We start from the raw sequence: 57,671 nt of genomic DNA on the forward strand, positions 1-57,671 counted from the left end.
GGCCCCGCGGCCCGTCCGGGCGGCGCAGGTCCCGCCGGGCGGGCGGCTGTCGCCGGCCCGGCCCTTCCGGATCGCCGTCGTCGGCGGCGGGCCCGGTGGCCTGTACGCGGCCGCGCTGCTGCGCCGGCTCACCCCCGGGCCCGAGGTCACCGTCTGGGAGCGCAACGCCCCCGACGACACCTTCGGCTTCGGCGTCGTCCTCTCCGACGAGACCCTTGGCGGCATCGAGCACGCCGACCCCGCCGTTTACGCCGCCCTGCGCGAGGACTTCGTCCGCTGGGACGACATCGACGTCGTGCACCGCGGACGCACGCTGACCTCGGGCGGCCACGGCTTCGCCGCCCTCGGCCGGCGCCGCCTGCTGCGGATCCTGCACGAGCGCTGCCGCGCCCTGGGCGTCCGGCTCAACTTCCGTACCCACGCGCCCCCCGCCGCCGAACTGGCCCGCTCGTACGACCTGGTGATCGCCGCCGACGGGGTGCACAGCGCGACCCGCCAGGACTGCGCCGGCGTTTTCGGGACCCGGCTGACCACCCACCGCTGCCGCTACATCTGGCTCTCCGCCGACTTCGCGTTCGACGCCTTCCGCTTCGAGATCGCCGAGACCGAACACGGCGTGCTGCAACTGCACGGCTACCCCTACGCACCGGACGCCAGCACCGTCATCGTCGAGGCCCGCGAGGAGATCTGGCGCCGGGCCGGACTGGACCGGCTGGACGAGCGGGAGTCCACGCGGCGGTGCGCCGAGCTCTTCGCCGACGCCCTCGGGGGCCGCCCGCTGCGCGGCAACCGTTCCCAGTGGACCGCCTTCCGTACGGTCGTCAACGAGCGCTGGTGGCACGGGAACACGGTGCTGCTCGGCGACGCCGCGCACACCGCGCACTTCTCGATCGGCTCCGGCACCAAGCTCGCCATCGAGGACGCCGTGGCGCTCGCGAACCACCTCCAAGAGCGCTCCTCGCTCTCCGAGGCATTAACGGCGTACGAGGCCGAGCGCCGCCCGGCCGTCGAGTCGACCCAGCGCGCGGCCCGCGCCAGCCTGGAGTGGTTCGAGAACCTGGCGCTGTACGTGGACCAGCCGCCCCGCCGGTTCGCCTTCAACCTCCTCACCCGCAGCCGCCGCGTCACCCACGACAATCTGCGGCTGCGCGACGCCGCCTTCGTGACGGCGGTCGAACGCGAGGCCGAGCTGCCCCCGGACACCCCGCCCATGTTCACCCCCTTCCGGCTGCGCGGACTGACGCTGCGCAACCGCGTGGTCGTCTCGCCCATGGACATGTACTCGGCCCAGGACGGCACGCCCGGCGACTTCCACCTCGTCCACCTGGGCGCGCGGGCGCTGGGCGGCGCGGGCCTGGTGATGACCGAGATGGTGTGCGTGAGCCCGGAGGGCCGTATCACCCCCGGCTGTACGGGCCTGTACGCCGACGCGCACGACGCCGCCTGGCGCCGGGTCGTCGACTTCGCGCACGACGCCTCCCCGGGCACGGCCCTCGGCGTTCAGCTCGGCCACAGCGGGCGCAAGGGCTCCACCCGGCTGATGTGGGAGGGAATGGACGATCCCCTTCCGCGCGGCAATTGGCCCTTGGCCGCCCCCTCCCCGCTGCCCTACCGCCGCGGCGTCAGCCAGATCCCCCAGGCCCTGGACACCGCTGGGCTCGCCGCCGTCCGCGAGCAGTTCGCCGCCGCCGCGCGGCGCGCCGCCCGCGCCGGCTTCGACCTCCTCGAACTCCACTGCGCCCACGGCTATCTGCTCTCCAGCTTCCTGTCCCCGCTCACCAACCACCGCACCGACGCCTACGGCGGCACCCTCGCCGCCCGGCTGCGCTATCCGCTCGAAGTCTTCGACGCCGTACGGGAGGTGTGGCCCGCCGACTCCCCGATGACGGTCCGCATCTCCGCCACCGACTGGGCCGAGGGCGGTACGACCGCCGATGACGCGGTCGCCGTCGCGGCCGCCTTCGCCGCCCACGGCGCGGACGCCGTCGACGTCTCCACCGGCCAGGTCGTCCCCGACGAGCGCCCCGACTTCGGCCGCTCGTACCAGACCCCGTACGCCGACCGGATACGCAACGAACTCGGCGTCCCCGTCATCGCGGTCGGGGCCATCTCCTCCTGGGACGATGTGAACTCCCTGCTGCTGGCGGGCCGCGTCGACCTGTGCGCACTCGGCCGCCCCCATCTCTACGACCCGCACTGGACCCTGCACGCCGCCGCCGAACAGGGCTACACCGGCCCCGGCGCGCCCTGGCCCCTCCCGTACCGCGCGGGCAGCCGCAGGCCCCCGACGGGTCGCGCCGACGGACGATGATGAGCGGCATGACCATACGCAGAAGGGCCGAGCTGTTCGTCCCCGAGGAGCAGGACCGCAGGCTCGACGCCCGGACGACCGGTGACGAACGGGGGCTCCTGGTCGACTTCCTGGCCAAGCAGCGGGCGACCCTGGAGCTGAAGTGCGCGGGCGTGGAGGACGCGTTGTCCCAGCGCTCGGTGGAGCCCTCCACGCTCTCGCTGCTCGGGCTGGTCCGGCATCTCGCCGATGTGGAGCGCCGCTGGTTCCGGCGGGTCATGGCCGGGCAGGACGTGCCGTTGCTCTTCTCCACCGAGGGCAACCCCGACCAGGACTTCGACGGCGCGGTGCCCGGTCCGGCGGCCGTCGCGGAGGCGTGGGAGGCCTGGCGCGCGGAGGTGGCCTTCGCCGAGCGCTTCGTCGCCGAGGCACCCGACCTGGACATCACGCGCGACGACGGGTGGCTCGGGGCGGTTTCGCTGCGCTGGGTCATCATCCACATGATCGAGGAGTACGCCCGGCACAACGGCCACGCCGACCTGCTGCGGGAGCGGATCGACGGCGCGATCGGAGTGTGAGGCGCTCGGCGTCAGGTGTCAGGCGCGCGTGGCCGTCAGCACCTCCCGTACGTACCCGGCGCCCGCGTCGTACAGCCGGTCGTGCAGCGCCGTGAACACCTCCGCCGCCCGGACGCCGGGCCAGCCCCGCGGCAGCAGCGCGGGCGGCAGGCCGGGGTCGGCGTAGGGGAGGAAGCGCCAGGAGTCCAGGGCGAGGACGTAGTCGCGGTAGGCGTCGCCTCGTGCAGGGGTGGCCGGTATGGCGCGTTCCGCCCAGCGCTCCAGCACCGGTTCCTGGGCGTCCAGGAAGGCGCGGTGCAGCTTCGCCAGCTGCTCCAGATCCCACCAGCGCCGCACCGCCTGCTCAGTCGGCTCGAAGTCCGCGTGGGCGCCGCGGAAGAGGTCGACGTACGGGGAGAGTTCGAGGCGGGCCAGGGTGTGGCGGGTCTCGTCGTAGAGGTGTTCGGGGGCGATCCACACCCCGGGCGCGGCGGTGCCGAAGCCGAGCCGGGCCAGCCGCGAGCGCAGCAGATGGCGCTTGTGGCGCTCCTGTTCGGGGACCGAGAAGACGGCGAGCAGCCAGCCGCCCGTGTTCTCCTCCGCCCCCGGGTCGCCGTAGATGCGGCGGTCGCCGTCGTCGAGCAGTTGGCGCGCGTCCTCGGAGAGCGCGTATCCGGCGGCCCCGGCGTCCGTGCGGTCGGCGACCAGCAGCCCGCGTCGTTTGAGGCGGGAGACGGCGGACCGTACGGAGGGCGCGTCCACGCCCACCGCGCCCAGCAGCCGGATCAGCGCGGCGATGGGGACGGGTCCGGCGGGGCGGCCGGCGCCGCCGCGGCCGTAGGCGCCGTAGAAGGTGACGATCAAGGAGCGGGGGGTGGGCTGGCCGGTCACGCGCTTACTCTAGGGCGCCGTTCGTGCCCCACTTACCGTGCCGCGTGGTCCCGTCACGCAGCAGATAGCGCTGGAGCTTGCCGGTGGCGGTGCGGGGCAGGGCGTCCAGGAAGACGAACTCGCGCGGGCACTTGTACGGGGCCAGCTCCGCGGTGACGAACTCCCGCAGTGCGGCGATGGCTTCCTCGGTATGCGCGACGCCCGGCCGCAGCACCACATGCGCGACCACGACCGTGCCCCGCCGCTCGTCAGGCCGCCCGGTCACCGCGGCCTCCACCACATGCGGGTGACGCAGCAGCGCCTCCTCGACCTCGGGGCCCGCGATGTTGTACCCGGCCGAGATGATCATGTCGTCGGCGCGCGCCATATACCGGAAGTAGCCGTCCGGGTCGCGGATGAAGGCGTCCCCGGTGAGGTTCCAGCCGTCCTGTACGTACTCGCGCTGCCGTTCGTCCGCCAGATAGCGGCAGCCCGTGGGCCCGCGCACGGCGAGCAGCCCGGGCCGTCCGTCCGGAACGGGCCGCAACCCGGAGTCCGCGTCCGTGAAGTCCACCACCCGCGCCTCGAACCCCGGCACCGGGACCCCGGTCGTGCCCGGCCGGATCGCGTCGTCGGCGGCGGAGATGAAGATGTGCAGCAGCTCGGTCGCCCCGATGCCGTTGATGATCCGCAGCCCGGTCGCCCGTTGCCAGGCGTGCCAGGTGCCGGTGGGCAGGTGCTCGCCGGCCGATACGCAGCGGCGCAGCGAGGAGATGTCGTACGCGCCGCCGTCCGGCGCCGCGCCGTCCAGCCGCCCCAGCATCGCCCGGTAGGCGGTCGGCGCGGTGAACAGCACGGAGATCCGGTGCCGTGCGATATCGGCCAGCAGCCGCTCCGGGCCGCCCCAGTCGGACAGCAGCGCGGAGGCGCCCGCGCGCAGCGGGAAGACGACCAGGCCGCCGAGGCCGAAGGTGAAGCCGAGCGGAGGGCTGCCCGCGAACACGTCCTCGGGGCGCGGCCGCAGCACCTGCGCCGAGAAGGTGTCGGCGATGGCCAGCACATCGCGGTGGAAGTGCATACAGCCCTTGGGCCGCCCGGTCGTCCCCGAGGTGAAGGCGATCAGCGCCACGTCGTCGGCGGAGGTCGCCACCGCCTCGTACGACACGGGCGACGCGGTGGCCGCGAGCCGCAGCAGGTCCTCGGGGCCGTCCCCGCCGTAGTACGTCGTCCGCAGCCCCGGCACCTCGGCCTTCACCAGATCGTCCGCGCACCGTACGTCGCACAGCGCGTGCCGTATCCGGGCCAGCTCGCAGATCGTCGCCAACTCCCGGGCCCGGTGCGCGGCCAGTACGGTCACGGCGACCGCGCCCGCCTTCATCACCGCCAGCCAGCAGGCGGCCAGCCAGGGCGAGGTGGCCCCGCGCAGCAGCACCCGGTTGCCGGGCACGACGCCGAGCGGGCCGGTGAGGGTGTGCGCGATCCGGTCGACGTGGGCGCGCAGTTCGCCGTACGTCCACACCTCGCCCGTCGCGGCGCGCACCGCGACCCGGTCGGCGCCGAACCGCTCGACGCTGCGGTCCAGCAGCTCGGCGCCGCAGTTGAGGCGGTCCGGGTAGGACGGTCCTGGCAGGTCGAGGTGGAAGGCGGGCCACTGCTCGGCGGGCGGCAGATGGTCCCGGGCGAAGGTGTCGATATGCGCTGAAGGCTTGAGCTCCATCGAGGACGCGCCCCCTATGCCTGCCCCTGTGCCTGCACATGCCTGCCTGAAGTCGCCTTGTCAGCGTAACGTGATGGTGACGACAGTCAACAGATCGCGATAAACGTTCCGTTGGGGAGGCCGTCCAGTGCCGTCGTTCGCACTTGATCCGAAGCAGCGGCGCTGGTGCGCCGGGGTGCGGTCGCTCGCCCGCGACCTGCTGCGCCCGCTCGCCGAGAGCGGCCCGCCGGGCCGGGTCAACCGGCCGCTGACCGCCGCGCTCGGCGAACTCGGCCTGCTGCGGCGGCTGTTCCCCGGCGACGGGCCGGTGCGCGCCCTCGACCTGTGCCTGCTGCGCGAATCGCTCGCCCGGGAGTGCACGGAGGCCGAGACCGCGCTCGCCCTCCAGGGTCTCGGCGGCTATCCGATCGTGCTCTCCGGCAGCCCCGAGCAGTACGCGCGCTGGATGCCCGAGGTCCGGGCGGGCCGCGCGGTCGCGGCCTTCGCGCTCAGCGAGCCGCAGGCCGGTTCCGACGCCGCCGCGCTCGGTCTGCGGGCCGACCCCGACGGGGCGGGCGGCTGGCGGCTGGAGGGCGAGAAGTGCTGGATCTCCAACGCCCCGGAGGCCGACTTCACCGTCGTCTTCGCCCGCACCACCCAGGGCGCGGGCTCGCGCGGCGTCACCGCCTTTCTCGTCCCCGCCGACCGGCCGGGGCTCACCGGCGAGCGTCTTGACATGCTCAGCCCGCACCCCATCGGCAGCCTCGCCTTCGACGGCGTCCCCGTCACCCGGGAGGACGTCCTGGGCACACCCGACAAGGGGTTCGGCGTCGCCATGCGCACCCTCAACCTGCTGCGGCCGAGCGTCGGCGCGTTCGCCGTCGGCATGGCCCAGGCCGCGCTCGACGCCTCCGTGGCCCACGCCGGGGAGCGCACCGCCTTCGGCGGGCCGCTGAAGGACCTTCAGGCCGTCTCCCACCAGCTCGCCGAGATGGCCACCCGCACCGAGGCCGCCCGCCTCCTGGTCTACGCGGCCGCCACCGCGTACGACGAGGGCGCGCCGGGCATCGCCAGGAGCTCGGCGATGGCCAAGCTTCTGGCCACCGAGACCGCCCAGTACGTCGTGGACGCCGCCGTACAGATCCACGGCGCTCGGGCGCTGCGCCGCGGCCATCTTCTGGAGCACCTGTACCGCGAGGTGCGCGCGCCCCGGATCTACGAGGGCGCGACCGAGGTCCAGCGCACGATCATCGCGAAGGAGCTGTACCGATGACCGAGCCGCACCCCTCCCTGCTGCGCACCAACCCGCCCGAGCTCTCCCCGCCCACCGGCTTCAGCCACGCCGTCACGGCCACCGGCGGCCGCCTGGTCTTCCTGGCGGGCCAGACCGCGCTGGACGGCGCGGGCGCGGTCGTCGGTGCCACGCTTCCGGCCCAGTTCCGGCGCGCGCTGGCCAACCTGCTCACCGCCCTGACCGCGGTCGGCGGCACCCCCGCGGACCTGGCCCGGCTGACCGTGCACACCACCGACGTCGCGGCCTACCGCGCGTCCGCCCCCGAACTCGGCCGCATCTGGCGGGAGCTGGCGGGCCGCGACTACCCCGCGATGGCGGTCATCGGCGTCGTCCGGCTGTGGGACGAGGCGGCGATGGTCGAGCTGGACGGCATCGCGGTGCTGCCGTAGCGCATCACGTCACAAAGGCGCGGTATTGGCCAGGCACGCGCCGCGCGGTACCGTCGGTGCCATATCGACGACGGCAAGACGGAAGCCGGTGGGAACCCGGCACGGTCGCGCCACTGTGAACGAGACGTTCCACACGTTCCAAGGGATGTTTCGTGAGTCAGACCCGTAGCTGTCGTCCAATGCACCACCGAGATGGGACGCGAAACTCCCTTAAGGAGGCCCTGCCATGGCGCAGCATGTCGCTCAGCCGACCGCCACCACTCCCGCTCTCCCGGCAAAGTTGCCGATCGGCGCGATCGTTCCGTGGGCGGTGTTCTTCGGCATCCTGATGCTGGTCCTGCTGTACTTCGTCGGCGCCGAACAGGGCGCCACCTCGGTCGTCTCCGGCGAGGACGTCCACGAGTGGGTGCACGACGCCCGCCACCTGCTCGGTTTCCCCTGCCACTGACGCCAGGGACGCCGACACCCTCATGAATTCCACAACGGTACGGAACCTGCTCGTCCGTGGCATGCTCGCCGGCCTCGGGGCCGGCGTGCTCGCCCTGATCGTCGCCTATCTCCTCGGGGAACCGAATGTCGACAAGGCGATCGGCTTCGAGGAGTCCCATGCCCCGGCGCATGAGCACCACGAGGTCGAACTCGTCTCCCGCAGCCTGCAGTCCACCGCCGGCCTGGCCACCGGTGTGCTGATCTACGGGGTCGCCTTCGGCGGCATCGCCGCCCTCGCCTACTGCTTCGCCCTGGGCCGCATCGGCCGCTTCACTCCGCGGGCCACCGCGCTGCTGCTGTCCGGCTGCGCCCTGCTCGCGGTCTACGTCGTGCCGTTCCTCAAGTACCCGGCCAATCCGCCCGCCGTCGGCGACGCCGACACCATCTCCAAGCGGACCAATCTCTATCTGCTGATGATGGTGCTCAGCGTGCTCCTCGCGATCGCCGCGACCATCCTCGGCAAGCGGCTCGCCCCGAAACTGGGCACCTGGTACGCCACCGTCGCCGCGGTGGCCGCCTTCGCCCTGGTGATCGGCCTGGCGTCTGCGTTCCTGCCGGCCGTCAACGAGGTGCCCGCCGATTTCCCGGCCACCGTGCTGTGGCGGTTCCGGCTCTCCGCGCTGGCCATCCAGGTCACGATGTGGGGAGGCTTCGGACTCGTCTTCGGCGAGCTGGCCGAGCGCCTCCTGAGCCCGAAGCTCAGGGGCAGTCGTCTTCCGCCCGCGGATTCAGCGGCTGCCCCAGTCTGAGGTTCCAGCGCCCGGCCCGCCCGCTGACCCCGGTCGCGGTCAGCGGCGGGACGTCGGCACGCCAGAAGGCCGCCGCGGGCGCGCCCAGCACATGCACCACCGCGGCCCGCACCACGTCCGGCTCCACCACGGCGAGCGTATGGCCGTCCGTCAGCGACGCCGCGTCCAGCCACCGTCCGATCCGCAGGCACAGGTCCCGTACCGACTCCCCGCCGTGGGGCGCGGCCGCCGGGTCGGCCAGCCACCGGGCCACCGCCTCCGGTTCGGCGGCACCGACCTCGTCCAGGGTGAGGCCCCGCCAGCGGCCCGTATCCAGACCGGCCAGCTCCGCACGGGGCTCGGCCACGCCGAGTCCCAGCGCGGCGGCGGTCTCCCGGCAGCGCAGGCCGGGGGAGGTGACGGCGTGGGCGGCCGGGGGCAGCGCCCCGGCCGCGGCGCGGGCCCGTGCCGCGCCGCCGTCCTCGAGAGGGGTCGTGCCGTCGTCGAACCGGGCCTGGCGCAGCGATGAGTTCATGGCGGCCGAGATGAAGGTGACACGGCTGGTCACGCGCTCGCTCCTCCTACCTGTGCCATGGGCGGTACGGCACCTACGTAACCACCGGTGGGCCCGCACCTGCCACACAACCGACCCGCAGGGCGGGCTTGATAGCCTCTGGGGGCCAGTCGAGCCACATCCGAGGCCAGGGAATCCGGTGCGAATCCGGAACTGACGCGCAGCGGTGAGGGGGACGGGCGGGGCACGTCGCCACTGGGAGACCGGGAAGGCGCCTCGTCCGGACGAACCCGAGTCCGAAGACCTGCTGGCACCTCCGCGCCCCGGCGAGGAGGCCGTCCGTAGGCCAGGCTCCGCGTACGAGCCCCGACCACCGAGGCATGCCCGTGCTGCTGCTCCGTACCTCTCTCCGTACCGCCCTCCGCCCCGCGGCTCTGCTGCTCGCCCCCGCCCTTCTGCTCACCGCGTGCGGTGGTACGGGAGGCGGCGCCGAGGACGCCGGGAAGTCCGCCGGCTCGGCCGGTTCGGGCTATCCGCGCACCATCGACAACTGCGGCCACAAGGTCACCCTGAAGTCGGCCCCCGAGCGGGCCGTCTCCCTCAACCAGGGCACCACGGAGATCCTGCTCTCCCTCGGCCTCGCCGACCGTATGGCCGGTACGGCGACCTGGACGGACCCGGTGCCGAAGGGCCTGGAGAAGGCCAACGCGTCCGTGCCGCGGCTGGCGGACAACGCGCCCTCGTTCGAGAAGGTGCTGGACGCCGGCCCGGACTTCGTCACCGCCTCGTTCGTCTCCACCCTCGGCAAGGGCGGCGTGGCCGGCCGTGAGCAGTTCGGGAAGCTGGGCGTGCCCACGTACGTCTCGCCCGCCGACTGCTCGGCGGGCAAGGACAACGGCAGCGGCGGCGATGGCTCGCGCTCCACCCCGCTCACCCTCGACAGCGTCTACGGCGAGATAGCCGACCTGGCCCGGGCGTTCGGGGTGGAGGAGCGGGGGAAGAAGCTCATCGCCGAGCTGAAGGGGCGGGTGAGCAAGGCCACCGCCGGGCTCGACGCCTCCGATGTCTCCCTCATGTACTGGTTCGCCAACTCCCAGTCGCCCTACCTGGCCGGCTGCTGCGGCGCGCCGGGCGCGATCACCCGGGCGGTCGGTGCGGAGAACGCCTTCGCCGACACCCACGACGAGTGGCCCCAGATCAACTGGGAAACCGTCGCCGACCGCGACCCCGACGTCATCGTCCTCGGCGATCTGATCCGTAAGCAGCAGACCGCGGAGACCGCCCGGGCCAAGATCCGTTTCCTGGAGAGCAACCCCGCCACCCGCAACCTGACGGCCGTGAAGAAGAAGCGGTACGTGCTGCTGAGCGGGCAGTCGATGAACCCGTCCATCCGCACGGTCGAAGGGATCGAGAAGGTCGCTGCGGGGCTGCGCGACTTCGGGTTCGCCAAATGAGCGCCCGTACGCTGCTGCTGACCGGCGGCGGGCTGGCCGCGCTGCTGATGTCGGTCGCCCTCGCGGTGACGATCGGACCCGCCGATATCTCCACGGGCGATGTGTGGGCCTCCGTCGCCGCCCACCTCGGCGTGGGCGAGAGCACGCTGACGCCACTGCGCGACGGCATCGTGTGGAATCTGCGGATGCCGCGCACCCTGCTCGCCGCCGTATGCGGGGCCGGACTCGCCGTATGCGGGGCGGTGATGCAGTCGCTGCTGCGCAATCCGCTGGCCGATCCGTTTGTGCTCGGGGTGTCCTCCGGCGCGTCCACGGGGGCCGTCGCCGTGGTCGTGCTCGGGGTGGGCGGGGGAGCCGTGTCGCTGTCCGCGGGAGCCTTCCTCGGCGCCCTGCTCTCCTTCGCGCTGGTGCTGCTGCTCAGCCACACCCTGGGCGGCAGTACGGACCGGGTCGTGCTCTCCGGGGTGGCCGCCATGCAGCTGTTCTCCGCGCTGACCTCGTTCACTGTGCTGACCTCCGCCGACGCCGACACCACTCGGGCCGTGCTGTTCTGGCTGCTCGGCTCGCTCACCGGCGCCGGCTGGGGGCAGGTGCTGCTGTGCGCCCTCGTCCTGGCCGTGGTCCTCGCCCTCTGCCTCGGATACGCCCGCACCCTGGACGCGTTCGCCTTCGGCGACGAGGCCGCGGCCGGACTCGGCGTCCGTGTCGCCCGTACCCGCCTGGTCCTGCTCTCGGCGACCGCGCTGCTCACCGCGGCCCTGGTCAGCTGTGCCGGGGCGATCGGCTTCGTCGGCCTGGTCCTCCCGCATGCCACCCGCGCCCTCACCGGCGCCGGCCACGCCCGCCTCCTTCCCGTCACGGCGCTGACCGGAGCCGTCTTCCTGGTGTGGGTGGACACCCTCGCCCGCACCGCCCTCGATCCCCAGGAGGTCCCGGTGGGCGTGGTGACGTCCCTCATCGGCGTACCGGCGTTCGTGGCCGTCCTCTACCGCGGCCGGAGCAAGGCATGACGGGCCTGCCGGAGCAAGACACGCAGCCAGGTGTGACCGGTCTGCGCGCGGACCGGGTCAGCCGCCGCACCGCCGACAAGGTCATCGTCGACGGCCTCACCCTCACCCTCGGCCCCGGCGAGACGGTCGGCCTGCTCGGACCCAACGGCTCGGGCAAGTCGACGCTGCTCAGACTGCTCGCGGGCGTCCTCGCCCCCACCGCCGGGGTCGTCACCCTGGACGGGCGCCCGCTGCCGGAGGTCGGCCGCCGCGCCACCGCCCGGCGTATCGCCACCGTCGAACAGCACGCCCACACCCAGACCGAACTGACCGTCCGCGACGTCGTGGCCCTCGGCCGGATCCCGCACCGCCGCGCCTGGACCCCGCCCACGGCGGCCGACGCCGAGGCCGTCACCGCGGCCCTGGCCCGTACCGGACTGACCGGCCGGGCCGCCCAGTCCTGGCACACCCTGTCCGGCGGCGAACGCCAGCGCACCCAGATCGCCCGAGCCCTCGCCCAGGAACCCCGCGAACTCCTGCTCGACGAGCCCACCAACCACCTCGACATCCAGCACCAGCTCGACCTGCTGGAACTGGTCGCGGGCCTCCCGGTCACCACCGTGATCGCCCTGCACGACCTCAACCTCGCCGCGATGTACTGCGACCGGCTGCTGGTCCTCCGCGACGGCCGCGCCGTCGCGGAGGGCACCCCGGCCGAGGTCCTGACCCCCGCCCTCATCGAGCAGGTCTACGCCGTCCGCACCGAGGTCACCACCGGACCCGGCCACCCCGTGATCCGCTTCCTGCGCCGCGGGGCAGGCGTACGGCCGGTCGGCGGCTGATCGCCGCTCCCACGGCGCGGTGGCCGCAGCGGCCTGTCGATGGCCAATTTTGATCGATCATCTGGCTGGCTCTTGACGTTCGCGTAACACCCAAGCAATCTTCTCGCGCACTTAGTGATAGCTCCTATCACTCTATGAGAAAGAAGGCGTTGTGAAGGTTGGCATTCTGGGCCTGGGTGAGGCGGGGGCTTTGTATGCGTCCGGCTTCGTCGAACATGGCTGGCAGGTGTGCGGGGTCGACCCGGGCGCCGTGCCCACCCCCGAGGGCGTCGAACGGGCGGCCTCCGTCGCCGAGGCGGTGCGGGGCTGCGATCTGGTGATCGGCCTGACCGGTGCGAAGGCAGCGCTCGAGGTGGCGGAGGAGGCGGCCCCGCATCTGGGGTCGGCGACCGTGTACGCGGACATGAACGCCGGGGCGCGGGAGCTGAAGCGGAAGATCGCGGGCGTGATCGCCGGAGCGTCCGGCGCGGTCTTCGCGGACGTGTCCGTCATCGGGTCGGTGCCGAAGTACGGACACCGGACGGCACTGGTGGCCAGTGGCCTGGGGGGCCCGGCGGTCGCCGACCACTTCGGCGGCCTTGGCGCTCCCGTGGAGAACGTGGGTGAGGAGCCCGGCGCCGCCTCCGCGCGCAAGCTGCTGCGCAGCCTGTTCATGAAGGGGCTGGGAGCCGTCATCGTGCAGGCGGTGGACGCGGGGCGGGCGGCCGGCGACGAACACTGGGTCCGCGAGCAGATCGCGGCCGAGCTGGCCGACGGCGAGGTGACCCTGGACCGCCTGTACCAGGGGACGTACCGGCACGCCGACCGCCGGGCGCGCGAGGCGTCGGCGGCGGCCGACCTCGTGGCGGAGCTCGGCCTGGACACGGGACTGCCCCGGGCCGTCAGCGAGCTGCACGCCCTGGCCGCCCGCCCCGAGGGGCTGCGTGACACCACGCGTCCGACGGCCGAGGTGGTGTCCGGCTACGAGGGCCTTGCCACGGCGAACATCGGTGACGCCATGGACCGGCTGGGGCTGCTGGACTCCGGCATCAGTGCCGTGTGGTCCGGCGCGCGAGCCGTTGGCCGCGCACTGACGGTGTGGACCCGGGCAGGGGACAACCAGGCCATCCACGAGGCGCTCAAGATCGCTCAGCCCGGTGACGTTATCGTCGTCAACGGAGCGGGCGACACCTCTCGCGCGCTGATCGGCGAGCTGATCGCCGAGCGGGCCCGGGCGCGGGGCGTGGTGGCCATGGTGCTGGACGGGGCCGCCCGTGACGTCGAGGTCCTGGCCGAGATGGGCTTTCCCGTGTGGGCACGCGCGGTGACCCCGGCGGGTCCCTACAAGTTCGGGCCCGGCAGGGTTGGGGAGCCGGTCGCCGTGGGCGGCGTGGTCTGCCGTACCGGGGACCTCGTGGCGGCGGACGGTGACGGTGTCGTGGTCGTCCCCGCCGACCGTGCGGTGTCGGTGCTGGCCGCCGCCCGTGAGGTGGAGGCGGAGGAAGCCAGGAGGCGCAGCAGCATCCGTGCCGCCGCCGCAGCAGCGTCAGGAGGAACGTCGTGATCGCCGTATGGGCCCTGGGCTGCTACATCGCGGCCATCATCGTGTGGAACGCCGTCCTCAAACGCAACATCGGCGAGGCGCTGCTCGTCGGCTTCGTGGTCACCGGCCTGTTCGCCGGCGGCGACATCCGGCACGTGATGTGGAGCGGACTGGCCGAGGCCATGCAGGAGGAGGTCACCTTCGCAGCCCTGGCCTTCGTGTTCATGAGCTATCTGCTCTCGCGCACACCGGTGCTCGACCAGCTGCTGAGCATCCTGAACTCCCTGCTGGGCCGACTGCGCGGCGGTCCCATCTACACCTCCACCGTCGCCGCGGGCGTCTTCGGCGCCATCGCCCATGTCGGGGCGGCGGTGACCGCGGCGGTCGGGTCGGTGACGATCCCCTGGATGAAGCGCTCCAAGGTCAGCGGCGAACTCGCCGCCACGGTCGCCGCGGGTGGTGCCGGTATGGGCGTGACCTTCCCCTTCAGCTCTACCATGTTCATCCTGATGGGCTCGGCCGGCGTGGCGTCCTTGGCCACCACCGACGACATCGTGCTGCCGCTGTTCCTGGGCGGGTTGTGGTGTCTGGGGTATCGCATGGCCGCCGCCTTCGTCATGGTGCGCCGTCACAAGATCCAGGCCATGGACCGTGCCGACCTGCTGCCCCTGCGGGCCAGTCTGAGCGCGGGCTGGACGAGCCTGTTCCTGTTCGTCGGGATCGTGGTGCCGCTGCTGCTGACCAGAGGCCCCTCCGGCGGCGCTCTCGGTGACTGGGTCGGCGCGAAGATGTCGGACGCGATCAGTCTGATCACGTGGATTCCCGTCCTGCTGATCGCCACGGTCCTGATCCAGGGCCGACGTCACCTGCCTCGCACGGGGCGCGAGTGGTGGCGGGTGATCGGCGATTCGGCACCTCAGTTCGGAGTCATCGGCGTCACCATCGTGGCCGCCTTCTCCGCCTCCAACGTGCTCGGTGAACTCGGGCTGCCCGAGCAGCTGACCGAACTCCTGGCCGGAGTGGACGCGCCCAGGTGGGCCATGGCTCTCCTCGTCGGCGTGCTCGTCGTCGGGGTGGCCATCCCGCTCACCGCCAGCGCCACCATGGCGGCCATCGGCCCGGTCGCGGTCTCCTCCCTCGTCGGCGCCGGAGTGCCGCCGGCCACCGCCTGCGTCGCCGTGCTCATCTTCGCCTCGACCGAGGGCGCCTCGCCCCCGTCCGGCGCCCCCATCTACGTCGCCAGCGGCATCGCCGGCGTCGACCCGGCCCGCACCTTCGTCCCCCTGGTCGTCTACTACTGCGTTCCCATCCTGCTCATCGGCGCCGCGGTGGCCACCGGCGTTCTGCCCGTCTGAACCGGAGGCCCGTCATGACACACCGAGTGTTCCAACAGCTCTTCCGCCTCAGCATCGTGGTCTTCCTCGTCGGAGGACTCGTCGTGGTCGTGGGTCAGGCCCTCGGCATCGTGCTCGGCGACGCCCAGTGGGTCGCGGACGTGGAAGCCGAGGCCGGCCCGCCCATGTGCATCGCGGCGAGCATCTGCGGCATCCTCTCCTTCGCCCTCTCCTACCGTAGGCAGGAGGACCCGAAGGACGAGGACCCGAAGGACGAGGACTCCTCGCTCCCCTTGGCCACGACGGTCACCACGGCGACCGGCTCGGAATGAGGCGGCGGCTCCCTGGATGGATCTTGTGCGATCCACCCTCTCTCTCGCATGCTGATAAGCCCTATCAGGATTCAGTGTGCCGAGCAGACCATCCAGGAGCCCCACCATGGCCACCACCCCCGCATCCGCCATGCGTTCCCTCGACCGGGGCTTCGACGTGCTCGGTGTCCTGGAGGACGGCCGGCAGCCCCTGCGCCTGAGCGAGATCGCGCGCCGTGCCAATCTCCACGTCGCCACCACCCAGCGCATCCTCAATGTGCTCGTCGACCGTGGTTACGCCGCCAAGGAGGACACCGGATACGTCGCCGGCCCCGCCGCCGTCGCCACCGCCCACGCCTTCCTGGTCAACAACCGGCTCAGCCAGGTCGCCCTCCCGGTCCTCCAGGAACTCGCCGCTACCACCGGCCTGACCGCCAGCCTGTTCGTACGCGTCGCTCTGGCGCGCGTGCTCATCGCCCGCGTGCAGGGCCGCAACCCGCTGCGCTACCAGCTGCCCATCGGGGAAAAGCTCCCCCTGCACCTGGGCGCGGGCAAGGTGCTGGCCGCCTGGATGCCCGAGGCCGACCGCAAGGTGTTCGTCGAACAGGCGACGCCCTTCACCCGGATCTCCGGCGAGCAGGTCACGGCCGACGATCTGACCGCGGAGCTCCACCAGGTCCACACGGACGGATACGCCCTGTCTCTGAGCGAACGCGCGCTGAACGTCACCGCGGTCAGCGCACCCATCCTGCGCGGCGACGACGCCCTCGGCACGCTCAGTGTCAGTGGACCCAGTGGCGAACTCACCGAGGACCACCACGCCCGCCTCATCAGCGAAGTACGCCGGGCAGCGGTCGCGATCGCCGCCCGCTGCCCCTGACCGAAAGCCGCCCACGTGTCACTGCCCACCTACCGGCAACTCGCCGAACGTGCCGACGCACCCGCCGGATCCAGCTGGCACCTCTTCGCCGACCAGCCAGAACGCGGTATGGCCAACTTCGCCGGCCCGCCGCAGATCCGCCGCGCGGCCGCCCGCGTCACCGACGGCCGGGCCTTCAACCTCGACTACGCGCTGGACGCCTTCGACCCGCCCATGTCCAAGGCCCGCGGCATCCCCCGTCACCGCATCACCGCCAAGCACGACCAGGCCCGCGACGACGTCCTGGACGACTTCCATCTCCAGGCGAGTACGCAGATCGACGGACTGCGCCACCGCCGGGCTTCCGGATTCGGCTTCTACAACGGCGTCCCCGACGACGAGATCGCACCCCGCACTCCGCGCCTGGGCGTTCAGCTGTGGGCCGAGACACCGTTGGCGGGCCGCGGTCTGCTGATCGACATCGACGGTCTGCTCAGGGACCGCGGCACCCCGCTGTCCCACGCCGACGGTCCCGCGCTGACCACGAGCCTCCTCGACGACGCGCTCGCCGCACAGGGCTGTGAGGTCGAACCAGGTGACCTGGTCCTCATCCATACCGGCTGGGCGGCCTGGTACCTCGCCGCCGACCCCGCACAGCGCGACGAGACTCGTACGAAGCGCCGCGCGACCGGGTTCGCCCAGAGCCGTTCCTTCGCCGCCTGGTGCTGGGACCACCGCATCGCCCTGATGGCCACCGACACCTTCGCCGTCGAGGTCCTTCCCGTGCTGGACAGCAGCCACTTCCACCACAGCGCACCGGAGGACGACGGCATGATGCACCAGGAACTCATCGCCAAACTGGGGCTGCCCCTGGGCGAGTTGTGGAACCTCGGCGACCTCGCCCAGGACTGCCGGGCAACCGGCCGGTGGGACAGCCTCCTCACGGTCAAGCCCCTCAACCTGACCGGAGGGGTCGGCTCACCCGCCAACGCCACCGCCCTGCGCTGACATGGCCAGAGAAGTCCCAGAGACGCCGCCGCACCCTCTCTGGACCCGCATCAGTGCAGGTCAGAGCGGGTGCGGCGGTATCCGCATACCGGCGGTATCCGCACATCAAATGTCGCGGAAGATCTCGATCTGCGCGCCGATCGAGTTCAGCCGCTCCGCCAGGTCTTCATAACCCCGGTTGATCACATACACATTGCGCAGCACCGACGTCCCCGGCGCCGCCATCATCGCCAGCAGCACCACCACCGCGGGGCGCAGCGCCGGCGGGCACATCATCTCGGCCGCCCGCCACCGGGTCGGGCCCTCGACCAGTACCCGGTGCGGGTCGAGGAGCTTGACGTGGGCGCCGAGGCGGTTCAACTCGGTGAGGTAGATGGCCCGGTTGTCGTAGACCCAGTCGTGGATCAGCGTGGAGCCCTGCGCGGACGCGGTGATGGCCGCGAAGAAGGGCACATTGTCGATGTTGACGCCGGGGAACGGCATCGGGTGGATCTTGTCGATGGGCGCCTGGAGCTTGGAGGGCCGTACGGTCAGGTCGATCAGCCGCGTACGGCCGTTGTCCGCCGCGTACTCGGCGCTGCGCTCGTGGTCGAGGCCCATCTCCTCCAGTACGGCCAGCTCGATCTCCAGGAACTCCACCGGCACCCGTCGGATCGTCAGCTCCGACTCCGTCACCACCGCGGCGGCGAGCAGGCTCATCGCCTCGACCGGGTCCTCGGACGGGGCGAAGTCCACGTCCCGGTCGATATCGGCGAGGCCGTGCACGGTGAGCGTGGTGGTCCCTATTCCTTCGACCTTGACCCCCAACTCCTCCAGGAAGAAGCACAGATCCTGGACCATGTAGTTGGGGGAGGCGTTGCGGATCACGGTGACGCCGTCGTGCCGGGCCGCGGCCAGCAGCGCGTTCTCGGTGACGGTGTCGCCGCGCTCGGTCAGCACGATCGCGCGGGTCGGGGACACCTCGCGGTCCACCCGCGCGTGGTACATCCCGTCCGTGGCGGTGATTTCGAGGCCGAAGGGGCGCAGCGCGGTCATGTGGGGCTGCACGGTGCGGGTGCCGAGGTCGCAGCCGCCCGCGTACGGGATCTTGAACTGCCGCATACGGTGCAGCAGCGGGCCGAGGAACATGATGACGCTGCGGGTACGGCGGGCGGCCTCGGTGTCCATGGAGTCGAGGTCCAGCTCGGCGGGCGGCACGATCTCCAGATCGGCCCCGTCGTTGATCCAGCGGGTGCGGACGCCGATGCTGCCCAGCACCTCCAGGATGCGGTAGACCTCCTCGATCCGGGCGACCCTCCGCAGGGTCGTACGGCCCGAGTTGAGCAGTGTGGCGCACAGCAGCGCGACGCATGCGTTCTTGCTCGTCTTGACGTCGATGGCGCCCGAGAGACGACGGCCGCCGACGACCCGCAGATGCATCGGCCCCGCGTATCCGAGCGAGACGATCTCGCTGTCAAGGGCCTCGCCGATCCTGGCAATCATCTCAAGACTGATGTTCTGGTTGCCTCGCTCGATGCGATTGACCGCGCTCTGGCTGGTGTTGAGCGCTTCCGCGAGCTGCGCTTGGGTCCAGCCACGATGCTGGCGGGCGTCGCGGATGAGCTTGCCGATACGGGAGAGGTAGGCGTCAGTCATACGGCAGAGGCTATCTCAGATATGAGATGTGCGCGCGATGGGGGTGGCGTTCGGGTGAGGGGGCGGCGGAGGCCCCGCCCGGCAAACCCATTGTTCTAGTTGCATGCGAACAACTATGATACGAACAACTGACCAGGAGGCATCCATGCATCAACCGCTGCGTCGCACCTTGGTGATCGCCCTCCCCTTCGCCCTCGCCTGCGCCGCCGTCCTCACGACGTACGTCGCCCTGCGCGACCGGCTCCCCGACCCGCTCGCCACCCACTTCCCGGCGAGCGGCAAGGCCAACGGCTTCTCCGGCGCGGGCTCCTTCGTCGGGGTGGCCATGGCCCTGCTCGGGGTCCAGGGGGCGGTCTTCGCCGTCCTCGTGCACCGCTCCGGCCGGGGCGGCCGGGGCAGCCGGGGCACCGGCTCGCTGCGCCTGATGGCCGCGTTCGCGTACGGGGAGTCGGGGCTGCTGGGCTACCTCTTCCCCGCCACGCTCTTCGCCAACGCCGACGTCCCCGACGCCGCCGACGTCCGCCTCCCCATGTGGCAGCTGGCCGTGGCCCTGGCCTGCGCGCTGTCCGCCGCGGCGCTGGGCTGGCTGCTGGCCGGGGCGGACGCCACGCCCGCCGAGGAGCCCGCCGAAGAGCCGCACCGGCTGCCGCTCCGCGAGAGCGAGGTCGCCAGCTGGACCCGCACCGTCACCTCACGCGTGCTGCTCGGCGTCGGGCTGGCCCTCGCGTGCGTGGGCGCGGTGCTGGCCTTTACGGTGAGCCCGGGAATCGGGCTGCCGATGGCCGTGCTGGGGGTGATCGCCGTGTTGCTGTCCGGCTGTCGGGTCACCGTCGACCGGCGCGGCCTGACCGTGTCCCCGCCCGTCGTCCGGCTGCCCCGGCTGCGGGTGCCGCTCGGCCGTATCGAGGAGGCCACCAGCCGACAGGTGAGCGCGTTCGACGACTTCGGCGGCTGGGGCTACCGGATCAGGGCGGGGCGCAGCGGCCTGGTGCTGCGCTCCGGGGACGCGCTGTGTCTGCGGCTTACCACCGGCAAGGAGTTCGTGGTGACAGTGGACGACGCCCGCACCGCCGCGGCGCTGCTCAACACGCTCGTCCACCGGGCGGCGGACCGCGGCGCGGGCCGCTCGATGGACGCGAGCTGACATGCTGTTCACAGTCGATCCCGGCTCCCCGGTCCCGCTCGGCGACCAGATCGCCGCCTCCGTACGCCGCGCCATCGCCGACGGCACGGTCCACCCCGGCGAACGCCTCCCCGCCGCCCGCGCCCTGGCCGACTCCCTCGGCGTCAATGTGCACACCGTCCTCCGCGGCTACCAGCGGCTCCGCGAAGAGGGCCTGATCGAACTGCGCCGCGGCCGCGGCGCCGTCGTCACCGGCGCCCCCACCTCCGCCGACCGCGCCCGCCTCGTCGAGGGCGTCCACGGCCTGGTCACCCAGGCCCGCGCGATCGGGCTCTCGGACGACGAACTGCTGGCCCTGGTGCGCAACGGTCTGACCGGCGGCTGAGGGCGGGCGGAACGGGCTCAGAACTCGGAGGTGTCCAGCTCCAGGCCGAACGGTTCGGGGAGGTGGATGGGGGTCCCGAACGGATGGGGGCCGTGCACCTCGGTGTAGCCCAGGTCCCCGGGCTCGCTGTAGAGAGTGCAGGTGCGCTCCTGCCGGTCGACCAGCAGATACAGCGGGGCGCTGTACTCGGCGTAGCGGCGGCGCTTGACGATCCGGTCGGTGTCCCCGTTCGAGTCCGAGGTGACCTCGACTACCAGCAGGGTTTGGTTGGGCAACAATGCTCCGGCGCCCTTGACGAGATCGCGAGGAACGACCGCGAGATCCGGGACGTACCAGTTGTTGCTGCCGGGCAGGTCCAGGTCCCCCGAGCCCGCTCTGCAGTCGAGCCTGCGCAGGGTCGGCCCGATTTGCTCGCGGATCAGGTCCGCCGCGTTTTCGTGATCCCAACTCGGAGACAATGGATCGATGACCCCCTCCACGATCTGCACCCGGTCCCCCCGGACGTGCTGGATCGCATACTTCAGTGCGGTTTCGGGGTCGTCGGCCACGTACGAAGCCGTGTCCGAATGGGGTTGTGCGCTCATCGGTCCTCCACCAGGCGACATAACAGCAGCATGACGACTGCACAAGGTCTATCGCAATCCTTCACGACCTGGGGTGTTTCGTCCCGCCGGTCACTCGTATAGGTGACCACCCGCCACGATCCCCGCCACCAGCTCCGCGAAGTCCGCCGCCGGGTCGTCCAGGGGTGTCCCGTGGAGGAGTTCGACGCGGTGTACGAGGCGGGGGGAGATCAGGGGGATCGCGACGATGCCGGGGGCGCCCTTGGTGGCGGAGTGGGGGAGGAGGGTCAGGCCGTGGCCCGCGGCGACGAGGGTGAGGAGGGCCCGTACGTCGGTGCCCTCGTAGCGCAGGGCGGCGCGGAAGCCGTTGGTGCCGCCGGCGGCGCGCAGGTGGCGCAGGGGGACGGCGGCGTCGGGGGCGTCGAGCCAGCGCCAGCGGGGGGCGGCGAGGTCGGTCAGGCGCAGGCCGAGGCGACGGGTCAGGGGGTGGCCGAGGGGGAGGGGGACGACGAGCGCGCCCTCGGCGATGGGCAGAGTGGACAGCGGGCCGAGGTCGGGCAGCGGCAGGGAGTCGCCCGGCGCCGTCAGGCCGTCGGTCAGGCCGAGGTCGAGCTGTCCGGTGGCCATGGCCGCGGGGATCTCGTCGCGGGACAGGAGACGTACGGCCGTCCGTACGCCCGGGTGGGCCCGGCGCACCTCGGCCAGGGCCGCCGCGACCCGGGGCGTCATGGCGGGCGGCGAGGCGCCGAGCGTCAGCCGGGCGGTGGTGGATCCGGCGAGGCGCTCTACGTCCGCGCGGGCCGCGTCCAGCCGGTGCAGCAGCGGGCCCGCGTGTTCCAGCAGCCGCGCGCCCGCCGCGGTCGGCGCCACCGGACGCCGGGTCAGCAGCGTGGTCCGCAGATCGGCTTCGAGCGTGGCGATGTGCCGGGACACGGCCGACGGGGGGAACCCCAGGTCGCGGGCGGCCTCCGAGAAGGACGCGCGGCGGGCCACGGACACGAAGGTGCGGAGCAGGTGCGGATCCATCGCTTCAGTATTCCGGCTCGCGCGGCCCCCGATGACCTCATCTCCGGGCGCCTGACGCTCAGGGAGCGTCACGTGGGCGAGCGTTCGAATCCGGGGTGTCCGGCGGCCGGGCGACCAGCCGTGCGTACCAGGCGGAGGAGGCCACCAGCTGGCCGATCGCCAGTCCCGCCACCACGATCAGAAACACCACGATGAGCCAGGACAGCAGTGTGAAGACGGGGCCGAGGGGGCCGAAGTCGGCGAGGCTGCGGTTCATGGCCCGCGGCATGACCAGACGGGAGGCATAGCCCAGCGCGACCGTGCCGGTGCCCGCGAGCACCGCGCCCGGCAGCAGCGGCAGCCAGCCGACCCGGCCGCCCAGCAGCAGGTGCTGGGTCCACCACCACAGCAGGACGGCCGACAGCAGGGACAGCACGAGCCCCGAGACGATCCCGAAGCCGAAGCCCCTGCGCACCGGCGCCTGGACGAACAGCACCGCCAGCCAGACCAGCACCCACAGCAGCCAGCGCCACGCCGCCACGCGCATCCTCGCCTTGGGCAGGTTCCAGCACCGCTCGCAGACCGTCTGCAGGGCCCGGCTGAAGGCCGTGGCCGACACCAGCGCGACCAGGAGGCCCACGGCGCCCGAGGGCTTCCTCGTCGTACCGGACGCGGCGAGCGCCCGGCGCAGCTCTTCCAGCGCCTTGCCGTGCACACCGACCACCGAGCGCACGGAGTCCGCCAGCAGGCCCTTCCAGCCCTCGGGGGCGAAGGCCGCCACCACCATCAGCAGCGGCAAGGCGGTCAGGAACGCCTGCGCGGCCAGTCGGCTGGCGGCCTCCAGAGTGTTGACCGCCAGCAGCCGCTCCGTCAGCCGGGCGACCGGCCCGGCGACTGACGGGGAGCGCGCCGCGGCCAGGACACTCCGTGCTCTGCCGAACCGGGGTGGCCGGTGTTCGTCTCCGCCGGAACTCACCGCCTGCCTCCTGCGTTCCAGGCTGCCACCTCGGCCTCGGCCTCGGCCTATTCATTCCAGCTGTCGCCACCGCCGATAACGGGTGCTCGTGACGCCCGTTCGCCGCCGCCGCGGCGATGCCCAGCAGCACCAGGACGAGGACGACGACGCCCAGGACGAGCGCCACGGACGCCGGGGTGGGGTGGTTCCACAGGACGAGGGCGAGCGCGCCGCCGCCGATGACGACCCCGGTGGTCCAGCCGCGGTGGCCGTCCAGCCAGCTGCCCGTACCGCCCGTACGCACACCGGCGCGGGCCAGGGCCCGGCCGGTGGCGCCGGTGGCGCGGGCGGCCCCGGAGCGCACGGCGCGGGCGCCGCGCCCGGGGCCGTACAGATAGCCGGACAGCACGGTGATGACCGCGATGACCAGGATCGTGCGGGTGGACTCGCGCAGGAAGCGCACGAAGGTGTCGTAGATGGTGGCGGCGGCGTCCTCGGGCAGCGTGGTGGGCGGGACGGAGTCCAGATAGACCCGGCGCAGTACGGCGAGGCCGACGAGCAGCACCAGCATCGTCACCGCGACGCCGATGCCCACGCTCATCAGCGCCACCCGGTGCGCGGGGGCCGTCCCCACGGCGAGGGCGGCGAGCACGAGCGCCGTGATCGGCAGCCAGACGCCCAGCACATTGAGCAGCCGCATCGCGTTCTGCGCCTTGTCGAGCTTGTCGGTCTTCAGCAGCGGGACCGTCCGCTCCACGGTGGGGATGTGCGCGGCCTTCTCGTAGCCCGCGTCGACCAGTCTGCGTTTGACGTTGTCGACCAGGGTGCCGATGTCCAGGACGATGGTGTTCCCCCTGGCCTGGACGGCGCTGGGCCCCTCGCCGGTGAGGACCTTCACCACGGCGGCGTGCGCCCGGCGGTTGGCGGCGGTCCACACCTGGGCGAACTGGTCGCTGTGCACCACCTTGGCCACCACGTCGTGGACGGCCGTGGTGAGGGCGGTCTTCAGCGGCCCGGTCAGCAGCCGCGCGCTGTCGGCCACCCGGGGCGGCGCGCCGACCCGGTCGAGGGCCTTGGTGAGCGCGGCGGTGACCCCGGCGACGTCGACGTTGTCGACGACGCGTTTGGTGAGCCGGTCGGTCACCGCGGTCTGTACGGCGGGGTCGGCGGCCAGCGGCGCGACGGTCTGGACGTATCGGTCGGTGTCGGAGACTTCTTCATGCGCCCAGGTGGCGACCACGGCGAGCGGTGCGAGCAGCACGGCAAGCACCAGCAGCAGCGACGCTCCCGCGTACCGCAGTCGGCGGTGGCGGACGGTGACCGCCTTGCGCAGCCGCTCGTACTCCTGGCGCTCGGTGGCGCTCAGCGGGGGTTGTTCGGAGGAGGGGGTGCCCGAGGAGTCCATGCGGTCCTCCTTCGCATGATCCTCATGGTGCGCGGAGGCGCGGGTGATCGCCATCTGGGTCGCGTACGGGGACGCACGGGCTTCGCGGACATGAGAAACGGATCACGGCAGTGCGAGCCCACCGTGCGGCGGTCCATGTATTAGGGTTATCTTGACATCGAGATATCCGCCGGAAGGCGCGCCGCGGCCGCACCAGTAAGGCTTGCCTAACTAAGCCTGACCTTACCTGATGGGCGAGGACATGGGGCGGCAGGATTGCGGTAGTACGCGCGAGATCATGCATGAAGGAGACTGTCGTGTCGGCGAACAGCTTCGACGCCCGTAGCACGCTGCAGGTGGGCGACGAGTCGTACGAGATCTTCAGGCTGGACAAGGTGGCGGGATCCGCCCGTCTGCCGTACAGCCTCAAGGTGCTGCTGGAGAACCTGCTCCGTACCGAGGACGGCGCGAACATCACCGCCGGCCACATCCGCGCGCTGGGCGACTGGGACCCGAGCGCCCAGCCCAGCCAGGAGATCCAGTTCACGCCGGCCCGCGTGATCATGCAGGACTTCACCGGCGTGCCGTGTGTCGTGGACCTTGCCACCATGCGCGAGGCCGTCAAGGAGCTGGGCGGCGACGCCGCCCGTATCAACCCGCTCGCCCCCGCCGAGCTGGTCATCGACCACTCGGTCATCGCCGACCGCTTCGGCACCCCCGACGCCTTCACCCAGAACGTGGAGCTGGAGTACGGGCGCAACAAGGAGCGCTACCAGTTCCTGCGCTGGGGCCAGACCGCGTTCGACGAGTTCAAGGTCGTCCCGCCGGGCACCGGCATCGTCCACCAGGTCAACATCGAGCACCTGGCCCGCACCGTCATGGTCCGGGGTGGCCAGGCCTACCCCGACACCCTGGTCGGCACCGACTCGCACACCACCATGGTCAACGGCCTGGGCGTGCTGGGCTGGGGCGTCGGCGGCATCGAGGCCGAGGCCGCGATGCTGGGCCAGCCGGTCTCGATGCTGATCCCGCGCGTCGTCGGCTTCAAGCTGACCGGCTCGCTGCCGACCGGCACCACCGCCACCGACCTGGTGCTGACGATCACCGAGATGCTGCGCAAGCACGGTGTGGTCGGCAAGTTCGTCGAGTTCTACGGCGAGGGCGTCTCCGCCATCCCGCTCGCGAACCGCGCCACCATCGGCAACATGTCGCCGGAGTTCGGCTCCACCGCCGCGATCTTCCCGATCGATGTCGAGACCATCAACTACCTCAAGCTCACCGGCCGCAGCGAGCAGCAGCTCGCGCTCGTCGAGGCGTACGCCAAGGAGCAGGGCCTGTGGCTGGACCCGGCCGCCGAGCCGGACTTCTCCGAGAAGCTGGAGCTGGACCTGTCGACGGTCGTCCCGTCGATCGCCGGCCCCAAGCGCCCGCAGGACCGGATCGTCCTGGCCCAGGCCGCCGAGCAGTTCGCCCAGGACATCCGCAACTACGTGGCCGAGGACGAGGAGGCGGGCAAGGAGTCCTTCCCGGCCTCCGACGCCCCCGCGCTCGACCACAACGGCGTCCCGACCAAGCCGACCCCGGTCATCGCCCCCGACGGCAGCCAGTACGAGATCGACCACGGCGCCGTCACCGTCGCCGCGATCACCTCCTGCACCAACACCTCCAACCCGTACGTCATGGTCGCCGCCGCCCTGGTGGCCAAGAAGGCCGTCGAGAAGGGCCTGACCCGCAAGCCGTGGGTCAAGACCACCCTGGCCCCCGGGTCCAAGGTCGTCATGGACTACTACGACCGCGCCGGCCTCACCCCGTACCTCGACAAGCTCGGCTTCAACCTGGTCGGCTACGGCTGCACCACCTGCATCGGCAACTCCGGCCCGCTGCCGGAGGAGGTCTCCAAGGCCGTCAACGAGGCCGACCTCGCCGTCACCTCCGTGCTGTCCGGCAACCGCAACTTCGAGGGCCGGATCAACCCGGACGTCAAGATGAACTACCTGGCGTCCCCGCCGCTGGTCGTCGCGTACGCCATCGCGGGCTCCATGAAGGTGGACATCACCAAGGACGCGCTGGGCACCGACCAGAGCGGCAACCCGGTCCACCTGGCCGACATCTGGCCCTCCGAGAAGGAGGTCGAGGAGGTCGTCGCCTCCGCGATCGGCCAGGAGATGTTCAACACCAGCTACGCCGACGTCTTCGCGGGCGACGCGCAGTGGCAGGCGCTGCCCATCCCGACCGGCAACACCTTCGACTGGGACCCGGAGTCCACCTACGTCCGCAAGCCCCCGTACTTCGAGGGCATGACCATGGACCCGGCGCCGGTCCAGGACGTCACCGGCGCCCGGGTGCTCGCCAAGCTCGGCGACTCGGTCACCACCGACCACATCTCCCCGGCCGGTGCCATCAAGGCCGACACCCCGGCCGGCAAGTACCTCACCGAGCACGGCGTCGAGCGCCGCGACTTCAACTCCTACGGCTCGCGCCGAGGCAACCACGAGGTCATGATCCGCGGCACCTTCGCCAACATCCGGCTGCGCAACCAGGTCGCGCCGGGCACCGAGGGCGGCTACACCCGCGACTTCACCCAGGAGGGCGCGCCGGTCTCCTTCATCTACGACGCGTCGCAGAACTACCAGGCCGCGGGCATCCCGCTGGTGATCCTGGCGGGCAAGGAGTACGGCTCCGGCTCCTCCCGCGACTGGGCCGCCAAGGGCACCGCGCTGCTGGGCGTCAAGGCCGTCGTCGCCGAGTCGTACGAGCGCATCCACCGCTCGAACCTCATCGGCATGGGCGTGCTGCCGCTCCAGTTCCCGGAGGGCGCCTCGGCGCTGTCGCTGGGCCTGACGGGCGAGGAGACCTTCTCCGTCACGGGCGTCACCGAGCTGAACGACGGCACCACCCCGCGCACCGTCAAGGTCACCACGGACACAGGCGTCGAGTTCGACGCGGTCGTGCGCATCGACACCCCCGGTGAGGCGGACTACTACCGCAACGGCGGCATCATGCAGTACGTGCTGCGCTCGCTGATCCGGAAGTAGGACCGGCGAGTCCTCACGGACTTACGGACGGGCCGCACTCCCCGGCGCGCGGGGGTGCGGCCCGTCCGCGTGCTCAGGAACCCTGGCGCGGCAGCTCGACCTTCACCGGGCCGCAGCCCAGCCGCTCCGCCTCGGCCGCGGCGTAGCGGGGGAGGAGCTTGCGCGGAAGGTCGTCCCTGCCGGTGCCGTTGTCCTGGACGAGGAAGATGACCAGACCGGTCTGGCACATGGTTTGGTACAGAGCCAGGTCCCGGCCGACTGAACTCTTGCCTCGCTTCTCGTAATCGGGTGCTTCGTTGCGGTCGGTCAGGTAGGACAAGACCTGGGCGAGCCGCGGGCTCTCGATGGTGACCAGCCGCAGCCGCGCACGCCCCCCTATCGCACTGTCGATACCGACGCCGCAGACGCGGGCCGTTCCGGGGCTGTGCGTGAGCAATGTGCTGTTGAGCAAGTACTCCTTCTTGGGGAGGGTCAGCGTCAGCCCGTCGATGCCGCAGAGCCGTCGTGGCTCGGTGTCCTTGAGGGGAGGGACGGCGGGAAGGTCACCCGGGAACGGGAGTGTGCCGTCGCAGCCCAGGGTGCGCATGGCGCCGTTGACCAGCCGTACGGTCGCCCGCGCCACCTGGTTCCGCCAGTGGGGGTCCTCGTCGGCGCTTATGGGCGGCCTGTCCCAGGACGCGTCGACGACCGCAGGCCCGTTGACGCCTCCCCCGCTGCCGCAACCCCTGGGGAGCGCCAGCCAGGTCCGGTTCTGCGAGGCCAAGCCGACGGATCCCTTCCCGAACGGCACCGCCAGCGGGGAGAGGAAGTCCGTCAGCCAGCCCGCGGACTGCGCGTCGTACTCCCCGTCGAGGTTGTGGAGCCGGAACTCGACACGCGCGACGGGGCGGCCGTCGTCCAGCGCCAGGAGCCGACAGGCGCCCTGGACAACCGCGCTCCCGCGGCTCGGGCGGATCTCCTCCGCGCGGACCGAGAGGCCGGGGTCGAAGCGGATGAAGAGGTCGTGGTCGAACAACGCCTCCGCGTCCTTCTTGGGAAGCGCCCCCCAGCACACGGCCTGTTTCTCGTCCGACCACGGAAGGCTGTCCGTCTGCCAGGCGGTCAGCAGGCTCCCGATGAGCGCGCTCACGACCCCCACGGTGATCAGCTGACCGGGCCGGCTCCGCAGCAGACCCCAGGCCCGGCGGCCACGCCGCCTCCACCGGCCCTTGCGCGCCGCCGCGGCGGCGACGAGGAAGTGCTCCTGCCGCCGTAACTCCTCAGGGCTGCTCATCTTGAGTCTCCGTGTGGTGTGACGGCGGCGCAGCCGAGGCGCTTGGCCACGGCGGCGGCGTAGACGGGGAAGATACGGGACGGGGTGGCGAACGGGGTGTCGTCGGCGATGTCCGTCCGCTCCAGGGACATCACTGTTGTACGGCCCGCGCACCGGGTCCGGACGAGCGCGCCATCCGTGTCCATAAAGCCCTGGCCGCGCCAGCCTCGGGCGGGCGGGGCGCTGCCGGTGAGGCCGTCGAAGAGCTTCACCAGCCGGGGGTGGGCGGTCATGGTGAGCCGGGCGGCGACCGTGTCGTGCCAGCGGACGACACAGGTCTGGAGGTCGTCGCTGACCGGGCCCACGGTTGAGTCGAGGCCATCGCCGTCGCCCTCGCCACCGCCGGGCGCGGGCCTCAGTCCGTCAATCCGGCAGGCGCCCGAGGAGTAGCCGGTGACGAAGGTGTCGTCAGGCACGTATCCCGGCGGTAGGGGTGCGGTGAAGCCCAGCGGCTTCTCCGGCGCGCAACCGGCCTTCTCCATACCGTGGTTGGCGATGTCCACGAGCAGCTGCCCCGCCTGCCACGGCTCGAAGTCGAAACCCGGCAGGGTGGGAGTGTCGTCTTTGCCGTCGCTCTCCACACCGCTGACGGTCACGACCGAGGGGCGGCCGTCGACATCGCACTTCTCGGGGAGCACCAGCGTGGCGGAGCCCTCGTTGACGAAGCCCGGCAGCCCCTCGGGAAGCTGATCTCCCGCGCCGGCGAAGAGCTCGGCCAGCCAGACACGGCGCTTCTTCGCGTCTTTCGGGCCCGCGCCGTAGCTGACGGAGATCTTCTCGTGGACCTCGCTGATGCCGTTGTCCCAGCTCGTGGTGGTCGTGCACGAGCCGCGCGGGCGGTCGGGCGTCGGGGCCGTCTCCCGGAAGGCGCGGTTGTCGTTGTGGGAACGTAACGGCTCCTCGGCCTGCGACCAGGCGCCCCAGCAGTATCTCTTCGCCGCGTCGGAGTCGGCGTCGGCGTCGTCGACGGCCCTGATGACCAGCCACCCCGCCACCAGCGCGGCGGCGAGCCCACCCGCCAGCGCCGCGCGTGCGCGCCGCGCCGCTAAGGCGCGGCGTAGCCGTCCGCCACCCCCACCGGCGGCGTCACCGTCGTGCGTCGTCTGTTCGTCCATCTGGCTTCCCCCCGAAAGCTGTGTGTGCCGTGGATCGTATCGGGCGGCACTGACACGTACTCAGAGAAAAGTGCCGGACGGGATGTACGGAGTCGGCGGCCGCATCCCGCGCAGGCACACATAGCCCTGGGTGGCCAGCTCGAGCCCCGCAGCCAGCCCCACGTCCACCGCCCACTCCTGCTCGGCCGTCAGGTTCTGGATCCGGGCCTCGGTGCCTTCCGGGAGGCTGAGCAGCGCGGCGGTCAGCAGCCGTGTGGCCAGCCGCCGGGAGGTCGCGGCCAGCAGTTCGACCTTGCCGTCGTCGCCGACGTAGCAGTATCCGCTGCCCGCCAGGTCGTCCGAGACGAACAGCCGGCACTGGCGCAGCAGCAGCTCGTGGTCGGGCCCGTGTGCCCCGCCCCGGGTGCGGCGGTCCACGGAGTCCATCATGTCCCGCTGCCTGGGCCCGCCCTCGAAGACCGCCCCGTCCGGCGCCGGAAGCCGCTCCTTGTCGACGATTCCGCGCATGCGGATGGCCGGGTGCAGGGTGAAACCCGCCTGCCGGTACGTGGCGGCCGCCCGTGGGTCCTCGGAGCCGACGATGATCCCGCGCAGACACGCCCGCCCGTACGCGAGCGCCGCCGCCAGCAGCTCCCGGCCCAGACCCCGCCCCTGCGCCCGCGGGAGCACCGCGAACAGCGCCAGCCCCCAGGTGCCCTCCCGTCTGTGGGACAGCGCCGTGCCGACCGGCATCCCGGCGTCGTCCACGGCGAGCCAGCAGCCGCCCGGGTCGGTGCGGGCGAGGTGCCGGTTGCGGCCGTGGACGGAGGCGACGCGCCGCGGCGGCCACTCGTCGTCGGTCTCGCCGAGGAGGGCGCGGGAGGCGCCGAAGGCGGCGGCGGCCACGGTCCGTACCGCCTCGGCGTCCTCCTCGGTGTCACGTAGCCTGCGGACAATCATGTGCCCATGATGGCGGGCGGGTTGGCGAGCGCGCGAAGTGTGTTGTCGGTTGTGTGGAACGTGGCTTGGTCGACCCACGAGCGCGACAACGTTGTCAAAGGGGCTCTAGGGATCAGTACGCCGCCAACCGGCCCGCGCTGTCAAGTGCCCGCACATCGCGTGCAGTTCAAGCGGGCCGACCGGCCTGAGGCGCCCTTACGGCCGACGCGCCCCGTGCGGTACGGTCCCTGCGGCTTGCTCGACCTGGCGAACGCGGCCCTGCGCGAAAGATGGGACCGCGATGCCCTCAAGACCCCCGGCCGCCCTGGCGGCCGCGGCCCTGACCGCCGGACTGCTCGCGTCCGCGCTGACCGCCACTCCTGCGGTGGCCGAGCCGACTACCACGGCGGCCGAACTCGTCAAGGACCCCGCCGCCTACGTCGATCCGCTCATCGGCAGCCGCAACGGCGGCAACACGTACCCCGGGGCCGTCGTCCCCTTCGGCATGCTCTCCTGGAGCCCCGAGAACACCCGCGGCAACGCCACCCGCACCGCGGCCCCCGGCGGCTACCAGTACGACGCGACCCGCATCCGGGGCTTCAGCCTCACCCATATGTCCGGCACCGGCTGCGCGGGCGGCTCCGGCGACATTCCGTTCTTCCCCTTCCCGGGCGAGGTCACCTCGTCCCCCGCCGCGGACACCAAGGACGAGGTGTACGCGTCCGACTTCCGGCACGAGGACGAGACCGCGCGGCCCGGCCGGTACCAGGTCACCCTCGCCTCCGGTGCCGGAGCCGAGCTGACCGCCACCGCCCGCACCGGATCCGCCCGCTTCACCTACCCCGAGGGCAAGGCGGCCTCGCTGCTCATCCGCACCTCCGCGTCCGAAGTCGGCAGCACGGACGCGGACCTCACGATCGACCCGGCGCACCGCACCGTCTCCGGCTCGGTCACCAGCGGCAACTTCTGCGGCTACCTCGACCCTGAAGGGCGCCGCAGCTACTACACACTCCACTTCACCGCCACCTTCGACACCGCGTTCACCGCCCACGGCACCTGGCAGGACGACCGGCTGCGCCCCGGCACCACGACCGCCGAGGGCGGCACCGGCGGGTACGGAACCGACGGCCGCCCCGTCGCCGGGAAGGGCTCCGGCGGCTACCTCCGCTTCCCCGACGGCACTCGCCGGGTCGGGGTCAAGGTCGGCATCAGCTACGTCGATCAGGCGGGTGCCAAGGCCAACCTGGCCGCCGAGAACCCGCCGGGGCGCGGCTTCGGGCAGGTGCGCGACGCCGCGTACGACGCCTGGCGGCGCCGGCTGGCCGACATCAGGGTGGGCGGCGGCTCGGACACGGACCGCACCACGTTCTACACCGCGCTCTACCACTCGCTGCTGCACCCCAACGTCATCAGCGACACCGACGGCCGCTACCGGGGCAGCGACGGCGAGGTCCACTCGGTGACGCCGGGCCACTGGGCCCAGTACGGCACCTTCTCCGGCTGGGACGTCTACCGCTCCCAGGTCCAGCTGCTCACCCTCCTCGACCCCGGCCGCGGCTCCGACATCGCGCAGTCGCTGCTCAACTTCGCCCGCCAGAACGGCGGCGTATGGGACCGGTGGATCCACAACTCCTCTGGCACCCACGTCATGAACGGCGACCCGTCGGCCGCCGCCCTCGCCGGGATCCGGGCCTTCGGCGGCACCCGCTTCGACCTCGACGGCGCCCTCGACTCGCTGGTCCAGGCCGCCACCGTGCCGACGGAGAAGGACACCAGCCCGGCCGGCAAACCGATCATGTCGGTGGGCCAGCGCCCCTCCCTCGACAAGTACCTGAAGCTGCACTACATGCCGTCCGTCTCCAACGCCTGGGGCGGCGCCGCCGAGACCCTGGAGATGTCCGGCGCGGACTTCGCGATCTCGCAGCTCGCCGGGGCGGCGGGGGAGCGGGACACCGCCCGTACCTTCGCGGCCCGCGCCCAGTGGTGGCAGAACAACTTCAACGCGGCCGCCGATCCGGACACCGGCGGCTACATGGCCAACCGCAAGGCGGACGGCAGCTGGGTCACCGGCTTCACCCCGGCCACCGGCAACGGCTTCGTCGAGGGCACCAGCGCCCAGTACACCTGGATGGTGCAGCACAACCCGGCGGGCCTGTTCGCCGCCCTGGGTGGCCGGGACGCCGCGGTCAAGCGCCTGGACTCCTTCTTCCACACCGCCGACGGCGGCTGGGCTCTCACCGGCGCGGGCGGCGAGAAGGCCGAACTGGACAACGAGCCGTCGATCAACGTGCCGTATCTGTACGCCTACGCCGGAGCGCCGTACAAGACCCAGGAGACCGTCCGCGCGGCGATGCGGCAGCTGTGGAGCACCGAGCCCGGCGGTATCCCCGGCAACGACGACCTGGGCGAGATGTCGTCCTGGTACGTGTTCTCGGCCCTCGGCATGTATCCGCAGGTCCCCTCCCGCGCCGAACTGGTGCTGGCGTCGCCGCTGTTCCCGCGCGTGGAGATCGAGCGCGGCGGCCGTGACATCTCCATCCGGGCCCCGCAGGCGGCGCCCGGCGCGCCGTACGTCCAGTCGCTGAAGGTCGACGGCCGGGCGAGCGGCCGGCCCTGGCTGCCGGAGTCGTTCGTCAGGCTCGGCGGCACGCTGGAGTACGCCCTCGGCGAGGCGCCCAACCGCTCCTGGGGCTCGGCCGCGGCCGACGCGCCCCCGTCGTTCCGTGACGGCGAGCAGCCGTACCAGATCGGCGTGGGGCCCACCACCGGCACCGTCGCGCCCGGCGAGAGCCTGACGGTGAAGGTGGCCGCCGTCCCGGTCCGCGACGGTGACCGCCCCGAGGTGCGCTTCACCGCCGACGCCCCGGACGGGCTCACCGCCTCGCCCGCCTCCGGGACGGTGGGGCCCGACGGCACGGCCGAGATCACCCTGCGCGCGGGGAAGGACACCGCCGAGGGCTTCTACGACGCCAAGGTGACGGTGAACGGCGAGGGCACGGACGTCGTCCAGCCGGTCACGGTGACCGTCGCCGGGCCCGGCAGCCTGCTCGCCGCGTACAACAACGTCGGCGCCACCGACGACGCGGGCGAGCACGACGAGGGCGACTACGACGGCGGCGGCTGGAGCTATTCGCGCCAGGCCCTGACCGAGGCCGGTCTCGCGCCGGGCGCCCGGTGCACCGTCCAGAGCCTGGAGTTCACCTGGCCCGGCTCGCCCGCCGGCCGCCCCGACAATGCCTCGGCCGACGGCCAGACCATCGGCCTGCCGGCCTCCACCGCCCTGTCGTTCGTCGGCAGCGCGGTCAACGGCAACCAGGAGACCACCGCCAAGATCACCTACACCGACGGCAGTTCGGACAGCGCCGAGCTGGCCTTCACCGACTGGACGGTGGGCGGCGGCGGAGGGACGGTCCAGTACGGCAACGTGACCGTCGCCAGGACCCCGTACCGCAACATCAGCGGCGGGGACAAGGACGTCGTGGACGCCTACATCTTCGCGACGAAGGCGTTCCGGGCGCCGGACGGCAAGACGATCAAGAGCGTCACGCTGCCGGACAACGCGGACCTCCACGTCTTCGCGATCGCCCGCGGCTGACGGCCGGGCGCCCTGACGAGACGTACGGGGGTGTTCACCGGCCCACCCGGCTGGTGAACACCCCGGCTGGTGAACACCCCTGTCGCGGCAACGCCCTTGCGCCCCGACGACGCCACGCCCTTTACTTGATCGCTGCCCGGCGGCCGCCCGCGCGACGGCCGGCCGCCACCCGTATCGCCGCACCGCCCGCCCCGCCGTACCACCCTCCCGCGACGGCAGGCCAACACCGGAGGTGGACCACATCAGCACGCGGCCCCTGACGTTCGTCGTCGGCACCGGACGCAGCGGCTCCACCGCGCTGTCGCACGTCCTGAACCTGCACCCCGGCATCCTCAGCGTCAACGAGCTGTTCACCTCCCTCGGCGCGGAGCCCCACCGCCATCCGCTGCCCGGGCGGGTGCTGACCGGCGCGGACTTCTGGCAGCTCATCACCCGGCCGAACGAGGAGTTCGACCGGATGATCCGCAGCGGCATCCCGGCGCCGGAGCTCCTCTACCACCGGCGCCCCGGCCGCTTCTCGGCCGAGACGACCGGCATCCCCGCCCTGTGCTCGATGGTCCTGCCGCATCTCACCGACGACCCGGACTCGCTCTTCGACGAACTCGCGCCGCGCGTCTCGGCCTGGCCCGGCCGCCCGGTCGCCCGGCACTACGAGGCGCTGTTCGGGCTGCTGGCCGACCGGTTCGGCGGCGGTGTGGTCGTCGAGCGCTCCGGCGGCTCGCTGAGCTGGGTGCCCTGGATCCGGGAGGCGTTCCCCGAGGCGCGGTTCGTCCATATGTTCCGGGACGGGCCGGACTGCGCGCTGTCGATGAGCCGCCACCCGGGCTTCCGGATGATCCTGCGCATCATGGACGCCAGGAGCGCGTCCGGGGCGGGCCCGCTGGTGCCCCGGCTCACCGACCAGCACCTCCAGGCCCTGCCGCCGGACCTCGCGGGGCTGTTCGCCGAACGGTTCGATCCCGTGCTGCTGATGGCGGCGCCGGTGCCGGTCGCCCGGTTCGGCGAGATGTGGTCGCGCCTGATCAGCCGGGGCCTGACGGCGCTGTCACGGGTCCCGGAGGGCTCCCGTACGGCGCTGTCCTACGAGGGACTGCTCGACGCGCCCCGGTCCGAGCTGACCCGGCTGGCGGAGTTCGTCGGCGTCGAGCCCACGGAGGAGTGGCTGACGGCGGCCGAGGCCACGTTCGACCACAGCCGGTGCGGCTCCGCCCTCCGCCTCCCCCCGGAGGAGCTGTCCGCCTTGCGGAAGTCCTGCGCCCCGGGCACCGAGGCGCTGCGCACGGCCCTGGCGGGCGCCCAGCGCTCCCGGCCCGGAATTCGCTGACAGCCGGAATTCCGCTCCCCAGCCGGGATTCCGCCCACCGCGTGTCTGCTCACAGCAGACGCCGATTCCGCCGGTGCCGCCCGGCGGGCAGAGTCACCGTCATGAGACTTCTGCTGCTGGGCGGTACGGAATTCGTGGGGCGCGCCGTTGCCGAGGAGGCGCTGGCGCGCGACTGGCAGGTGACGGCGTTCCACCGCGGACGCCACGATCCGCCGCCGGGCGTGGCCGTCCTGCGGGGCGACCGGAGCGCCGTGGGCGGCCTGGCGGCCCTGGAGGCGCCCGGGGCGGGGGAGTGGGACGTCGTCGTCGACACCTGGTCGGGCGCGCCGTCCGCCGTGCGCGACGCGGCCCGGCTGCTGGCCGGGCGCGCCGGGCAGTACGTCTACATCTCCAGCCGGTCCGTCTACGCCTACCCCGCCCCGGCCGGGCTCGACGAGGACGGCCCGCTGGTGGAGGCGTCGCCGGACGCGGGCGAGGTCGAGTACGCCCAGGCCAAGCGGGGCGGGGAGCTGGCGGCGCAGGCGGCGTTCGGCGAGCGGGCGCTGCTGGCCCGGGCGGGGCTGATCCTGGGCCCGTACGAGAACGTCGGCCGGCTGCCCTGGTGGCTGACGCGCATCTCCCAGGGCGGCCCGGTCCTGGCGCCGGGGCCGCGCGAGCTGCCGCTGCAGTACATCGACGTCCGCGACCTGGCCGGCTGGGTGCTGGACGCGGCCGCGCGCGGGCTCGGCGGCCCGTACAACCTGGTGAGCCCGCCGGGCCATACGACCTTCGGCGAGCTGCTCGAGGCGTGCGCGGCCGTCACCGGGTCGGACGCCGAGCTGCGCTGGACGGACCCGGAGGCGGTCCTGGCGGCCGGTGTCGAGCCATGGACCGAGCTGCCGGTCTGGCTGCCGCCGGGGGAGCTGTCCGACATGATGTACGGCGGGGATGTGTCCCGGGCGCTCGCCGCGGGTCTGCGCTGCCGCCCCGTCGCCGAGACCGTGGCCGCCACCTGGGAGTGGCTGCGCCGGCTGGGCGGCCGGGCGCCCCAGCGTCCGGACCGCCCGCCGGTGGGTCTGGACCCGGAGCGGGAGGCGAAGGTGCTGAGGGCGGCCGGACACCTGTAGCGGCCGGACACCTGTAGCGGAGTCCGGCCGCCCCTTTGACGACCGGCAGGCCCTAGGCGGAGGGCGTCTGCCGCGGCGCCGGGACCGGGCGTACGGGGTGCTTGCTCATGATCGAGACCCGGTTGAACGCGTTCATGGCGATCGCCACCCAGATCACCGCCGAGATCTCGTCGTCGGACAGCACCTGGCGCGCCTCGCCGTAGGCCGCCTCCTGCACGGCGGCGTCCGCGGGGGTGGTGGTCGCCTCGGCGAGGCCGAGCGCGGCCCGCTCCCGCGCGGTGAACACCTCGGTGTCGCGCCACGCCGCCAGCACGCCCAGGCGCTGTGTCGTCTCACCGGCCCGCAGCGCGGCCTTGGTGTGCAGGTTCAGACAGAAGGCACAGCGGTTGATCTGGGACACACGCAGATTGACCAGCTCCACGAGCGTCCGGTCGAGCCCGGCCTCGGCGGCGGTCTCCCGGACCGCCTCGGCGGTCTGCACCAGCGCGCCGTAGGCCTGCGGGCTCTGCTTGTCGACGAAGATCCGCTTCCCCCGCCTCTTGGCGGAGGCCGCCTTGTCGATGTCGCTGGAGGTCGCCGCGGAGGTCGCTGCCGTGTCCGTCACCTGCACTCCTTCACCGGGCCGCGTCGGCCGCTTCGGGTATGTTGCGCACCTCACCGAGGTGTCGATCTATCATCGCTATTATTGTTGAGCGTACAACTATCCCCGCTTGGGAGGCGTCGCGCCATGAGCAACACCGAGACCCAGCCCGCCGTGCAGCGCTGCGGTGCCTCCCCCGAGGGAGTGGCCGCCCCGCGCGTGGAGGTGCTGACCCCGCGCGACGTCCCGCTGGGCGGCCCGCGCGCGATGACCGTACGACGCACCCTGCCACAGCGGGCCAGGTCGCTGATCGGCGCCTGGTGCTTCGCGGACCACTACGGCCCCGACGACGTCTCCGTCAGCGGCGGGATGGACGTCGCCCCGCATCCGCACACCGGTCTGCAGACGGTGAGCTGGCTGTTCAGCGGGGAGATCGAGCACCGCGACAGCCTGGGCAGCCACGCCTACGTACGGCCGGGCGAGCTGAACCTGATGACCGGCGGCCACGGGATCAGCCACTCCGAGGTCTCCACCGCCCGGACCACGATCCTGCACGGCGTACAGCTGTGGGTGGCGCTGCCCGAGGCACACCGGCACACCGACCGTGACTTCCAGCACTATGTGCCGAGCCCCATCGCCCTGCCCGGAAACCGGGTGGCCGGGGACGGGGCGACCGAGGGCGGAGCGGTCGCGGACGGGCCCGTGGGCGAGGTCAGGGTCTTCCTCGGCTCCCTCGCGGGCGACACCTCGCCGGTGCCCACCTTCAGCCCCCTGCTGGGCGCCGAGATCATCCTCGAGCCGTACGCCACGGTCTGCCTGGCCCTCGACACGAGCTTCGAGCACGGCGTCCTCGTGGACCGCGGTGAGGTCCGCATGGCCGATACGCTCCTGAGCCCCGCCGAACTCGGCTACCTCGCCCCCGGGAACGGGACGCTCGAGCTGACGAACACCACGGACTCCACCGCCCGGCTGGTGCTGCTCGGCGGGACGCCGTTCGGGGAGCGGATCGTGATGTGGTGGAACTTCATCGGGCGGTCGCACGAGGACATCGCGCAGGCCCGCGAGGACTGGATGACGGGCTCGCGCTTCGGCGAGGTGACGGGGTACGACGGCGACCGGCTGCCCGCGCCCGAGCTGCCGAATGCGCCGCTGAAGCCGCGGGGTCAGACGCGCTGACGGATAAACCTAGCCACAGCACGACGCTTGCTTCAGCGGCACGTACAAAGGGTTGAATTTCTCGTGGATGTACAACACGGGATTGCCTTGCTCGACCAGGACGTACGCCTTGTAGGCGCAGGGCTCGCCGTCCAGCGATTCGTCCCACCGGTCCTCTCCTGTCGCGACGATGTGACGGGCCTGACTCAGGCCGAGTGAGACCAGCCCGCGGCCCAGCGGCGCGTGCCTGTCGCTCAACAGGCCCAGCATCGGGCTCTGGTGCTCCCGTCGTGCCACGACGAGGTTCTTGGAGATCGGTTCCCCGGTCGCGGTCCGCAACCGCGACCGGCGGACCAGTATTTCGGATTCCGTGCCGACGCCGATGGAATCCGATATCTCCGGCGGAAAATCCCGGGCGTACGCCCTGCCCTGGTAGAGGACATCGATTGTGAGCTCGCCACCCGTCAGCGCCTCGAGCAGCAAGGTGGTCGAACCGTCCGAGGCCAAGAGCATGCGGGTTATCGCGGGGCTGAAAGTACGTGAAACCGATGAGAGTTTCACCACCCACCTCCTTTCCATGAGCAGCCGTGCAATGTGGTCAGAGTGTGGACGTGAGCCATTCCTGGATCACCTGGGCGGTCCGAGACGAGTCCGTGCCGACCATGGCGAAATGGTCGGACCGTACGGTTCGGAGATCGTGTGTCCGCTCGAAGGGCTCCGCCGGCCGGCGGTCCGTATCCGGGTCATCCGCCGCCAGCGGCTGGTCGGCCTGCACGAACAGGACCGGCGCGGCGACCGGATCGAAGCTCAGCTCGGACATCACGGCGAGCCAGCGCCCCATGGCGGACAGCGAGTCGCCGGTGATTCCGCCGAAGGCGTGGCCATCGGCGAACAGCCGGCGCAGTACGGGGCCGACGGGGGCCGCGGCGTCGCCGGGCCGGAATGTGTCGATCATGACGACCGCGGCGGGCCGGACCTGGTGTTCCGTCTCCAGATGGCGGGCCACGGCGTAGGCCAGCGCTCCCCCCGAGGAATATCCCAGCAGGACGAATGGATCGCCGTCAGCGGCTTTCCGTACGCATTCGGCCGCCACCGAGACCGCCGCCTCAGAGGTCTCGGGCAGTTTCTCGTCCGGTGCGAATCCCGGCAGGGGTACCGCCGAGACAGGCATGGCGTTCTGGAAATGCGCGGCGAGCCGTGCGTGTTGGTGCACCCCGCCGTTCGCCATCGGCGAGCTCAGGGCGATCAGCCGGGCGCCGGGTGGCCCTTCGGCCAGGGCCGTCGGTGCGGGAATCCGCGGGAGATCGGGGACGGAGGCGAATGTCGGCCTGAGGTCCGCCACCGCACGCATGAGGTGAAAGGCCCGCTCTGTCTCCCCTTCCTCCGCCGCGCGCCGAACCAGCAGGCAGACGGAGTCGGAATCGGAGTCGGAGTGGGAGCCGGAGCCGGGGTCGGAGTGCGGTGCCGCCGTCGGCGGATCCGGCGGCCGGAGGCCCGGGTCCGCTGCTCCGCTCATCGCGCCGCTCAGCCGCTCGGCGAGTGCGGCGGGGGTCTTGGCGTCGAACACCGTCATGGGGGTCAGCTGCAGACCGGTGGCCTCGTTGAGCCTGTTGCGCAGTTGGGTCGCCGAGAGCGAATCGAATCCGTTCTGCAGGAATGGCCGGTGGAGATCCACCTCGGACGGATCGCGATAGCCCAGCACGGCGGCGGCACGGGACCGCACCAGCTCCTGGAAGACCGGTATCCGCTCGGCCTCGTCGAGCCCGGCGAGCCGCCGGCGCAACGAGTCCGGTGTTTCGGCGCCCGTCCCCGTACCGGCCGCGGCGGCCGTGGTCCGGATACTCGGGGGCCGTACGATGCCGTGCCAGATCGGTGCGGGCAGACCGGACCGCAGCGCCGTGAGGTCGACGCGCACGGCTGCGAGCAGCGCCGGGCCGGCTGTGAGGGCGGCGTCGAAGAGCGCGAGCCCGTCATGGTCGGCCAGGGCGCCGATACCGCTCTGGGAGAGCCTGTGACGGTCGGCGTCCGTCATCGCACCGGTCATACCGCTGGCCTGCTCCCACAGCCCCCATGCCACGGATACGGCCGGCAGGCCCTGCGCCCTGCGGTGTGCCGCCAGCCCGTCCACATAGGCGTTGGCCGCGCCGTAGTTGCCCTGGCCGGAACTGCCGAGCAGGCCCGCGACCGAGGAGAAGAGGACGAACAGGTCCAGGGGGTGGTCCCGGGTGAGCTCGTGGAGATGCCGGGCGGCATCGGCCTTCACCCGCAGCACCGCGTCGAACCGTTTCGCGCTCAGCGAGCCGATGACGCCGTCGTCGAGCACGGCCGCCGCGTGGACGACACCGGTCAGCGGATGATCCGGGTCGATGCCGGCCAGTACGGCGGCGAGGGCGGCACGGTCGCCGACGTCGCAGGCGGCGATGTCCACCTGGCAGTCGGCGGCGGCCAACTCCTCGCGCAGCGCTGCCGCCCCGGGCGCGTCGGGCCCCTGCCGGGAGACCAGCAGCAGATGGCGCACCTTGTGCCGGTCGACCAGGTGCCTGGCCAGCAGTCCGCCGAGCGTCCCGGTCCCGCCGGTGATCAGTACCGTGCCGTCCGGGTCCACGGTCACCGGTTCGCCGCCCGCCGCCTGCCGGGCCAGCCGGGGCACCAGGAGCGAGCCGGAGCGGACGGCGAATTCGGGCTCCCGGAGGGGCACGGTCCGCTCGAACGACGCCGGGTCGTCGGTATCGGCGAGGACGAAGAGGCCGGGGTCCTCCCGCTGGGCCGAGCGGACCAGGCCCCATACGGCGGCCTGGGCGGGATCGACGTCCTCGCCGTCCGCGGTGGCCACCGCACGGCTGGTCAGCACCACCAGTCCGGCCCTCGCCGCCTTGTCCCGCAGCGCGGTCAGCACCCGGGTGAGCGCGGTCCGCGGGTCCCGCTCGGCGCTCACGTCCAGCACCTCGCGGTCGTCGGCCGACCGGTCGTCGGCCGACCGGCCCGCGGGCGCTGTCCAGTCCATCCGGAACAGAGACTGCCGGGCGACCGTGTCCTGCTGGAGACGGCCGCCCGCCAGACGGCGGGTGACCAGGGAGTTCACCCGGGCGACCGGGAGACCGCGGTCGTCGGCGATGTCCAGGGCGGTCCCGCCGGTCCGCTCATCCGGCCACAGGCGCACCCGTAGCGCCGCGGCCCCCGTCGCGAACAGGCTCACCCCCCGCCAGCAGAACGGCAGCGCGGGCCCGGCGGAGTGGTCGTGGGCCAGCGCCGTCGGGTGAAGGGCTCCGTCCAGCAGCGCGGGGTGCAGGGCGAAGGGGAGCGGGCCGTCCCGCAGGTCCTCGGGCCGGACGACTTCGGCGTACAGCTCGCTGCCCCGCCGCCACACCGCGCGCAGCCCGCGGAAGACCGGCCCGTGCACCACACCGGCCTCGACGAGAGGCGCGTACACGGCGTCCAGCGGCACGGGCTGTGCGCCGGCGGGCGGCCAGGAGGCCGGCTCGAACCCGGCGGACCCGGGGGGTTCCAGGTCCGGTGTGACCACGCCGGTCGCGCAGGTCGTCCAGGGCTCCTGTCCCTCGATCCGCGCGTGGACGGTCAGCGCCAGGCGGTCGTCGGGCTCGTGGACCACGCGTACCTGAACCTGGACACCGATGTCGTCGGGTACGGCCAGCGGGGCCTGGAGGATCAGCTCCTCCACCCGCCCGCGGCCGAAGTGGTCCCCGATATGGGCCGCCAGCTCCAGCAGCGCCGTTCCCGGGAGCACGGCCGTGCCCGCTATCCGGTGGTCGCCCAGCCAGGTGTGCTCGGCCAGCGAGATCCGGCCGGTGAACACCGCGCCACCGGCACCGGCACCGGCACCGGCACCGTCGTCGGGATGCTCGACGAGGGCCGCGAGCAGCGGGTGGTTGACGGTCCGCTGGCCGAGTCCGGCCGCGGACGACCGCGCCGCCGTGTCGACCCAGTAGCGGCGGCGCTGGAAGGGGTAGGTGGGCAGGTCGACATGGCGGGCTCCGCTGCCGTCGAACGGGCTCGTCCAGTCGACGGCAAGCCCGCGTACGTACCCCTCGGCCAGCGATGTCGTGAACCGGTCGGCACCGCCCTGATCACGGCGCAACGTGGCCAGGGCCAGGCCGGATTCGCCCACCGTCTCCTGGATCGCGGCGGCGAGTACGGGGCGGGGGCCGGCCTCGACGAAGTGGCTGAACCCCGCTGACGCCAGGGTCTCCACGGCCTGGGCGAACCGCACCGGTTGGCGGAGGTTGTCGTACCAGTAGCGGGCGTCGGCCTCCGGGCCCGCCATCACCCGGCCGGTCACCGTCGAATACCAGGGGATGCGCGCCGGTTGCGGGCGGATGTCGGCGAGTTCTTCCAGCAGACGGTCACGGATGGGCTCGACGTGGACGGAGTGCGAGGCGTAGCGGACCGGAATGACCCGGGCCCGTACCCCCTCGGCCTGGTACTCCTCGGCCAGCGCGGTGACGGACGCGGTGTCTCCCGCCAGGACCACGGAGGAGGGCCCGTTGTACGCGGCGACGCTCATCCCCGGCATTCCGGAGATCCGTTGCCCGACGTCATGTGCCGACTCGACCGACAACAGCAGACCGGTGCCGGCCAGGGAGGAGCAGAGCGCGCTGCGGCGGACGACCGCCCGGACGGCGTCGCGCAGCGACAGCACGCCCGCGATATGCGCGGCCGCGATCTCCCCCTGCGAATGGCCGACCACCGCGTCCGGCACGACGCCGTGGGACTGCCACAGGCGTGCCAGCGAGACCATGACCGCGAAGAGGGCGGGCTGGACGACTTCGTCTCCGCCCAGGGCCGACTCGTCGCCGAGGACATCGGTCAACGACCAGTCGACGAACTCGGCCAGCGCGCGCTCGCACTCCGCCATCGAGGCGGCGAAGACGGGGGAGGAGCCGAGCAGTTCGACGCCCATGCCGACCCATTGCGCGCCCTGGCCGGGGAAGACGAACACCGTCCGGCCCCGCAGATCCGCCTGACCGGTCACCGCGGCACCGGGCGCCCCGGCGGCAAGCGCGGCCAGGTCGTCCCGGTCGGCGCCCCGCACGACGGCGCGATGGTCGAGCCGTGCGCGCGTGGCGGCGAGCGAGTAGCCCACGTCCGCGGGTGCGGCACCCGACTCCAGGAGGGCGAGCACCCGTGCGGCCTGGTCGCTCAGCGCCTGCGGTGTCGCTGCCGAGAGGATCAGCGGCACCGCGGAGGTCGGCTGACGGGTGAGGGCCGCTCCCTGCCCCGCCGCCGCGCCCTCTTCAGCCTTTCCGGGGCTTGCGTCATCCGGTGGGGCCTGCTCGACGATGACATGAGCGTTCGTACCGCTGATCCCGAACGCCGAGACACCGGCGCGGCGCGGCCGTCCGGTCTCCGGCCAGGGCACCGGCTCGGTGACCAGGCGTACCGCTCCCGCGGTCCAGTCCGCGTGCGGGGTGGGTTCGTCCACATGCAGGGTTCTGGGCACCACTCCGCACCGCAAGGCCATGATCATCTTGATCGTCCCGAGAACGCCCGCCGCGGCCTGGGTGTGGCCGATGTTCGACTTCACCGAGCCCAGCAGCAGCGGGCTTTCGCGGTCTTCCCCGTAGGCCGCCAGGATCGCCCGCGCCTCGATCGGGTCGCCGAGCCTGGTGCCCGTGCCGTGGGCCTCCACCACGTCCACATCGGCTCCTCGGAGTCCGGCCTGCGCTAGGGCGCGGCGGATCACCAGTCGCTGTGCCTGGCCGTTGGGGGCGGTCAGGCCGTTCGAGGCGCCGTCCTGGTTGACGGCCGTGGCCCGGATGACACCGAGTACGCGATGGCCGGCCCGGCGGGCTTCGGAGAGACGTTCGAGTACGAGTACCCCGACCCCTTCCGAGAAGCCCGTCCCGTCGGCCGCGGCGGCGAACGCCTTGCACCGCCCGTCGGCCGCGAGAGCCTGCTGCCGGGTGAACTCCGTGAAGGTGGCCGGGGTCGACATGACCGTCGCGCCGCCGACCAGCGCCAGTGAGCACTCACCGTCCCGCAGCGAGCGCGCCGCCAGGTGCAGGGCCACCAGCGAAGAGGAGCACGCCGTGTCCACGGTGAGGGACGGGCCGCGAAGCCCCAGCACATACGAGATCCGGCCGGATGCGACGCCGCCGGTGTTTCCGGTCACCGTGCCGCCGTCGGCGTCCTCGGCCGTTCCGGCGCAGCGCGATACGTAGTCGGAGGCCATCATGCCGACGAAGACCCCGGTTTCGCTGTCCTTGAGCGAGTCGGGGTCGATCCGGGCGTGTTCCAGCGCCTCCCACGCCGTCTCCAACAGCAGCCGCTGCTGGGGATCCATCGTCACGGCTTCCCGCGGGGCGATCCGGAAGAAGTCGGAGTCGAACCAGGCGGCGCCCGGGAGGAAGCCACCGCGAGAGGTGCACGAGGCATCCGGGTCGAGGTCCCAGCCGCGGTCGGAGGGAAATCCGGAGATCGCCTCCTCTCCGGCGGCCAGGAGGTCCCAGAACTCCTCGGGCGACCCGCCACCGCCCGGCAGCCGGCACCCCATGCCCACGACGACGACCGGATCCTCCTCGTCGGAGGACCGCGGCCGGAACGGAGTGTCATGCCGCTCTTCGGGCCGCTCTCCGGCGAGGAGACCGGTCAGCTGCCGGGCCAGCAGCTGCGGAGTCGGCAGGTCGAAGGCGACGGTCGTCGGCAGATCGAGCCCGGTGGCCTCGACGAGTCCGGCGCGCAGCCTGACCGCGGTCAGCGACTTCAGGCCGTACTCCGTGAACACCTGGTCCGGGCCGATCCGGTCGGACCGCCCGAGCACCGAGGACAGGAGTTCGCCCACCAGGTCCAGCGCCGGCTGAAGCCGCTCGGACGGGGGCAGCGCCAGGACCCGCCGGGCCCACGGCGTGCGCGCATGCGCTCCCCCGTGGTCGAGCACCGTGGCGAGGCGGCTTTTGGCGATCTTTCCGGTCGGGGTGCACGGCATGTCGTCGAGCACGATCAGCTCGACGGGGATCTTGTACTCGGCCACGCCCTTGGCGGCGAGATGCCCGGTGACCTCGTCCAAGGTGACGGATGCGCCCTCGCGCAGGGTGACGGCGAGGCACGGATACTCGCCGAGCCGGTCGTCCGGGCGGCCGACGACGGCGAGCAGCCCCGGACCGGGCAGATCGTCGAGCAGCGCTTCGATCTCCGCCGCGCTGAACTTCACCCCGCCGACGTTGATCACCTCGGCGTCGCGGCCCCGGAAGGCGATCGTGCCGTCCTCGTTCACGCTTGCCAGGTCACCGGTCCGCAGCCAGCCGTCGCCGGTGAACGCGTTCCGTGTCAGCTCCGGGTCCTCGAAGTACTCCTGGAAGAGGGACGGCCCGTGGAACTGGAGTTCCCCGGTTTCGCCCGTGGCGCACGGGCCGCCGTCCTCCGTAACCACGCGCGCCCGGCCACCGGAGACCGGGCGGCCGATGCTGCCGGTCGCCGCCTCCGGCGGGTCATCGGGCCGGGTGTACAGGCCCGCGCCCAGCTCGGACATGCCCCAGTGCGTGACCATCCGCGCGCCCAGCAGCCGCCGGGCGTCCTCGACCAGCGTGGCGGGCACGGCCGCGCCGGCGGCCCGTACCTCGCGCAGCCGCAGTCTGTCCGCTCCGTCCGAATCGGCCGACGAGCGCAGCCGGGAGACGATATCGCGCAGCTGCGCGGGTACGGCGAAGAGCACGGTCGGCTCGCTCTGCCCGGCCGGCCGGAGGAAGTCCGCCACGTCCCACCGGCGCAGCAGTGCCTGCCTGCCCCGCGTCACCAGGCTGAGATGGAGCGAGAGGAGCCCGAAGAGATGGGTGAACGGGCTGCCGCTGACGATCGTGTCGGTGCCGAGCGCCTTGCCGTCGGCGGCCACGGCGGCGGCGTTGGCCAGCAGACCGTCATGGGTGTGCACGCAGATCTTCTGGCGGAGCGAGGTCGTACCGGAGGACGGGAGGAGCACGAACGGATCCTCCGGCGAGACCTGCGCGGGCAGCGGCTCGGTCCCCCGCCACCGGCGCACCAACGCCCCCAGTGACAACACATCGCCATCCGCGTCCGCTTCGTCGGCGACCAGCACATGCTGGAGCGCCGTCGATCCCTTCAGCAGCTGCCGGACGAACTCGCCGCACGGCAGGTCCTGGTGGCCGGCGGTGAGGACCAGCGTCCCGGCCCGGGTGCGCTCGAGCAGCGAGCGCAGCTCCTTCACCCCCAGGCCCATGTGCAGCGGAAGCATCACGGCCCCCGTGGCGGCGACGGCGACGTGGACGGTGAGGAATTCCCAGCAGTTGGGCAGGTGCACGGCGACCACGTCACCCCGCCCGACGCCCAGCTCCTGGAGGCCGCGGGTCAGCGCGTCCGACTCCGCACGCCACCGAGCCCAGGTCCGGTATCCGCCGTCGGTGAACACCGCGGGTTGGTCCGCGGCGGCGTCCGCGGCCGCGGCGAACAGTGAGGGAAGCGTGTAACGCATGCTCACTCCTGAGGTGTTCACCGGTCGGACCCGAGTGCGCCGCGCAGCACCTTGCCCATGGGGGACCTGGGGATGCGGGGCACGGCTTCGATGCGCCGGATCTTCTTGTACGGCGCCACCCGCTCCGCGACATACGCCGACACCTCGTCGAGCGGGACCGGAGCGCTGAGGACCACGTATGCCTTGGGGATTTCTCCGACGGCCTCGTCCGGTACGCCCACGACGACGGCGTCGCCGACATCCGGGTGACCGAGCAGGATCGCTTCGAGCTCGGCGGGCGCGACCTGATGCCCCTTGTACTTGATCAGTTGCTTGCACCGACCGGTGATCGTGACGTACCCCAGCGCGTCGCTGCGGCCGATGTCACCGGTGTGCAGCCAGCCGTCGGCGTCGACCACGGGGACGATGCTGTCCGGCCCCCGCAGGCAGCCCGGGGAGATCTGCGGACCGCGGACCCAGATCTCGCCGGCCGCCCCGTTCCCGACGTCCAGGCCGGTGTCGGGGTCGACGAACCGCGTCTGCGTGCCCGGGATGGGGACCCCGATCGATCCGGGTGGGCTGGGGCTGCCGTCGGGCGGAGCGTGGGTGCAGCCCCCGGCCTCGGTCATGCCGTAGCTCTGGACGACCTCGGCCCCCAGGACGCGTGCGCAGGTCTCGGCGATCGCCAGGGGGAGCGGTGCCCCGCCCGAGTGCAGCATCCGCAGGCTGGAGGTGTCGTACCGCTCGATGTAGGGGAACCGGGCGAGTTCGGCGAGCACGCTCGGGACCACATAGGCGACCGTGACGCGGTGGCGCTGTACGGCGTCGAGCAGGTTCTCGGCGCTGAACGGCGTGGCCAGGGAGACGAGCGTGCCGCGTGCGTGCACGGTGCGGTTCATCGAGATCTGCATCCCGTACAGATGCCGGAACGGAGCGATGCCCAGCACCACATCGTCGGCCGTCAGCCGGTGTACGCAGTTGACCTGGAGGATGTTCGCGGCGAGGTTGCGATGGGTCAGCACGATCTGCTTGGGCGTGCCCGAACTGCCGCTGGACGCGGCCAGCACTGCCGTCCGGCCGCCTCCCTCGGCCACCGCGGTGTCCGTCTCCGCGCCGAGCATCCGGTCCCAGTCGGCCGCTTCGACCGCGGGGGACGCCGACCGTGTGCCGCCTTCCCCGATGACGAAGACATGCTGGAACGAGTCCGCGAAGGCCTGCCCCTCGAGCTTCTGCCACACCGCGGCGGTCACGACCGCGAACCGTGGGCGGCTGTGCTCAAGAGCCATGTGCCACTCGTTCCCGCTCCCCAGGGGCTCGAGGGGGAGGACCACACCCCCGGCCCACAGCGTGCCGTAATAGGAAGCGATGAATTCGCCGCTGTTGCCGCAGATGATCGCCACGCTCTCGCCGGGGCGAAGTCCCCGACGCCGCAGGGCGGCGGCGAACCGCCGGCTGTCGAGCAGAAGGTCCTGGTACCGGTGGGTCCGGCCGGTCGGATGCTCGATCAGCGCGATCCCGTCGCCCTGCCCCGCTCCCCATACGATGTCGGCGAGGTTCCGCTGCCCCACAGCGGCGTCGACATCCCACCCCACGGCCGTCACCGGGGGTTCCAACCGCCGTCGGGGATCGTCATGGTGAACGCGCCGCAGCTGAAGCTGAGACCGAAGGCCACGAGAAGGCCCTGCCCCGCCGGGCGGTGCACCGGCTCCGCCACCATCAGGGGGACCGAACACCCCAGCGTATTGCCGTAGTCGCGCAGCACCCGGTACGACGAGGCCACGGATTCGGCGTCCTTGGTATGGCCGAACTGCTCGCACAGGGTGTCCAGGATGCGCACACTGCCGGTGTGCAGTAGCAGCACCGAGGCGTCACGGGGGTCGGACAGGGTGCAGGACTCGTCGGACAGCGCCATACGGACGGTTTCCCGGGCGTAGAAGGATCCGCGCGGAGTGACGTCGGGGCCCAGTGTGTAGGCCCGCCGCCCGTGCACCACCGGAATGTCCGATCCGCCGTCGGGGACGGTGCCGAGTTCGGCGTCCTCCGGCTGCTCGTTCGTCAGATTGGACACCGGGCCGAACGACGGTCCCTCGCCCTCCGCGCCGAGCAGCATCGCCACGGCCGCGTCCGCGAAGAGAAAGCCGTGCAGCACGTTCACCGTGTCCTGGTGCTCCTCCTTGGCGACTTCGGAGAAGTGCGAGTAGAAACCCGGAAGCTCGGGGGACAGCGGTGTGATCGCTTCCATGAAGCAGACGAGGACCCGTTTGCCGGGATTGCAACTCAGATACCAGCGGGCCGTATCGACGACCTTCGACATCGCGGAGCAGCCCATGTATTCGATGCTCAGGTTCGCCGCGGTCCGCGGCAGTTCCGGCATCCGCGCGAACACATCGCACACCAGGCTGGGCAGCAGTCGGCCGGGGGTGCTGCTCACGCCCAGCACCAGACCGATCGACTCCACCGGCACATCGGCCTTGGCCAGGCATTTACGGGCGGCGCCGACCGCGAGGTCGACCGCGAGCGTGTCCAGTTTCGGTTCGGCACCCTGGAAGAGGACGTCCGGGTAATTGGCGAGGACCGAATGCCTCTTCTCCACCCCCAGGCTGCCCAGCATCGCCGCGAGCTTGTCGGAGCAGTGCCCCCGGCCGGCCTCGAGTAATTCCTCGGTCGTGTACTCGGGGCGGGGCATTTCGGTGGCGATCGAGATGAGTCGGGGATCGATTCCGGTGACGGCGGTCATGCACTCGCTCCTGTTTCTCGGGGGGAGAGCGTCACGTGTATCTGGTCGTCGGCCGCGTCGTAATGAGCCAGGGTCACGTGGTTGTCCAGGCTGTGATCGGCGGTGGGCAGATCGGGGCGGAAGAAGAATCCGCGACTCTCCCCGCGCGCCATGATCGACCGGGTGTTGGCCTCGGCCAGGATGAGCAGATCCACGTCCTCGTTGTCCGGTGTGCCGTCCGCCCTGCGCCGCGCTCGTTCGCTCCGGCACCACCGCGCGAATTCCCCGGCCGAGGCCATGGAGAATCTGCTGTCCTGAAAGGCGTCCAGACGGTGCCGGATTTCCTGGCGCAAGGACACATCCGCACCCGGCTGGGCCCCGCCGGGGCCGAAGTCGGTCTCGGCGACGCCGGCCGAGTGCCGTGCCAGCGCGTCGGCGAGCATACGTCCCTTGGCGAGGAAGGACGGGAAGGGTTTACCGGAAATCGAGTCGACGGCCAGGCCGTAGGCGCATTCGCCGGTGGCGTGGACGTTCCGCACGGTGGGGGCCGACCGCGTCGCCATGCCCCCCATGCTGAATCCCCTGACCGGCCCCAGCCGGAACGAGCCGTCCGCCAGCTCCACGGTGTGCGGCACATCGAGGTTCCGCGTCCAGTAGTGCGCGAACACATCCACGTCGCACCGGTCTCCCTGGTACGCGTCGAGCGCCTTCTCCAGCTCGCCCGCCCGCTCCCCGGCCCGCAGCAGCCGGGGCGCCCCGTCGAAATCCGAGGGGTAGAGGGGGCCGCCCAGGTCCGGGAGGCCCAACGGGAACCGGTTGAACAGTTCGAGACTGGCCAGACGGCCACCGTGCCGCGCATAGGTGCCCAGCAGATACCCGGTGTTGCTGCCGACCCCGTCCGCGAACAATCCGCAGAACCCGCCCGATGCGAAGACCAATTGAGTGCAGAGAATCCTGCCGGGTACGCCATGGTGTTCATAACGCGCCCCCAGACAGACGTCGCCGGCGACGACGAGATCGGTCACCCGGCCGTGGATTATGGTCCCGCCCAGTTCCTCGAACCGTGCCAGCACCGCGTCCACCACGCTGCCGCCGCCGCCCATATGAATACCGGGTTCGGCAAGGCGCGGATGCAGGTACGGACCGAAGGGCCCGTATTCCACCAGCCGGCTCAGTTCCTCGAATTCCTCGGCGAAGTACTCGGCCATCATGGGGGCGTAGCCCGGATCCTGGGTGCCGGAGCCGTCCGCGAACACCTCTGCCGCGGGCGCGGTGGCACAGTCGAAGACCCGCTGTTCCACCAGGCCGAACGCCCACTGCCGGGAGGTCGCCGGCGCATGCTCCTCCGTGGAGATCAGCACCGTCGGCACTTCTTGCTGAGCCAGCCGGTAGGCCAGCCAGGCCCCCGCGATACCGCCACCGATGATGGCCACCTCGCTGGTGTGGCGAAAATCCTGACTACCGGGCATCGAGATCACCCGCAACCTCGTCGCGCGCCTCGTAAGGAGCGGCGAGCACCGCCGCCTTGGCCCCGTTGTCCACACGTTCTCCCAACGGCGAAGCAGACGACTCAAGCGCGAGATCCCGTCCCCGGGTCTCGGCGGTGTGCCAGACCACGGTGGCGCTGACCAGGCAGGTGGCCAGCATGTACAGCGCGACCAGCCAGGGGTCGTCGCCTCCGGCGGCCGACAGCAGAAGCGCTCCGATCAGCGGCGCGAGGCCTCCGCCGACGACGGCGGCCAGCTGGTAGCCCATGGACACCCCGGTGTAGCGGGTGCCGGTGCCGAACATCTCCGAGAACAGCGCGGGCACCGGGCCGAGCAGCGAGCCCATCGGCAGCGGCGCGAGGATTCCCAGCGCGATCAGCATCAGCGGCAGCGACCCCGTGTTGATCAGGGCGAAGACCGGGAACGCCATGGCGCCGAGGGTGAGCGCCGCGCCCAGCAGGACCGGACGCCGGCCGACCCGGTCGGACCAGGCCGCGGAGACCGGTATCGCGATCGCCGCCGCAACGCCGTTGACGAGTTGGCCGATCAGGATCTCGGTGCGCCCATAGCCGACGTCCTTCGCGAAGCTGATGGTGAACACACTGGTCAGGGCCTGGGACACGGTGGCTCCGAAGACCACGAAGCACGCCTGAAGCAGGGGCTTGGGCTTGCGAAAGATCTCGACCAGCGGTCTGCGCACCACGGACTCACTCCGCTGGACCTCGGTGAACAGCGGGCTCTCGGTCACTTTCAGCCGTACGAACAGGCCGATCGTGAGCAGGGCGGCACTGAACAGGAACGGGATCCGCCAGCCCCAGGACAGGAACTCGTCGTCGGGCAGGGTGGAGAACAGCATGAGGGCGAGCGTGGACAGCACCGTGCCGGCCGGCCCTCCCATCTGCACCAGACTGGTCAGCAGTCCGCGCCGGCGCGACGACGCGTGCTCGGCGGTCAGCAGCGCGGCCCCGCCCCACTCGCCGCCGACGGCGACACCCTGGATGAGCCGCAGCACGATCAGGAGCGTGGGTGCCAGGTTGCCGACCTGGTCATGCGTGGGGAGAAGGCCGATGAGCGTGCTGGCGATGCCCATCATCGCCATCGAGACCACCAGCATCGCCTTGCGGCCGAGCCGGTCCCCGAAGTGACCGAAGATCGCCCCGCCCAGGGGGCGGGCCAGATAGCCGACGGCGAAGGTGCCGAAGGAGGCGATCGTCCCGGCCACGGGGGAGAGGTTGGTGAAGAAGAGCTTGTTGAACACGAGGGATGCGGCAGTGCCGTAGAGCAGGAAGTCGTAGTACTCGATCGTGCTGCCGAGCCAGCCGGACAGCACGACACGGCGGATCTGCGCACGGTTTTCCGTGCCGGATCCCGGGTCGAGCCGAGACATCGCGATACCCCTTTGCCTGTGCGGAAACGGGCGTGCCTGTGCGGATACGGGCGTGCGTGGGCGTTGATCCGGCCTGTGGGAAGACTGTGGGAGCGTCGGGGCGTCAGCGCGGCCGGCGGGTCTCCCGGTAGTGGGCGAGGGCCCGGTCGACGAGTTCGCCGGCGGCACCGGTGTAGCGGCCGGGGTCGAGCAGTTCGGCCAGTTCGGCCGCGTCGAAGTGGCCGTTCAGCTCGGGAAGGTCCAGCAGGACGGCGCTCAGCGGTCTGCCGGTGCGCGTCGTCTCCGCCGCGGCCCGGCTCATCAGCGACTTGGCCGTGGCCTTGCCGACCACGGGCGCCAGGACGGCGGCCAGCCGCTCGGTGATCAGCAGACTGCCGGTCATCCCCAAGTTGTCCTGCATCCGCCCGGGGCGCACGCTGAGCCCTTCGGCCAGTTCGACGGCGGTGTGCGCGGCGCCTCCCGCCAGCCGCAGACACTCGCGCATCGGCTGCCACTCGGCGTGCCAGACCCCGGCGGGCCGCTCGTCCTCGGCCAGCATGGCCTGCGCCAGCACCATGGCGTGAGCGGGGACTTGAAGGGCCGCGGAGCGAATGAGCGTGGCCAGCGCCGGATTCTGCTTGTGCGGCATCGCCGACGACACTCCGCGGCCTGCCGCCGCCGGCTCGGCGACCTCGGCGATCTCGGTGCGGGAGAGCGTCTGGACGTCCACGGCGAGCTTGCCGAGCGCGCCGGTGACCTCGGCGAGTGTCGATCCGATCCGGGCGATGGGGGCGCGCGCCGTATGCCAGGGCAGCACCGCTTCGGCCAGCCCCAGCTCGGCGGCGAAGGCGGCGATGAGCCTGTCCCCGTAACCCGCGACGTACCCCGACTCCGCGACGTACCCCGACTCCGCGAGGCGGGCGTACTCCAGATAGCCCGCCAGGGTGCCCGCCGCGCCGCCGAGCTGGACGGGCAGTTGTGCGCGCAGCACACGCAGCCGGTCCCCGGTCTCCAGGACGGCCTGCAGCCAGCCCGCCGCCTTCAGCCCGAAGGTGACGGGCACCGCGTGCAGCGCGAGGGTGCGCCCCGGCATGGCGGTGTCCCGGTGGTCCTCGGCGAGCCGGGCCAGCGCCGCGGCCACCCGGTCCAGGTCGGCCAGGATCAGGCCCGTGGTCCGGTGCGCGACCAGCATCGCGGCGCTGTCCATGATGTCCTGGCTCGTGGAGCCCCGGTGGACGTACTCGGCCGAGTCCGGGTCGGTCAGGGCGACGGCGGCGGTCAGCTCCTCCACCAACGCCACCACCGGGTTGGCGGCTCCGCGGCTGCGGTGCGCCAGCCGTACGAGGTCGAGCCGACCGGCCTGCGCGGTACGGGTGATGGCCGCGGCGGCCTTCTCGGGTACGACACCCAGCCGGGCCTGGGCCCGTACCAGGCCCGCTTCCGCATCCAGCAGCGCCTGGAGCCATGCCTCGTCGGAGGTCGCGGCTTCCGCGGGCGCGCCCGCGCGCACCGGGGACAGCAGTCCGGAGTCCAGGCCGCATTCGACGGCCGGAGTGGGGGCGTCCTGCGCGCTCATACCGTGGCCTTCGTGGTCTCGGTTTCCGTCTCGGATACCTCGGTGGCCAGCGAGAGTGCGGCCCGCGCGATCGTATCGGCATCGCTGAGCGTCACCGAGTTGACGCCCGGACGGATGCCCGCGGCGGTCACCCAGTGCACTGCTTCCGTGGGCACCCCGAAGGCGAACCGCCTCGGATGCGGATGGCCCGACGCGTCGAGCAGTTGGAAGCGGCCTTCGGTCACGTCCAGGCCGCCGGTCTGGTACGCCGTGCCGTCGGGGTTGGGTATCCGGTGCGGTCGGCACGCGCCGCTGACCAGCAGATACGTCAGCAGGGGATCGGCGGTCCTGCGTACGTCGATATCGGGCAGCCGGGCGTCGATGAGGGCCGTGGTCCATACCTCGGACCCCGGTACGGAGCCGGCTCTGACGGTGAAGACCCCGGCTTCGTCGTCGGCGTGCGCGGTCACATCGGGGCCCAGGACCTCCAGCAGGCCCGCGTCGATCAGGGCCACGGCCTCCTCGATCCGCTGGACGGGCGGGCCGATGGACAGGAAGGCGTTCAACGGCGTGTACCAGCGTTCGAGGTCCTGGCGGTGGGAGCGGCCGGTGAGCCCCCGGTGGTCGACCAGCAGCCGCACCTCGTTCCGCAGATCGCGCAGCACATCCAGCGCGGCCTTGAGCGGACCGCTGACATTGCCCGCCCGCGCCTCGGCGATGTCCTGGCGCAGATGGTCCAGCAGCCAGCCGCGGAAGTCGGTGGGGCTGGTGAACTTCCGGTCGCCGTACGGGCGGGCGATCCGCTCCCAGTCCCATCTGCGGTCGCGGGGGAAGCCGAAGGTGTCCAGGAGCCGGGCCTCCTCCGGTGTGTCCCAGGGGAGGGCGAGATAGCGTCGGCGGAACGCCTCGGCCGCCCGTACGCCCTGTGACGCCGTGAGCGAGGTGGCGTAGTAGACCGTCTCCACCTCCTTCGCCACCAGCGGCCATATGTCGCGGCGGAAGTCGATGCCACCGTTCGACGCCTGTGCGCGCAGACCGTCGATCACTTCGGGGGTGAGGACGACGGGAATGTGCCGACCGTGCGGGCCCTTCTCGTTCTCGCCCCGGGAGTGGAAGGGGATGCCGCGCCGGGAACCGGCGTACAGACGCGGCTCGTTGCCGGACGCGAGATAGGTGAGGGTGCCGTCCTCCTCGCGTTCGAACCGCCCGCCGCGCCCCACGGTGAACAGAGCGATGTAGTCGAAGGCGCACAGGCCGAGACCGAGCAGGGCGACGAGCTCCTTCGGGCGCACCCGGCCGAGATCCGCGTCCGCCGGGTTGGCCGGCGGGAAGTACAGCAGTTCGCGCTCGTCCGCGAACCGGCTCAGCGCGGCCTCGCGTCCGGTGGCGGCGGTGGGCAGATGGCCCTGGGCGAGCACCACCGCGTGCAGCCCGTCGAGCCAGCTGCCGTCGTCCAGCTGCACGGTTTGCAGATCACCGGCCCCGCGCTCCGCGGTCCGGGTGTCCTCCCCGGCCGCTGCCGTCGGGGGAGCGGCGTCGTCCAGGGCGACGGCGCGTGCCTCGTGGACCTGGACCAGGACATGGTCCGGTGCCGCGCTCACGACGCGGTGGAACACCCATTCCAGATAGTGCCCGTAGAAGGCCCGGCTGGGATACGAGTCCGGCCCCAGCGCGGCGGCCTCCTCAAGGATCAGGGGCCGGTACTGGTACCGGTCGAAGGGCCCCATCAGCGTGAGGAACCTGGCCCATTCGTACAGGCTCGGACCGGGCGCCAGCGGGCCTTCGAGGTCCACACTGTCGTCGGTGAACATGGTCACCTGCGAGGCGACGGTGTTCATCAGCAGGTGTCGCGACTGCGCGGTGCGCCACACCTTGCCCGCCCCTGCCGGGTGGGGATCCACGACATGCACGGTGATCTGCGTGTCGGGCCCCGTATGCCGGGCGTTGGCACAGATTCTCTCCAGCACCGAGAGTCCTCGAGGCCCCATGCCGATGATGCAGATGTCGAGTCGTCGGCCAGCCATCAATTCTCCAATGGGTTGCTTGCGTCAAACCGACGGACAGCAGCCCAGAGCGTGGACGGCCGTCTGCGCACACTCCACCCGCCCCGCCGCCCGGGAGTTGTCCCGGGCGGCGAGGGGTGACTCACAGGAGGTTCAATCCGAACTCATCCGACAGCCCTTCCGCGCCCGCGGGGGTCACCACGACCGCCCGCTTGTGCTCACGCGCTCGGGCGATCCAGCCCAGCTCGAACAGCTGGTCCGTCAGGGCCGTTGCCGCGGTCCCGGCCAGGTGGTGGCGGCGCTCGCTCCAGTCCACACACCCTTTGATCAGCGGCTGTCCCTCGATTTCCAACGGGCCGGAGGCCAGGCCGAGCGGCTTGTCCGCGTCCCAGCGCTCCGTGTCGATCTCCAGGCCGCTCTCCCCACGGCGCACCAACCCCCGGGCGAGCAACGCGCCCGCCAGCTCCACCCCGATCCGCCCGGCCAGGTGCCGGTAGCAGGTACGTGCGTGGCTGAGGGTCTTCAGCAGCCGCGCGGACCGCAGCGAGGTGGGAGGCCTCAGGGGTGCGATGACCGCCAGCGCCTCGATCAACTCGGCCACCTGCGGGCTGGAGATCCGGTAGTAGGCGTGCCGGCCCATGCGGTCGACGGAGAGCAGACCGCGGTCCACCAGACGGGAGAGGTGTTCACTCGCCGTGGGCCTGGAGACGCCCGCGATCGAGGCCAGTTCACCGGCGGGCATCACAAAGTCTCCCGCCAAAGCGCTGACCATCGTCGCACGTGTCGTATTGCCCAAAAGCTCGGCTACGGTCGCGATATCGGGCCGTGGCTGCCCGGGGTCCAGCATGTTTTCTCCGTTGTCACGCCGTGGGTTGTGAGGGGGGAATATGCGCTACGCACTGAACCTCCACCTGGAGGTTGGGCAGAGGTAGCCCGGAAACGGCCACCGCGGTGCTCGAGACCAGAATTTCCCCAAGGATCTCCCTTCGAATGTCGAAGAAACGCGGGGCATTGCGCATATCCGTCAGATAGATGGTCATGGACACCAGGTGTTCCATTCCACCGCCCGCCGCGCTCAGCACGCGCCGGATGTTCTCCATCGCCCGGTACGCCTGCTCGTCGAAGCTGTCACTGACCGGCTTGTAGTCCTCGTCGATGCCGAGCTGACCCGAGACGAAGAGCAGTCCGCCGGCGCTGACCGCCTGTGCGTATCCGAACCTGCGCGGATCGCCGACGCCGGGCACCTCCACATACCGGACGACCTCCTCGTCCGCCGCCGGTCCGGCTTCCCGACGGTCAGTGGTCATGCCTTGGCTCCGATCTCGGACTCCGACAGGGGGAGGGCCTGGATGCTGTCGGCCGGCAGCCCCGAGCCGTCCAGCGGTGCGCTGAAGCGGGTCGGCAGCCGCTCCTGGGAGCAGCATTCCGTGAGGTATTCGACGATCCGGCGCCCGGTCTCGCTCTCGGGCGCCACCGGCACCGGTTCGTTACGCGCGTCGATCAGCGCCGGACAGAACCCGGCGGAGAGCACTCCCTCGGAGCTGACGCGGACCACGGCCACACCGGTCATCCGCGCATCCGGGTGGAAGGGCAGCAGCGGGTACTCCTCCTTGGGGCTGATACGGAACTCGCCGAACCGGCGGCTCAGCTCGATCTCGTCCTGCGGCCGCGCCGCGCTGAGGTAGCCGTCCTTGGCCAGGCGCTGGGGCAGGTTGGGCAGATCGAAGACGTAGTGCCCGAGCCCGTAGAAGATCGGCTTGCCCTCGTACCATTCGATGCCGCGCAG

Annotated in this window: 44 protein-coding genes and 2 riboswitches (1 of these 46 running past the window's edge); of the genes, 22 read left to right on the forward strand and 22 right to left on the reverse strand. The window is 71.8% G+C overall.

What is annotated here, in order from left to right; genetic code table 11:
• The first annotated feature begins 46 nt into the window (after nucleotides 1-46).
• Complete coding sequence (locus ACWDSL_RS16340) at nucleotides 47-2,311, forward strand: bifunctional salicylyl-CoA 5-hydroxylase/oxidoreductase (protein WP_450485903.1); 2,265 nt, start codon at nucleotides 47-49, stop codon at nucleotides 2,309-2,311.
• Nucleotides 2,312-2,319: 8 nt separating this feature from the next.
• A complete protein-coding gene (locus ACWDSL_RS16345) occupies nucleotides 2,320-2,868 on the forward strand; it encodes a DinB family protein (RefSeq protein ID WP_450485820.1) in 549 nt (182 codons plus the stop codon).
• A gap of 18 nt (nucleotides 2,869-2,886) precedes the next feature.
• On the opposite strand, the gene ACWDSL_RS16350 is transcribed toward ACWDSL_RS16345, so the two are convergent.
• Together ACWDSL_RS16350 and ACWDSL_RS16355 are read right to left on the reverse strand one after the other, a co-directional pair.
• The gene (locus tag ACWDSL_RS16350) at nucleotides 2,887-3,738 is read right to left on the reverse strand and encodes a PaaX family transcriptional regulator (protein WP_450485822.1); all 852 of its coding nucleotides are present in this window, start codon (nucleotides 3,736-3,738) and stop codon (nucleotides 2,887-2,889) included.
• 4 nt (nucleotides 3,739-3,742) lie between these two features.
• Nucleotides 3,743-5,434, reverse strand: coding sequence for an AMP-binding protein (locus tag ACWDSL_RS16355; protein WP_450485824.1), 1,692 nt, complete (start codon nucleotides 5,432-5,434; stop codon nucleotides 3,743-3,745).
• Nucleotides 5,435-5,561: 127 nt separating this feature from the next.
• On the opposite strand from ACWDSL_RS16355, the gene ACWDSL_RS16360 reads away from it, so the two are divergent.
• From ACWDSL_RS16360 to ACWDSL_RS16375, 4 genes are all read left to right on the forward strand, one after another.
• On the forward strand, nucleotides 5,562-6,686 hold the full coding sequence (locus tag ACWDSL_RS16360) for an acyl-CoA dehydrogenase family protein (RefSeq protein WP_450485826.1): 1,125 nt from the start codon (nucleotides 5,562-5,564) through the stop codon (nucleotides 6,684-6,686).
• Nucleotides 6,683-7,096, forward strand: coding sequence for a RidA family protein (locus ACWDSL_RS16365; protein WP_450485828.1), 414 nt, complete (start codon nucleotides 6,683-6,685; stop codon nucleotides 7,094-7,096). The genes ACWDSL_RS16360 and ACWDSL_RS16365 overlap by 4 nt, the downstream gene beginning before the upstream one ends.
• Nucleotides 7,097-7,127: 31 nt before the next feature.
• Nucleotides 7,128-7,284: riboswitch (cobalamin riboswitch) on the forward strand.
• 38 nt (nucleotides 7,285-7,322) lie between these two features.
• Nucleotides 7,323-7,544, forward strand: coding sequence for a CbtB domain-containing protein (locus ACWDSL_RS16370; RefSeq protein WP_147998663.1), 222 nt, complete (start codon nucleotides 7,323-7,325; stop codon nucleotides 7,542-7,544).
• Nucleotides 7,545-7,566: 22 nt separating this feature from the next.
• A complete protein-coding gene (locus ACWDSL_RS16375; protein ID WP_450485831.1) occupies nucleotides 7,567-8,334 on the forward strand; it encodes a CbtA family protein in 768 nt (255 codons plus the stop codon).
• Here ACWDSL_RS16375 and ACWDSL_RS16380 read toward each other — a convergent pair.
• Nucleotides 8,285-8,881 carry a histidine phosphatase family protein gene (locus ACWDSL_RS16380; RefSeq protein WP_450485833.1) on the reverse strand — a complete coding sequence of 199 codons (597 nt, stop codon included), beginning with the start codon at nucleotides 8,879-8,881 and terminating at the stop codon, nucleotides 8,285-8,287. The genes ACWDSL_RS16375 and ACWDSL_RS16380 overlap by 50 nt on opposite strands.
• Nucleotides 8,882-8,977: 96 nt before the next feature.
• Nucleotides 8,978-9,153: riboswitch (cobalamin riboswitch) on the forward strand.
• A 54-nt stretch (nucleotides 9,154-9,207) separates the two neighbouring features.
• Between ACWDSL_RS16380 and ACWDSL_RS16385 the strand changes: the two genes are divergently transcribed.
• The 8 genes from ACWDSL_RS16385 to ACWDSL_RS16420 all read left to right on the forward strand — a co-directional run bounded on the left by ACWDSL_RS16385 (nucleotide 9,208) and on the right by ACWDSL_RS16420 (nucleotide 17,146).
• Nucleotides 9,208-10,281 (forward strand): ABC transporter substrate-binding protein, encoded by a 1,074-nt coding sequence (locus ACWDSL_RS16385; RefSeq protein WP_450485835.1) that lies wholly within the window; start codon nucleotides 9,208-9,210, stop codon nucleotides 10,279-10,281.
• Entirely contained in the window at nucleotides 10,278-11,291 is a 1,014-nt protein-coding gene (locus ACWDSL_RS16390) for a FecCD family ABC transporter permease (protein WP_450485837.1), read from the forward strand. Before ACWDSL_RS16385 ends, ACWDSL_RS16390 begins: the two co-directional genes overlap by 4 nt.
• Nucleotides 11,288-12,112 carry an ABC transporter ATP-binding protein gene (locus tag ACWDSL_RS16395; RefSeq protein WP_450485839.1) on the forward strand — a complete coding sequence of 275 codons (825 nt, stop codon included), beginning with the start codon at nucleotides 11,288-11,290 and terminating at the stop codon, nucleotides 12,110-12,112. Before ACWDSL_RS16390 ends, ACWDSL_RS16395 begins: the two co-directional genes overlap by 4 nt.
• A gap of 151 nt (nucleotides 12,113-12,263) precedes the next feature.
• Nucleotides 12,264-13,655 carry an RraA family protein gene (locus ACWDSL_RS16400; RefSeq protein WP_450485841.1) on the forward strand — a complete coding sequence of 464 codons (1,392 nt, stop codon included), beginning with the start codon at nucleotides 12,264-12,266 and terminating at the stop codon, nucleotides 13,653-13,655.
• On the forward strand, nucleotides 13,652-14,989 hold the full coding sequence (locus ACWDSL_RS16405; protein WP_450485843.1) for a TRAP transporter large permease subunit: 1,338 nt from the start codon (nucleotides 13,652-13,654) through the stop codon (nucleotides 14,987-14,989). Before ACWDSL_RS16400 ends, ACWDSL_RS16405 begins: the two co-directional genes overlap by 4 nt.
• 14 nt (nucleotides 14,990-15,003) lie before the next feature.
• Nucleotides 15,004-15,300: a hypothetical protein gene (locus ACWDSL_RS16410; protein WP_450485845.1), complete on the forward strand. Its 297-nt coding sequence runs from the start codon at nucleotides 15,004-15,006 to the stop codon at nucleotides 15,298-15,300.
• 106 nt (nucleotides 15,301-15,406) lie between these two features.
• On the forward strand, nucleotides 15,407-16,159 hold the full coding sequence (locus ACWDSL_RS16415; protein WP_450485847.1) for an IclR family transcriptional regulator: 753 nt from the start codon (nucleotides 15,407-15,409) through the stop codon (nucleotides 16,157-16,159).
• Nucleotides 16,160-16,174: 15 nt separating this feature from the next.
• On the forward strand, nucleotides 16,175-17,146 hold the full coding sequence (locus tag ACWDSL_RS16420) for a cyclase family protein (RefSeq protein ID WP_450485849.1): 972 nt from the start codon (nucleotides 16,175-16,177) through the stop codon (nucleotides 17,144-17,146).
• Nucleotides 17,147-17,251: 105 nt separating this feature from the next.
• Here the strand turns inward: ACWDSL_RS16420 and ACWDSL_RS16425 are convergent, their stop codons facing one another.
• Entirely contained in the window at nucleotides 17,252-18,781 is a 1,530-nt protein-coding gene (locus ACWDSL_RS16425; protein ID WP_450485851.1) for a UDP-N-acetylglucosamine 1-carboxyvinyltransferase, read from the reverse strand.
• 145 nt (nucleotides 18,782-18,926) lie between these two features.
• On the opposite strand from ACWDSL_RS16425, the gene ACWDSL_RS16430 reads away from it, so the two are divergent.
• Nucleotides 18,927-19,925, forward strand: a complete 999-nt coding sequence (locus tag ACWDSL_RS16430) for a hypothetical protein (RefSeq protein WP_450485853.1) — start codon at nucleotides 18,927-18,929, stop codon at nucleotides 19,923-19,925.
• 1 nt (nucleotide 19,926) lies between these two features.
• Nucleotides 19,927-20,289 (forward strand): GntR family transcriptional regulator, encoded by a 363-nt coding sequence (locus tag ACWDSL_RS16435; RefSeq protein ID WP_450485855.1) that lies wholly within the window; start codon nucleotides 19,927-19,929, stop codon nucleotides 20,287-20,289.
• 17 nt (nucleotides 20,290-20,306) lie between these two features.
• Here the strand turns inward: ACWDSL_RS16435 and ACWDSL_RS16440 are convergent, their stop codons facing one another.
• From ACWDSL_RS16440 to ACWDSL_RS16450, 3 genes are all read right to left on the reverse strand, one after another.
• A complete protein-coding gene (locus tag ACWDSL_RS16440) occupies nucleotides 20,307-20,873 on the reverse strand; it encodes a Uma2 family endonuclease (protein WP_450485857.1) in 567 nt (188 codons plus the stop codon).
• A gap of 90 nt (nucleotides 20,874-20,963) precedes the next feature.
• On the reverse strand, nucleotides 20,964-21,878 hold the full coding sequence (locus ACWDSL_RS16445) for a LysR family transcriptional regulator (protein WP_450485859.1): 915 nt from the start codon (nucleotides 21,876-21,878) through the stop codon (nucleotides 20,964-20,966).
• Nucleotides 21,879-21,936: 58 nt separating this feature from the next.
• Nucleotides 21,937-22,833 (reverse strand): YhjD/YihY/BrkB family envelope integrity protein, encoded by an 897-nt coding sequence (locus tag ACWDSL_RS16450; protein WP_450485860.1) that lies wholly within the window; start codon nucleotides 22,831-22,833, stop codon nucleotides 21,937-21,939.
• Between the two features lie 88 nt (nucleotides 22,834-22,921).
• On the opposite strand from ACWDSL_RS16450, the gene ACWDSL_RS16455 reads away from it, so the two are divergent.
• Both ACWDSL_RS16455 and acnA read left to right on the forward strand, forming a co-directional pair.
• Entirely contained in the window at nucleotides 22,922-24,361 is a 1,440-nt protein-coding gene (locus ACWDSL_RS16455) for a hypothetical protein (protein WP_450485862.1), read from the forward strand.
• 152 nt (nucleotides 24,362-24,513) lie between these two features.
• The gene (acnA, locus tag ACWDSL_RS16460; RefSeq protein WP_450485864.1) at nucleotides 24,514-27,231 is read left to right on the forward strand and encodes an aconitate hydratase AcnA; all 2,718 of its coding nucleotides are present in this window, start codon (nucleotides 24,514-24,516) and stop codon (nucleotides 27,229-27,231) included.
• Between the two features lie 73 nt (nucleotides 27,232-27,304).
• On the opposite strand, the gene ACWDSL_RS16465 is transcribed toward acnA, so the two are convergent.
• The 3 genes from ACWDSL_RS16465 to ACWDSL_RS16475 are packed head-to-tail and all read right to left on the reverse strand — an operon-like array spanning nucleotide 27,305 to nucleotide 30,597.
• On the reverse strand, nucleotides 27,305-28,504 hold the full coding sequence (locus ACWDSL_RS16465; protein WP_450485866.1) for a hypothetical protein: 1,200 nt from the start codon (nucleotides 28,502-28,504) through the stop codon (nucleotides 27,305-27,307).
• Complete coding sequence (locus tag ACWDSL_RS16470; RefSeq protein ID WP_450485868.1) at nucleotides 28,501-29,658, reverse strand: hypothetical protein; 1,158 nt, start codon at nucleotides 29,656-29,658, stop codon at nucleotides 28,501-28,503. Before ACWDSL_RS16470 ends, ACWDSL_RS16465 begins: the two co-directional genes overlap by 4 nt.
• 60 nt (nucleotides 29,659-29,718) lie before the next feature.
• Nucleotides 29,719-30,597 carry a GNAT family N-acetyltransferase gene (locus tag ACWDSL_RS16475; protein WP_450485870.1) on the reverse strand — a complete coding sequence of 293 codons (879 nt, stop codon included), beginning with the start codon at nucleotides 30,595-30,597 and terminating at the stop codon, nucleotides 29,719-29,721.
• Nucleotides 30,598-30,877: 280 nt separating this feature from the next.
• Between ACWDSL_RS16475 and ACWDSL_RS16480 the strand changes: the two genes are divergently transcribed.
• From ACWDSL_RS16480 to ACWDSL_RS16490, 3 genes are all read left to right on the forward strand, one after another.
• A complete protein-coding gene (locus tag ACWDSL_RS16480; RefSeq protein ID WP_450485872.1) occupies nucleotides 30,878-34,171 on the forward strand; it encodes a GH92 family glycosyl hydrolase in 3,294 nt (1,097 codons plus the stop codon).
• Between the two features lie 232 nt (nucleotides 34,172-34,403).
• Nucleotides 34,404-35,495 carry a sulfotransferase gene (locus ACWDSL_RS16485; RefSeq protein ID WP_450485874.1) on the forward strand — a complete coding sequence of 364 codons (1,092 nt, stop codon included), beginning with the start codon at nucleotides 34,404-34,406 and terminating at the stop codon, nucleotides 35,493-35,495.
• Between the two features lie 101 nt (nucleotides 35,496-35,596).
• A complete protein-coding gene (locus ACWDSL_RS16490; RefSeq protein WP_450485876.1) occupies nucleotides 35,597-36,601 on the forward strand; it encodes an NAD-dependent epimerase/dehydratase family protein in 1,005 nt (334 codons plus the stop codon).
• 52 nt (nucleotides 36,602-36,653) lie between these two features.
• On the opposite strand, the gene ACWDSL_RS16495 is transcribed toward ACWDSL_RS16490, so the two are convergent.
• Entirely contained in the window at nucleotides 36,654-37,163 is a 510-nt protein-coding gene (locus ACWDSL_RS16495; protein ID WP_450485905.1) for a carboxymuconolactone decarboxylase family protein, read from the reverse strand.
• 165 nt (nucleotides 37,164-37,328) lie between these two features.
• On the opposite strand from ACWDSL_RS16495, the gene ACWDSL_RS16500 reads away from it, so the two are divergent.
• Nucleotides 37,329-38,357, forward strand: coding sequence for a pirin family protein (locus ACWDSL_RS16500; protein WP_450485878.1), 1,029 nt, complete (start codon nucleotides 37,329-37,331; stop codon nucleotides 38,355-38,357).
• A gap of 9 nt (nucleotides 38,358-38,366) precedes the next feature.
• On the opposite strand, the gene ACWDSL_RS16505 is transcribed toward ACWDSL_RS16500, so the two are convergent.
• The 11 genes from ACWDSL_RS16505 to ACWDSL_RS16555 form a co-directional block, all read right to left on the reverse strand.
• Nucleotides 38,367-38,897 carry a chorismate--pyruvate lyase family protein gene (locus tag ACWDSL_RS16505; RefSeq protein WP_398528772.1) on the reverse strand — a complete coding sequence of 177 codons (531 nt, stop codon included), beginning with the start codon at nucleotides 38,895-38,897 and terminating at the stop codon, nucleotides 38,367-38,369.
• 37 nt (nucleotides 38,898-38,934) lie between these two features.
• Entirely contained in the window at nucleotides 38,935-46,779 is a 7,845-nt protein-coding gene (locus tag ACWDSL_RS16510; RefSeq protein WP_450485881.1) for an SDR family NAD(P)-dependent oxidoreductase, read from the reverse strand.
• A gap of 17 nt (nucleotides 46,780-46,796) precedes the next feature.
• On the reverse strand, nucleotides 46,797-48,359 hold the full coding sequence (locus tag ACWDSL_RS16515) for an AMP-binding protein (RefSeq protein ID WP_450485883.1): 1,563 nt from the start codon (nucleotides 48,357-48,359) through the stop codon (nucleotides 46,797-46,799).
• Complete coding sequence (locus ACWDSL_RS16520; RefSeq protein WP_450485885.1) at nucleotides 48,356-49,495, reverse strand: 3-oxoacyl-[acyl-carrier-protein] synthase III C-terminal domain-containing protein; 1,140 nt, start codon at nucleotides 49,493-49,495, stop codon at nucleotides 48,356-48,358. Before ACWDSL_RS16520 ends, ACWDSL_RS16515 begins: the two co-directional genes overlap by 4 nt.
• The gene (locus ACWDSL_RS16525) at nucleotides 49,492-50,943 is read right to left on the reverse strand and encodes an FAD-dependent oxidoreductase (protein WP_450485887.1); all 1,452 of its coding nucleotides are present in this window, start codon (nucleotides 50,941-50,943) and stop codon (nucleotides 49,492-49,494) included. The genes ACWDSL_RS16520 and ACWDSL_RS16525 overlap by 4 nt, the downstream gene beginning before the upstream one ends.
• Nucleotides 50,933-52,348, reverse strand: coding sequence for an MFS transporter (locus ACWDSL_RS16530; protein WP_450485889.1), 1,416 nt, complete (start codon nucleotides 52,346-52,348; stop codon nucleotides 50,933-50,935). The genes ACWDSL_RS16525 and ACWDSL_RS16530 overlap by 11 nt, the downstream gene beginning before the upstream one ends.
• Nucleotides 52,349-52,451: 103 nt before the next feature.
• A complete protein-coding gene (locus tag ACWDSL_RS16535; RefSeq protein ID WP_450485891.1) occupies nucleotides 52,452-53,903 on the reverse strand; it encodes a class-II fumarase/aspartase family protein in 1,452 nt (483 codons plus the stop codon).
• Nucleotides 53,900-55,906, reverse strand: a complete 2,007-nt coding sequence (locus ACWDSL_RS16540; RefSeq protein WP_450485893.1) for an FAD/NAD(P)-binding protein — start codon at nucleotides 55,904-55,906, stop codon at nucleotides 53,900-53,902. Before ACWDSL_RS16540 ends, ACWDSL_RS16535 begins: the two co-directional genes overlap by 4 nt.
• A 121-nt stretch (nucleotides 55,907-56,027) precedes the next feature.
• Nucleotides 56,028-56,732: an ArsR/SmtB family transcription factor gene (locus tag ACWDSL_RS16545; protein ID WP_450485895.1), complete on the reverse strand. Its 705-nt coding sequence runs from the start codon at nucleotides 56,730-56,732 to the stop codon at nucleotides 56,028-56,030.
• Nucleotides 56,733-56,745: 13 nt separating this feature from the next.
• Complete coding sequence (locus tag ACWDSL_RS16550; protein ID WP_450485897.1) at nucleotides 56,746-57,192, reverse strand: RidA family protein; 447 nt, start codon at nucleotides 57,190-57,192, stop codon at nucleotides 56,746-56,748.
• Nucleotides 57,189-57,671 carry the end of a CapA family protein gene (locus ACWDSL_RS16555; protein ID WP_450485899.1) on the reverse strand. The gene runs 723 nt beyond the window's last position, so the window shows 483 of its 1,206 coding nt (coding positions 724-1,206); the start codon falls outside the window, past its right edge; the stop codon is at nucleotides 57,189-57,191. The genes ACWDSL_RS16550 and ACWDSL_RS16555 overlap by 4 nt, the downstream gene beginning before the upstream one ends.

This window comes from Streptomyces sp. NPDC000941 (assembly GCF_053599555.1).

Excerpts from the sequence above, each read along its gene's own strand:
- ACWDSL_RS16345 (WP_450485820.1), top strand. The coding sequence starts at position 2,320 with ATGACCATACGCAGAAGGGCCGAGCTGTTCGTCCCCGAGGAGCAGGAC.
- ACWDSL_RS16355 (WP_450485824.1), bottom strand. The coding sequence starts at position 5,434 with ATGGAGCTCAAGCCTTCAGCGCATATCGACACCTTCGCCCGGGACCAT.
- ACWDSL_RS16365 (WP_450485828.1), top strand. The coding sequence starts at position 6,683 with ATGACCGAGCCGCACCCCTCCCTGCTGCGCACCAACCCGCCCGAGCTC.
- ACWDSL_RS16370 (WP_147998663.1), top strand. The coding sequence starts at position 7,323 with ATGGCGCAGCATGTCGCTCAGCCGACCGCCACCACTCCCGCTCTCCCG.
- ACWDSL_RS16375 (WP_450485831.1), top strand. The coding sequence starts at position 7,567 with ATGAATTCCACAACGGTACGGAACCTGCTCGTCCGTGGCATGCTCGCC.
- ACWDSL_RS16385 (WP_450485835.1), top strand. The coding sequence starts at position 9,208 with ATGCCCGTGCTGCTGCTCCGTACCTCTCTCCGTACCGCCCTCCGCCCC.
- ACWDSL_RS16390 (WP_450485837.1), top strand. The coding sequence starts at position 10,278 with ATGAGCGCCCGTACGCTGCTGCTGACCGGCGGCGGGCTGGCCGCGCTG.
- ACWDSL_RS16395 (WP_450485839.1), top strand. The coding sequence starts at position 11,288 with ATGACGGGCCTGCCGGAGCAAGACACGCAGCCAGGTGTGACCGGTCTG.
- ACWDSL_RS16410 (WP_450485845.1), top strand. The coding sequence starts at position 15,004 with ATGACACACCGAGTGTTCCAACAGCTCTTCCGCCTCAGCATCGTGGTC.
- ACWDSL_RS16415 (WP_450485847.1), top strand. The coding sequence starts at position 15,407 with ATGGCCACCACCCCCGCATCCGCCATGCGTTCCCTCGACCGGGGCTTC.
- ACWDSL_RS16425 (WP_450485851.1), bottom strand. The coding sequence starts at position 18,781 with ATGACTGACGCCTACCTCTCCCGTATCGGCAAGCTCATCCGCGACGCC.
- ACWDSL_RS16430 (WP_450485853.1), top strand. The coding sequence starts at position 18,927 with ATGCATCAACCGCTGCGTCGCACCTTGGTGATCGCCCTCCCCTTCGCC.
- ACWDSL_RS16435 (WP_450485855.1), top strand. The coding sequence starts at position 19,927 with ATGCTGTTCACAGTCGATCCCGGCTCCCCGGTCCCGCTCGGCGACCAG.
- ACWDSL_RS16440 (WP_450485857.1), bottom strand. The coding sequence starts at position 20,873 with ATGAGCGCACAACCCCATTCGGACACGGCTTCGTACGTGGCCGACGAC.
- ACWDSL_RS16445 (WP_450485859.1), bottom strand. The coding sequence starts at position 21,878 with ATGGATCCGCACCTGCTCCGCACCTTCGTGTCCGTGGCCCGCCGCGCG.
- ACWDSL_RS16465 (WP_450485866.1), bottom strand. The coding sequence starts at position 28,504 with ATGAGCAGCCCTGAGGAGTTACGGCGGCAGGAGCACTTCCTCGTCGCC.
- ACWDSL_RS16470 (WP_450485868.1), bottom strand. The coding sequence starts at position 29,658 with ATGGACGAACAGACGACGCACGACGGTGACGCCGCCGGTGGGGGTGGC.
- ACWDSL_RS16475 (WP_450485870.1), bottom strand. The coding sequence starts at position 30,597 with ATGATTGTCCGCAGGCTACGTGACACCGAGGAGGACGCCGAGGCGGTA.
- ACWDSL_RS16480 (WP_450485872.1), top strand. The coding sequence starts at position 30,878 with ATGCCCTCAAGACCCCCGGCCGCCCTGGCGGCCGCGGCCCTGACCGCC.
- ACWDSL_RS16490 (WP_450485876.1), top strand. The coding sequence starts at position 35,597 with ATGAGACTTCTGCTGCTGGGCGGTACGGAATTCGTGGGGCGCGCCGTT.
- ACWDSL_RS16500 (WP_450485878.1), top strand. The coding sequence starts at position 37,329 with ATGAGCAACACCGAGACCCAGCCCGCCGTGCAGCGCTGCGGTGCCTCC.
- ACWDSL_RS16510 (WP_450485881.1), bottom strand. The coding sequence starts at position 46,779 with ATGCGTTACACGCTTCCCTCACTGTTCGCCGCGGCCGCGGACGCCGCC.
- ACWDSL_RS16520 (WP_450485885.1), bottom strand. The coding sequence starts at position 49,495 with ATGACCGCCGTCACCGGAATCGATCCCCGACTCATCTCGATCGCCACC.
- ACWDSL_RS16525 (WP_450485887.1), bottom strand. The coding sequence starts at position 50,943 with ATGCCCGGTAGTCAGGATTTTCGCCACACCAGCGAGGTGGCCATCATC.
- ACWDSL_RS16530 (WP_450485889.1), bottom strand. The coding sequence starts at position 52,348 with ATGTCTCGGCTCGACCCGGGATCCGGCACGGAAAACCGTGCGCAGATC.
- ACWDSL_RS16535 (WP_450485891.1), bottom strand. The coding sequence starts at position 53,903 with ATGAGCGCGCAGGACGCCCCCACTCCGGCCGTCGAATGCGGCCTGGAC.
- ACWDSL_RS16540 (WP_450485893.1), bottom strand. The coding sequence starts at position 55,906 with ATGGCTGGCCGACGACTCGACATCTGCATCATCGGCATGGGGCCTCGA.
- ACWDSL_RS16545 (WP_450485895.1), bottom strand. The coding sequence starts at position 56,732 with ATGCTGGACCCCGGGCAGCCACGGCCCGATATCGCGACCGTAGCCGAG.
- ACWDSL_RS16550 (WP_450485897.1), bottom strand. The coding sequence starts at position 57,192 with ATGACCACTGACCGTCGGGAAGCCGGACCGGCGGCGGACGAGGAGGTC.